The 55,956-nt window shown below is 65.6% G+C and carries 57 protein-coding genes (1 of these 57 only partly in view); 28 read left to right on the forward strand and 29 right to left on the reverse strand.

What is annotated here, in order from left to right; all coding sequences use genetic code 11:
- The coding region (locus VGQ94_03245; GenBank protein HEV2021521.1) for a sensor domain-containing diguanylate cyclase at positions 1-1,025 on the reverse strand (1,025 nt) is incomplete at its 3' end.
- 224 nt (positions 1,026-1,249) lie between these two features.
- Between VGQ94_03245 and VGQ94_03250 the strand changes: the two genes are divergently transcribed.
- The 3 genes from VGQ94_03250 to VGQ94_03260 all read left to right on the forward strand — a co-directional run bounded on the left by VGQ94_03250 (position 1,250) and on the right by VGQ94_03260 (position 3,703).
- Positions 1,250-2,047 carry a helix-turn-helix domain-containing protein gene (locus VGQ94_03250; GenBank protein HEV2021522.1) on the forward strand — a complete coding sequence of 266 codons (798 nt, stop codon included), beginning with the start codon at positions 1,250-1,252 and terminating at the stop codon, positions 2,045-2,047.
- 15 nt (positions 2,048-2,062) lie between these two features.
- Complete coding sequence (locus VGQ94_03255) at positions 2,063-3,214, forward strand: hypothetical protein (GenBank protein ID HEV2021523.1); 1,152 nt, start codon at positions 2,063-2,065, stop codon at positions 3,212-3,214.
- A gap of 66 nt (positions 3,215-3,280) precedes the next feature.
- Positions 3,281-3,703: a CoA-binding protein gene (locus VGQ94_03260; protein HEV2021524.1), complete on the forward strand. Its 423-nt coding sequence runs from the start codon at positions 3,281-3,283 to the stop codon at positions 3,701-3,703.
- 236 nt (positions 3,704-3,939) lie between these two features.
- Here the strand turns inward: VGQ94_03260 and VGQ94_03265 are convergent, their stop codons facing one another.
- Positions 3,940-4,476 (reverse strand): hypothetical protein, encoded by a 537-nt coding sequence (locus VGQ94_03265; protein ID HEV2021525.1) that lies wholly within the window; start codon positions 4,474-4,476, stop codon positions 3,940-3,942.
- Here VGQ94_03265 and VGQ94_03270 point away from each other — a divergent pair.
- Entirely contained in the window at positions 4,450-4,965 is a 516-nt protein-coding gene (locus VGQ94_03270; GenBank protein ID HEV2021526.1) for a hypothetical protein, read from the forward strand. The two genes, VGQ94_03265 and VGQ94_03270, sit on opposite strands and share 27 nt — an antisense overlap.
- Positions 4,966-5,026: 61 nt before the next feature.
- On the opposite strand, the gene VGQ94_03275 is transcribed toward VGQ94_03270, so the two are convergent.
- The gene (locus VGQ94_03275) at positions 5,027-6,370 is read right to left on the reverse strand and encodes a replication-associated recombination protein A (GenBank protein ID HEV2021527.1); all 1,344 of its coding nucleotides are present in this window, start codon (positions 6,368-6,370) and stop codon (positions 5,027-5,029) included.
- The gene (locus tag VGQ94_03280; GenBank protein HEV2021528.1) at positions 6,367-7,185 is read right to left on the reverse strand and encodes an RNA methyltransferase; all 819 of its coding nucleotides are present in this window, start codon (positions 7,183-7,185) and stop codon (positions 6,367-6,369) included. Before VGQ94_03280 ends, VGQ94_03275 begins: the two co-directional genes overlap by 4 nt.
- Before the next feature lie 275 nt (positions 7,186-7,460).
- On the opposite strand from VGQ94_03280, the gene VGQ94_03285 reads away from it, so the two are divergent.
- Positions 7,461-8,108: an L-threonylcarbamoyladenylate synthase gene (locus tag VGQ94_03285; protein HEV2021529.1), complete on the forward strand. Its 648-nt coding sequence runs from the start codon at positions 7,461-7,463 to the stop codon at positions 8,106-8,108.
- A gap of 76 nt (positions 8,109-8,184) precedes the next feature.
- Positions 8,185-8,724, forward strand: coding sequence for a YdcF family protein (locus VGQ94_03290; protein ID HEV2021530.1), 540 nt, complete (start codon positions 8,185-8,187; stop codon positions 8,722-8,724).
- A gap of 91 nt (positions 8,725-8,815) precedes the next feature.
- On the opposite strand, the gene VGQ94_03295 is transcribed toward VGQ94_03290, so the two are convergent.
- Complete coding sequence (locus tag VGQ94_03295) at positions 8,816-9,604, reverse strand: cyclase family protein (protein ID HEV2021531.1); 789 nt, start codon at positions 9,602-9,604, stop codon at positions 8,816-8,818.
- Positions 9,605-9,688: 84 nt separating this feature from the next.
- Positions 9,689-11,674 carry an amidohydrolase family protein gene (locus VGQ94_03300; protein ID HEV2021532.1) on the reverse strand — a complete coding sequence of 662 codons (1,986 nt, stop codon included), beginning with the start codon at positions 11,672-11,674 and terminating at the stop codon, positions 9,689-9,691.
- A 243-nt stretch (positions 11,675-11,917) separates the two neighbouring features.
- Between VGQ94_03300 and VGQ94_03305 the strand changes: the two genes are divergently transcribed.
- The 5 genes from VGQ94_03305 (at position 11,918) to VGQ94_03325 (ending at position 18,827) form a co-directional block, all read left to right on the forward strand.
- Positions 11,918-13,090, forward strand: a complete 1,173-nt coding sequence (locus VGQ94_03305) for a YncE family protein (protein ID HEV2021533.1) — start codon at positions 11,918-11,920, stop codon at positions 13,088-13,090.
- Positions 13,091-13,375: 285 nt separating this feature from the next.
- Positions 13,376-16,108, forward strand: coding sequence for a PAS domain S-box protein (locus VGQ94_03310; GenBank protein HEV2021534.1), 2,733 nt, complete (start codon positions 13,376-13,378; stop codon positions 16,106-16,108).
- Positions 16,105-16,506, forward strand: a complete 402-nt coding sequence (locus VGQ94_03315) for a response regulator (GenBank protein HEV2021535.1) — start codon at positions 16,105-16,107, stop codon at positions 16,504-16,506. Before VGQ94_03310 ends, VGQ94_03315 begins: the two co-directional genes overlap by 4 nt.
- A complete protein-coding gene (locus VGQ94_03320; GenBank protein ID HEV2021536.1) occupies positions 16,503-17,138 on the forward strand; it encodes a response regulator in 636 nt (211 codons plus the stop codon). Before VGQ94_03315 ends, VGQ94_03320 begins: the two co-directional genes overlap by 4 nt.
- A gap of 228 nt (positions 17,139-17,366) precedes the next feature.
- Positions 17,367-18,827, forward strand: coding sequence for a HAMP domain-containing methyl-accepting chemotaxis protein (locus tag VGQ94_03325; GenBank protein HEV2021537.1), 1,461 nt, complete (start codon positions 17,367-17,369; stop codon positions 18,825-18,827).
- A gap of 133 nt (positions 18,828-18,960) precedes the next feature.
- On the opposite strand, the gene uvrB is transcribed toward VGQ94_03325, so the two are convergent.
- From uvrB to VGQ94_03350, 5 genes are all read right to left on the reverse strand, one after another.
- On the reverse strand, positions 18,961-20,952 hold the full coding sequence (gene uvrB / locus VGQ94_03330) for an excinuclease ABC subunit UvrB (protein HEV2021538.1): 1,992 nt from the start codon (positions 20,950-20,952) through the stop codon (positions 18,961-18,963).
- Positions 20,953-21,031: 79 nt separating this feature from the next.
- Positions 21,032-22,501, reverse strand: a complete 1,470-nt coding sequence (gene gltA / locus VGQ94_03335) for an NADPH-dependent glutamate synthase (protein HEV2021539.1) — start codon at positions 22,499-22,501, stop codon at positions 21,032-21,034.
- A complete protein-coding gene (locus VGQ94_03340; GenBank protein ID HEV2021540.1) occupies positions 22,498-23,415 on the reverse strand; it encodes a sulfide/dihydroorotate dehydrogenase-like FAD/NAD-binding protein in 918 nt (305 codons plus the stop codon). Before VGQ94_03340 ends, gltA begins: the two co-directional genes overlap by 4 nt.
- A gap of 95 nt (positions 23,416-23,510) precedes the next feature.
- On the reverse strand, positions 23,511-24,128 hold the full coding sequence (locus tag VGQ94_03345) for a hypothetical protein (protein HEV2021541.1): 618 nt from the start codon (positions 24,126-24,128) through the stop codon (positions 23,511-23,513).
- Between the two features lie 58 nt (positions 24,129-24,186).
- The gene (locus VGQ94_03350) at positions 24,187-24,909 is read right to left on the reverse strand and encodes an HAD-IA family hydrolase (protein HEV2021542.1); all 723 of its coding nucleotides are present in this window, start codon (positions 24,907-24,909) and stop codon (positions 24,187-24,189) included.
- Between the two features lie 81 nt (positions 24,910-24,990).
- Here VGQ94_03350 and VGQ94_03355 point away from each other — a divergent pair, with 81 nt between their 5' ends.
- Positions 24,991-27,186, forward strand: a complete 2,196-nt coding sequence (locus VGQ94_03355; protein HEV2021543.1) for a dehydrogenase E1 component subunit alpha/beta — start codon at positions 24,991-24,993, stop codon at positions 27,184-27,186.
- A gap of 82 nt (positions 27,187-27,268) precedes the next feature.
- Here the strand turns inward: VGQ94_03355 and VGQ94_03360 are convergent, their stop codons facing one another.
- Entirely contained in the window at positions 27,269-28,483 is a 1,215-nt protein-coding gene (locus VGQ94_03360) for an aminomethyltransferase family protein (protein HEV2021544.1), read from the reverse strand.
- A 128-nt stretch (positions 28,484-28,611) separates the two neighbouring features.
- On the opposite strand from VGQ94_03360, the gene VGQ94_03365 reads away from it, so the two are divergent.
- From VGQ94_03365 to VGQ94_03390, 6 genes are read left to right on the forward strand one after another with little or no spacing between them, the layout of a single operon-like run.
- A complete protein-coding gene (locus VGQ94_03365; GenBank protein HEV2021545.1) occupies positions 28,612-29,307 on the forward strand; it encodes an amino acid racemase in 696 nt (231 codons plus the stop codon).
- 49 nt (positions 29,308-29,356) lie between these two features.
- Positions 29,357-29,806 carry a VOC family protein gene (locus VGQ94_03370; protein ID HEV2021546.1) on the forward strand — a complete coding sequence of 150 codons (450 nt, stop codon included), beginning with the start codon at positions 29,357-29,359 and terminating at the stop codon, positions 29,804-29,806.
- Between the two features lie 30 nt (positions 29,807-29,836).
- Positions 29,837-31,420, forward strand: a complete 1,584-nt coding sequence (locus VGQ94_03375; GenBank protein ID HEV2021547.1) for an NAD(P)/FAD-dependent oxidoreductase — start codon at positions 29,837-29,839, stop codon at positions 31,418-31,420.
- A gap of 9 nt (positions 31,421-31,429) precedes the next feature.
- Positions 31,430-33,004, forward strand: a complete 1,575-nt coding sequence (locus VGQ94_03380) for an NAD(P)/FAD-dependent oxidoreductase (GenBank protein HEV2021548.1) — start codon at positions 31,430-31,432, stop codon at positions 33,002-33,004.
- A gap of 40 nt (positions 33,005-33,044) precedes the next feature.
- Positions 33,045-33,179, forward strand: coding sequence for a hypothetical protein (locus VGQ94_03385; protein HEV2021549.1), 135 nt, complete (start codon positions 33,045-33,047; stop codon positions 33,177-33,179).
- A 27-nt stretch (positions 33,180-33,206) separates the two neighbouring features.
- Positions 33,207-33,632 (forward strand): peroxiredoxin-like family protein, encoded by a 426-nt coding sequence (locus VGQ94_03390; GenBank protein HEV2021550.1) that lies wholly within the window; start codon positions 33,207-33,209, stop codon positions 33,630-33,632.
- Here VGQ94_03390 and VGQ94_03395 read toward each other — a convergent pair.
- Entirely contained in the window at positions 33,629-34,732 is a 1,104-nt protein-coding gene (locus VGQ94_03395; GenBank protein ID HEV2021551.1) for an aromatic ring-hydroxylating dioxygenase subunit alpha, read from the reverse strand. The two genes, VGQ94_03390 and VGQ94_03395, sit on opposite strands and share 4 nt — an antisense overlap.
- A gap of 54 nt (positions 34,733-34,786) precedes the next feature.
- Between VGQ94_03395 and VGQ94_03400 the strand changes: the two genes are divergently transcribed.
- Positions 34,787-35,137, forward strand: coding sequence for a cupin domain-containing protein (locus VGQ94_03400; GenBank protein ID HEV2021552.1), 351 nt, complete (start codon positions 34,787-34,789; stop codon positions 35,135-35,137).
- A gap of 32 nt (positions 35,138-35,169) precedes the next feature.
- On the forward strand, positions 35,170-36,804 hold the full coding sequence (locus VGQ94_03405) for a long-chain fatty acid--CoA ligase (protein ID HEV2021553.1): 1,635 nt from the start codon (positions 35,170-35,172) through the stop codon (positions 36,802-36,804).
- A gap of 1 nt (position 36,805) precedes the next feature.
- On the opposite strand, the gene VGQ94_03410 is transcribed toward VGQ94_03405, so the two are convergent.
- On the reverse strand, positions 36,806-38,182 hold the full coding sequence (locus VGQ94_03410) for an APC family permease (protein ID HEV2021554.1): 1,377 nt from the start codon (positions 38,180-38,182) through the stop codon (positions 36,806-36,808).
- Between the two features lie 11 nt (positions 38,183-38,193).
- Positions 38,194-38,349: a hypothetical protein gene (locus VGQ94_03415; GenBank protein HEV2021555.1), complete on the reverse strand. Its 156-nt coding sequence runs from the start codon at positions 38,347-38,349 to the stop codon at positions 38,194-38,196.
- Positions 38,350-38,379: 30 nt separating this feature from the next.
- On the opposite strand from VGQ94_03415, the gene VGQ94_03420 reads away from it, so the two are divergent.
- Positions 38,380-39,114, forward strand: coding sequence for a methyltransferase domain-containing protein (locus VGQ94_03420; GenBank protein HEV2021556.1), 735 nt, complete (start codon positions 38,380-38,382; stop codon positions 39,112-39,114).
- Between the two features lie 68 nt (positions 39,115-39,182).
- On the opposite strand, the gene VGQ94_03425 is transcribed toward VGQ94_03420, so the two are convergent.
- Positions 39,183-39,929 carry a hypothetical protein gene (locus tag VGQ94_03425; GenBank protein HEV2021557.1) on the reverse strand — a complete coding sequence of 249 codons (747 nt, stop codon included), beginning with the start codon at positions 39,927-39,929 and terminating at the stop codon, positions 39,183-39,185.
- 135 nt (positions 39,930-40,064) lie between these two features.
- On the opposite strand from VGQ94_03425, the gene nuoB reads away from it, so the two are divergent.
- The 5 genes from nuoB to VGQ94_03450 all read left to right on the forward strand — a co-directional run bounded on the left by nuoB (position 40,065) and on the right by VGQ94_03450 (position 43,468).
- A complete protein-coding gene (nuoB, locus tag VGQ94_03430; GenBank protein ID HEV2021558.1) occupies positions 40,065-40,625 on the forward strand; it encodes an NADH-quinone oxidoreductase subunit NuoB in 561 nt (186 codons plus the stop codon).
- Between the two features lie 87 nt (positions 40,626-40,712).
- Positions 40,713-41,021 (forward strand): Rieske (2Fe-2S) protein, encoded by a 309-nt coding sequence (locus tag VGQ94_03435; GenBank protein ID HEV2021559.1) that lies wholly within the window; start codon positions 40,713-40,715, stop codon positions 41,019-41,021.
- Positions 41,022-41,060: 39 nt separating this feature from the next.
- A complete protein-coding gene (locus tag VGQ94_03440; GenBank protein HEV2021560.1) occupies positions 41,061-41,633 on the forward strand; it encodes a metal-dependent hydrolase in 573 nt (190 codons plus the stop codon).
- A 24-nt stretch (positions 41,634-41,657) separates the two neighbouring features.
- Positions 41,658-42,965 (forward strand): hypothetical protein, encoded by a 1,308-nt coding sequence (locus VGQ94_03445; GenBank protein HEV2021561.1) that lies wholly within the window; start codon positions 41,658-41,660, stop codon positions 42,963-42,965.
- On the forward strand, positions 42,962-43,468 hold the full coding sequence (locus VGQ94_03450; GenBank protein ID HEV2021562.1) for a DinB family protein: 507 nt from the start codon (positions 42,962-42,964) through the stop codon (positions 43,466-43,468). The genes VGQ94_03445 and VGQ94_03450 overlap by 4 nt, the downstream gene beginning before the upstream one ends.
- A 122-nt stretch (positions 43,469-43,590) precedes the next feature.
- On the opposite strand, the gene VGQ94_03455 is transcribed toward VGQ94_03450, so the two are convergent.
- The 4 genes from VGQ94_03455 to VGQ94_03470 form a co-directional block, all read right to left on the reverse strand.
- The gene (locus VGQ94_03455) at positions 43,591-44,853 is read right to left on the reverse strand and encodes a DUF1501 domain-containing protein (protein HEV2021563.1); all 1,263 of its coding nucleotides are present in this window, start codon (positions 44,851-44,853) and stop codon (positions 43,591-43,593) included.
- A 51-nt stretch (positions 44,854-44,904) separates the two neighbouring features.
- Positions 44,905-47,061, reverse strand: coding sequence for a DUF1800 family protein (locus VGQ94_03460; protein HEV2021564.1), 2,157 nt, complete (start codon positions 47,059-47,061; stop codon positions 44,905-44,907).
- Positions 47,062-47,142: 81 nt separating this feature from the next.
- Complete coding sequence (locus VGQ94_03465) at positions 47,143-48,390, reverse strand: HD domain-containing phosphohydrolase (protein HEV2021565.1); 1,248 nt, start codon at positions 48,388-48,390, stop codon at positions 47,143-47,145.
- Positions 48,391-48,548: 158 nt separating this feature from the next.
- A complete protein-coding gene (locus tag VGQ94_03470; protein ID HEV2021566.1) occupies positions 48,549-49,277 on the reverse strand; it encodes an HAD family hydrolase in 729 nt (242 codons plus the stop codon).
- Between the two features lie 86 nt (positions 49,278-49,363).
- On the opposite strand from VGQ94_03470, the gene VGQ94_03475 reads away from it, so the two are divergent.
- Entirely contained in the window at positions 49,364-49,735 is a 372-nt protein-coding gene (locus VGQ94_03475; protein HEV2021567.1) for a PilZ domain-containing protein, read from the forward strand.
- 11 nt (positions 49,736-49,746) lie between these two features.
- On the forward strand, positions 49,747-50,073 hold the full coding sequence (locus VGQ94_03480; protein HEV2021568.1) for a PilZ domain-containing protein: 327 nt from the start codon (positions 49,747-49,749) through the stop codon (positions 50,071-50,073).
- Between the two features lie 28 nt (positions 50,074-50,101).
- On the opposite strand, the gene VGQ94_03485 is transcribed toward VGQ94_03480, so the two are convergent.
- The 9 genes from VGQ94_03485 to VGQ94_03525 form a co-directional block, all read right to left on the reverse strand.
- Positions 50,102-51,010: an MqnA/MqnD/SBP family protein gene (locus tag VGQ94_03485; GenBank protein HEV2021569.1), complete on the reverse strand. Its 909-nt coding sequence runs from the start codon at positions 51,008-51,010 to the stop codon at positions 50,102-50,104.
- Between the two features lie 9 nt (positions 51,011-51,019).
- Positions 51,020-51,460 (reverse strand): nuclear transport factor 2 family protein, encoded by a 441-nt coding sequence (locus tag VGQ94_03490; protein ID HEV2021570.1) that lies wholly within the window; start codon positions 51,458-51,460, stop codon positions 51,020-51,022.
- Positions 51,457-51,972, reverse strand: coding sequence for a biotin transporter BioY (locus tag VGQ94_03495; protein ID HEV2021571.1), 516 nt, complete (start codon positions 51,970-51,972; stop codon positions 51,457-51,459). The genes VGQ94_03490 and VGQ94_03495 overlap by 4 nt, the downstream gene beginning before the upstream one ends.
- Positions 51,973-52,049: 77 nt before the next feature.
- Positions 52,050-52,217 carry a hypothetical protein gene (locus VGQ94_03500; GenBank protein ID HEV2021572.1) on the reverse strand — a complete coding sequence of 56 codons (168 nt, stop codon included), beginning with the start codon at positions 52,215-52,217 and terminating at the stop codon, positions 52,050-52,052.
- A gap of 111 nt (positions 52,218-52,328) precedes the next feature.
- Entirely contained in the window at positions 52,329-53,666 is a 1,338-nt protein-coding gene (locus tag VGQ94_03505) for an aminopeptidase P N-terminal domain-containing protein (GenBank protein HEV2021573.1), read from the reverse strand.
- A 55-nt stretch (positions 53,667-53,721) separates the two neighbouring features.
- On the reverse strand, positions 53,722-53,934 hold the full coding sequence (locus VGQ94_03510; GenBank protein HEV2021574.1) for a hypothetical protein: 213 nt from the start codon (positions 53,932-53,934) through the stop codon (positions 53,722-53,724).
- Between the two features lie 36 nt (positions 53,935-53,970).
- A complete protein-coding gene (locus VGQ94_03515; GenBank protein ID HEV2021575.1) occupies positions 53,971-54,174 on the reverse strand; it encodes a hypothetical protein in 204 nt (67 codons plus the stop codon).
- Positions 54,113-54,793, reverse strand: coding sequence for a DUF255 domain-containing protein (locus VGQ94_03520; protein HEV2021576.1), 681 nt, complete (start codon positions 54,791-54,793; stop codon positions 54,113-54,115). Before VGQ94_03520 ends, VGQ94_03515 begins: the two co-directional genes overlap by 62 nt.
- A 14-nt stretch (positions 54,794-54,807) precedes the next feature.
- Positions 54,808-55,956 carry the 3' portion of a cellulose synthase family protein gene (locus VGQ94_03525; protein ID HEV2021577.1) on the reverse strand. Its footprint extends 480 nt past the window's final position, so 1,149 of the gene's 1,629 nt are visible here — the last part of the coding sequence; its start codon lies beyond the right edge, outside the window; it ends in the stop codon at positions 54,808-54,810.

The raw sequence follows: 55,956 nt of genomic DNA on the forward strand, positions 1-55,956 counted from the left end.
GCGATGTTGTCGCGGGTGGAGTTCTTCACCGCATACATCATCTCGTCGGCCTGGCGGATGAGCTCGTGGGCGCTCTTGGCGTCGTCGGGATAGGAAGCCAGGCCCATGCTGGCGCGGATGTTCAGATTCAGGTTCTCGTCCTTCATCAGGGAACTCTGCCGGAAGACGTCCTGCAGGCGCCGGGCCACCACCAGGCCGGAGTCCTTGCTGGTCTGTGGCAGCAGGATGACGAACTCGTCGCCGCCGTAGCGGAAGGCGTAATCAATGAGCCGCAGGTGGATCTTGATCTTGAATCCGATCTCGGCCAGGAGCTTCGAGCCCACCAGGTGCCCGTGGGCGTCGTTCACCAGCTTGAAGTGGTCGAGGTCGATGAAGAGGATGGAGAACTCGTAGCCGAAGCGGGCCGAGCGATAGACCTCGCCCTCCAGGGTCTTGTACAGGTGGCGGGCGTTGTAGAGCCCGGTGCAGTCGTCGGTGATGGTGAGTTCCTGGATCTTCTCCAGGCCGCGGGCGTTCTCGATGGCGATGGCGGCATAGTCGCACAGGGCCTGCAGCAGGAACAACTCGTGGTCGCCGAACTTTTCCATGTTGCAGTTGAGGAGCTGGATCACGCCCAGCACGCGCTGCTTGGAGCGCAGCGGCAGGCAGATGATGGAGCGGGTCTGCCACTTGGTCATTTCGTCGATGCGCTTGGCGAAGCGCGGGTCGGTGTACACGTCGGGCACGATCAGCGGCTCGGCGTGCTTGGCCACCCATCCGGCGATACCTTCGCCCACCTTCAGCCGGATCTGCTTCAGGGTCTCGGCCGCCGGGCCCACGGCGATGGCGAAGTACAGCTCGTCCTTCTGGTCGTCCACCATCAGCAGCGACCAGTTGTCCGGGCGGAAGAACTCCGCCATTTTTTCCATGATGGTCTGCAGGATGGAGTCCAGCTTCAGAGACGAGGTCAGCGCTTTGGCCACGTCATGGAAGATGGCGATTTCCGTCATCTGCCGCTTGCGCTCGTCGGTTGGGGCGTCTGTCATGGAGAGCTTCTTCCACGGCAACCGCGGAAGGGTCCAGTTGAGCGCGTATTATATGCGGCGCGTTCCGCCTCAGCAACCTTGAGTTTGTCCGGGCCGGGCAGGGCAAAGTCGTTGGAGAGGCAAGGGTTACGCTCCTTCCTCGATTGACACTGGGGAGCAGCGAACCTATGATGGCCGCATTTCCGGCCTTTCGGCCGACTCAAGCCCGCTCCAGGGACTCTTCCATGGGATCGTTCGGCGAACGTCTGCAACGCGAGCGCGAGATGCGCGGCATCACGCTCGAAGAGATCGCCGATTCCACCAAGATCGGCACCCGCTCCCTGCGCGCCCTGGAGCAGGAAGACTTTGACAAGCTTCCCGGCGGCATCTTCAACAAGGGCTTCGTCCGCGCCTACGCCCGCTACCTGGGCATCGACGAAGAGCAGGCGGTCACGGACTTCCTGGCCGCCGCCGGCGATCCTGAACAGCCTCTCCCGACCCCGTTCCCCAAGGTGAAACCGGCTGCCTCCGGCTCCGGAGGGCGGAGTTGGGCCGCGGTGCTGGCGCTCGCCGCCCTGGCTGCGGGCGGATTCGCCGCCTGGAAGTTCAAGCTGGGCCCCTTCGCCGGCCGCATCTCCCAGCCCGAATCGGTAAGCCCACCGCCCGTTGTTCAGCCGCCCACCACGACCGCAGCCGCGCCCGTTTCCTCGGATCAGGTGGCGAACCCGGCTTCCGGTCCTAGCTCCGAGCCCGGTGGCGGTTCCGCGGCGGCTCCCTCCTCCACCGCGGCCGAGGGCTTTGTGGTGCTGGTGCGGGCGAAGGAGGACTCCTGGGTCTCGATCAGCGTCGATGGCCGGGTGGTGATGGAGAGGACGCTGGCCGCTGCTGAAACCAAGGAAGTGCGCGCCAAGAAGAGTGTAGTGCTGAAGATGGGCAACGCCGCGGGGGTCGAGGTCTCCTACAACAACACGGTGATGCTTCCTTTAGGGCGCGTCAACGAAGCGAAGACTGTCGTCTTCACCCCCGAAGGAATGCAACCTTAACGAGGAACGGTGCTCATGCCACGAATGATTGAGCTCATCCGGCAGTCGGCGGTCCCCGCCAACATGATGCGCACCGCCGCCAAAGGCGCGCTGGCCGTCCCCGCCGACGAGATGATCGAGATCCTGGTGTTTTTGGCCAGCCACCCCATCTTCGGCGAGCAGGCGAAGATGACGCTGGCCAGTTGGGATGAGAAGTCCGCGATCGCGGTGGCCTCCAATCCGGCTACGCCATGGGAGGTGCTGGAGTACATGGTCGTGCCAGAGAACCGCCGGCCCAAGCTGGTGCCCGCGCTGCTGGAGAATCCCGCGGTGCGCGAGGTGCGTCTGCAGGACATGGCGCAGACGGCGTCGCGGGAGCTGGTGGACATGATGCTGGCCAGCGCGCGCGTGCGGAAGTCCAAGGACGTCCTGCACGCCCTGGGCACCAATCATCACCTCAACGAGCAGGAGATTGCCGACCTCAAAGCCGCGCTCACCGCCCTGGGCGAGGACACGGCGGAGTTCGAGGCCTTCCAGGAACTGGCGGAGGGCGAGAAGTCGCAGTACGAGATCGAGCACGCCGCCGAGATCGCCGCCGAGGAAGGCAAGGCCTTCGAGCTGGTGGGCAGCCTCCTCGAGGACGACGAGCTCATCGCTGCCGCTACCGAGGCGGGCATAGCGCCAGCCGCGGTTGCTCCCGACGCGCCCATGTCGGAAGATGAAAAGAACACGAAAATGCGCGCGGCCGAGGCCAAAAGCCGCGAGCGTCAGTCCACCCTGCAGAAGATCTCCAAGCTGAAGGTGGGCGACCGCGTACAACTAGCCATGAAGGGCAACAAGGACGAGCGCTTCATCCTGATCCGCGACGGCTCCAAGGTGGTCTCCTCGGCCGTGCTGCAATCGCCCAAGCTCTCGGACGCTGAGGTCGAGAGCTTCGCCGGCATGAAGAACGTGCAGGAGAGCGTGCTGCGCGACATCGCGCGAAGCCGCAAGTTCATGAAGCAGTACTCCGTGATACGCGCCCTGGTGAACAATCCCCGCTGCCCGCTCGACATCGGCCTCACCTTCATGAACCACCTCCTGGCCAACGACCTCAAGGCCCTCTCCATGAATAAGAACGTCCCCGAGACCCTGCGCAAAATGGGGCTCAAGAAATTCAAGGAGAAATCGGCATCCCCCGGCAAGTAGAGCGACTAGGCGGATCCATGCGATGACTACCCCACCTAGCCCCGCCTCTCGTACAATGTCGAGGCAATGAAGCCGGCCGCGGTCCCCGCCAAAACCGACGAAATCACAGAAGTGCTGAAGCGCGCCAAGACTATCGCCGTGGTGGGGCTTTCCTCCAGCCCGCTGCGTCCCAGCTACGGCGTGGCCGCCTACCTGCAGACCCACGGCTACCGCATCATCCCGGTGAATCCCAACATCAAAGGCGCGCTGGGAGAGAAGGCGTACGCCTCGCTGGCTGACGTCCCGGAGAAAATCGACATCGTGGACATCTTCCGCCGCGTGGAGTTCGTCCCCGAGCTGGTGGACCAGGCCATCGCCCTGAAAGTCCCCGCCATCTGGATGCAGGAGGACGTGGTCCACGAAGCCGCAGCCGCCATGGCGCGCAAGGCCGGAATCTTCGTCACCATGGACCGCTGCATCCTCAAGGAACACCGGGCGCGGTTTTTGTAAACCCACCCCGACCGCACGCCCCCCGCAGAAGCTTTCGCCGAAACAACCTCTTTTTCCCCGCATTTGGCGGGGGTGTGAGGCGGAAGTCGTTTGTTCTCAATGTGTCCCAGGGCGGGCGACAACCTCTGTCCTGCCCGCATCTAAGAAACACAGGAGGCAGGACCATGAGAATACTCATAGGGATGACCAGCGCGGCAGTTCTCCTCCTACTTCTGGGGATTGCCGCTCCGAGCTACTCACAAAACAACGACGAGCAGCGGCAACAACAAGAGAAGCGGGACCAGCAGGCCAAGGACAAGAAGCAGGCGGATGCCGACCGGAAGGCGCAGGCGGAAAGCCAGCGCGCACGCGACCGGCAGGCGCAGCAGCAGCGCGCGGAGCAAGATCAGCGCGCGCGACAGCAGCAGCAAGCGGCCGACCAGCAGCGGCGTGAGCAGGACCGCGCGCAGCAGGACCAGAAGCGCCAGCAGCAGGATGCGGGGAAGCAGCAACGGGCGCAAGACCGCGCCCAGCAGGACCGCGCACGCCAGCAGCAGCAAGCGGCGGACCAGCAGCGGCGCGAGCAGGACGGCGCACGCCAGCAGCAGGCCGATCAGCAGCGGCGCGACCAGGATCGCAATCAGCAGGTCAGGGTCGAGGAGCAGCAGCGCAACCAGGAGGCCCGCCAGCAGGATCACGGTTCGCCACAGGGTCAGCAGCAGTGGACTGAGGAGAATCGCCGGCGCCAGGAGCAGTTCCACCAGCAAGTGGATCAGCGGCAGCGCTTGCAGCAACAGCAGGCGTCGTTGCTGCAACAGCAGAGGCGCACCCAGCAGTACCGCTTCCAGCAGGAGTATTGGGCGCACCACCGCCAGTTGCAGGAGCAGGCCTGGCGCAATCGCAACGAGTATGTCTATGTGTACCCGGACTATCGCTACCAGCGTTCCGGCGTCTACTACCAGACGAACCAGTACGGCGTAAGCCTTCTGCAGTCGGCCTTGAACGACGGTTACGAGCAGGGCTTCCGCGCCGGACGGGCCGACCGGCTGGATAGCTGGGGTTACGACTACCGCAGCAGCTATGGGTATCAGGACGCCAACTACGGCTACTACGGCTACTACGTGGACCAGTCTGAGTACAACTATTACTTCCGCGAGGGCTTCCAGCGCGGTTATGAAGACGGCTACTACAGCCGGTATCAATACGGCCGCTATAACTCTGGCAGGTACAGCCTGCTGGATTCGGTCTTGTCAGTGATTTTCTCAGCGGCCCGTTACCGCTGACAGACCTGAACCCGTGCCCGGCTCCCTGGACCAAACAGTCCGTAGAACCGGGCGCGTTTTTTTACCCTTTCCCTTTCCTTTCCTTCAGCGCCCGGATTTCCTCCATCTTCCTCCGCAGCTCTTTTTCCAATCCTTCCGCCGTAGGCTGATAGTAGACACGGTCTCTGAGGTTGTCGGGCAGGCACTGCATGTCGGCGACCTTGCCTTCGAGGTCGTGGGCGTACTGGTAGCCCTGGCCGTAGCCGATGGCCTTCATCAGTCCGGTGGGCGCGTTGCGCAGGTGCAGCGGGACGGGCTGGGCGGCGGTCTGTTCTACGTCCTCGCGCGCGGCGCTGTAGGCGGTGTAGAGCGCATTGGACTTGGGCGCGAGCGCGAGATACACGGCTGCCTGGGCCAGCGCCAGGTTGCCCTCGGGCAGGCCGAGGAAGTCCACCGCCTCGCGGGCGGCGTTGGTGAGGGCCAGCGCCTGCGGATCGGCCAGGCCTACGTCCTCCACCGCCATGCGCACCAGGCGGCGCGCGATGTAGAGCGGGTCTTCGCCTGCCTCCAGCATGCGCGCCAGCCAGTAGAGCGCGGCGTCGGGATCGCTGTTGCGCACCGACTTGTGCAGCGCCGAGACCAGGTTGTAATGCTGCTCGCCCGCCTTGTCGTAGAGCAGCACGCGCTTCTGCAGCGCGTCACGGACGATCTCCATGGTGATCTCGGCGGCCGCACCCTCGCTCTGGCGCTCTGCGGCGACTCCGGCGGCGATCTCCAACACGTTGTAGGCGGCACGCGCGTCGCCGCTGGAGTAGTCGGCGATCTTCTCCAGGACGGCGTCCGGCGCCTCCAGCTTCATGGTTCCCAGCCCACGCGCGGAGTCCGCCAGAGCGCGCTTCAGCAAGGTCACCACCTGCGTTTCCGCCAGCGGGTTCAGCGTGTACACCCGGCAGCGGGAGAGCAGCGCGGAGATGATCTCAAACGACGGGTTCTCCGTGGTGGCGCCGATGAGCCGGATGTTGCCCTTCTCCACGTGAGGGAGAAACGCGTCCTGCTGCGCCTTGTTGAAGCGGTGGATCTCGTCGATGAAGACCAGGGTGCGGGTGCCGTACTGCCGGGCCTTCTCGGCGGCGGACATCACCCGCTTGATCTCCGCGATGCCGGAGAGTACGGCGGAGAACTCGATGAACTCCGCCTTGGTCATGCGCGCGATGATCTTGGCCAGCGTGGTCTTGCCCGAGCCCGGCGGGCCCCAGAAGATGAATGAGCCCATGTCGTCGCGCCCGATCTGCGTGCGCAGCGTCTTCTTCGGTCCCAGGATGTGCTCCTGCCCGACGAACTCCTCCAGCGTCTGCGGACGCATGCGGTCGGCCAGCGGACGGCCCAGATGCGAGGCGCTCTCCGGGATGGGCTGGAACAGGCTCAAGGCTTCGCCCCCCTTTGCCTCGCCGCCTCATACAGCAGGATGGAAGCCGCGATGCCCGCGTTCAGCGATTCCACTCGCGGCGAGTGCGGGATGGCGATGACTTCGTCGATCAGGTTCACCGCATCACGCGGCAGCCCCGCGCCTTCGCTGCCCAGAAAGATAGCCAGCGCTCCGGCGAGTTCGGCCTGGTCCACCGGCGTGCCTTGGTGGGACGAAGTTGCCACCAGCCGCAAGCCATGCTCACGCAGTTTCGCCGCCGCCTCCGTGAGCTTCACCTCCACTACGGGAACGCGGAAGATGGACCCTGCCGAAGCCCGCACCGCCTTGGGATTGAAGCGGCCTGCGGTTTTTTCCGCCAGCAGCACGCCGTTCGCGCCAAAGGCTTCGGCGGAGCGCACCACCGTCCCCAGGTTTCCCGGGTCCTGGACGCCAGCCAGCACCACCAGCAGCGGCCGGGGAGCGCGCAAGACGTCGTCCAGATCGAAATCCTTGAACTTGACCAGGGCGGCCACGCCCTGCGGAGTCTCGGTGGCGGCGGCGCTCGAGAAGACATCGTCGGGCAGGATGAGGGTTTCCACCTCGGACGCGAGCTGCGGCAGCAGGCGGTCGGCCTGGGCCTCCGCCGACTGGCGGAAGAACACGGCGCGAAAGCGCAGCCCGCTGCGGATGGCTTCCTCCAGGATGCGCGGGCCTTCGATGGCCGCGAAGCCATCTTCGCCCGGCTGGCCGCTGCGAAAGCTGCGGCGCAGCGCCTTGACCAGCGCATTCTGCCGGCTCTCCACGCGGCGCAGGCGGTTGCGGACGGCGGTAGTCACCGCTCCATCTTAGCGGATTGCTGAAGCTTATCGCTGAAGCTCCCGCCTTCCCGGTTGTCATCCTGAGCGCAGCGAAGGATCTATGTATTTGCCTAGCCAGCGCATCTGCCGGTTATGCATGGATTCTTCCCCTTCGCCCGACACAGCGGGCTCAGGGTCAGAATGACGAGCGGAACGGAAGGGGCGGTTTGGGAGCGTGAAACGCGACCGTCCTTGCGGGGCGGAAACCGATGTGTTACTTTTCGCGCGGCGCAAGTCCGCAGAAGGGAACCGGTGTGCCCGCCGAGATCATCAGGATCAACAGCCAGAATCCGGAAGCCTCTCTGGTTTCGTACGTGGCCTCGCAGATCCGCGCCGGCCAGGTCCTGGGCATGCCCACCGACACCTTCTATGGTCTGGCCGCCGACCCCTTCAACCTGCGCGCCGTCCTGCACATCTACGAGATCAAGTCGCGCTCCCGGCACAAGCCCCTCTCGCTCCTGATCCAGGATGTGGACCAGGCGGAGGAGCTGGCGCTTTCCCTCCCCGGGACCTTTCACTCGCTGGCGCGCAAGTACTGGCCCGGCCCGCTGACCATGATCGTGAAGGCGGCCAAGCATCTGCCGCTGAAGGTGACGGCCAACACCGGCAACGTGGCGCTGCGTGTGCCCGCCGCCGCCATTCCCATGGCCGTGATGCGGGCCGCGGGCGTGCCCCTGACCGCCACCTCCGCCAACGTGAGCGGAGCCAGCGAGTGCACCACCGCCGAAGGAGTCCGCGACCAGCTCGGCAACCGCCTGCCGGCCATCGTGGACGGCGGACCCTCGCCCCGCGACATCTTCTCCACCATCGTGCAGCTCACCGAAGAATCGGGGTGGCGCGTGATGCGCGAAGGCGCCATCTCCACCCAGGAAATCAGCGACTACCTGGCGCAGCAGGGATAGCTCTCTGCCTCCGGGTCCCCCACCTCCCAGGAAGCGACGGCTGTGGCGGCTTCTGCCTGTCTTATTTCTGCTGGCTGTGGCCTACGTCGTCTTCGTCTATTCCCGCATCGAAGCGCAGTCGGCGCGCGACGAGTCCCAGTCCGCCGACGCCATCGTCGTGTTTGGCGCCGCCGAGTACGCCGGCCGGCCCTCTCCCGTCTTCCGCGCCCGCCTTGACCACGCCTACACCCTCTTCCAGCGCGGCCTCGCACCCCTCATCATCACCACCGGAGGCCACGGCGAGGATTCGCACTTCAGCGAGGGCGGCGTGGGCCGCGATTACCTGGCCGGCCGCGGCGTCCCGGAGAAAAACCTCATCGCTGAGACCCAGAGCGACGACACCGCGGATTCCGCCGAGCGCGTTGCCGTCATCCTCAAAGCGAACGGCAAGCGCAGCTGCCTGGCAGTGAGCGACGACTACCACATCTTCCGCATCAAGCAGATGCTGGAGGCGCAGGGGCTGGTGGTGTACGGCGCGCCGCGGCCGGAGGCGCGCCCGCGCTCGCGCTGGGACCGCGCGGTGGTGGTGCTGAAGGAAGTCTTGAGCTACACGCTGTGGCGGCTGCATCTGGGGTGAGGTCTCTGGTTGTGGGCTGGTTGTGTAGGCCCGGCTCTCTGAGCCGGGCGCGGAGAGGCACGGGTCGAAGACCCGTGCCTACACAGTCTCCTCAGCGCACCAGCGCCAGGATACGAACCGGGCCGCCGGAGCCACCGGCGAGCTTGGCCGGCGCGGCCACCAGGATGGCGCCCGCCTCGGGCACAGCGCTCAAATCCGCGACGTTTTCCAGGTGATAGACGTTGTGCTTGGCCGTGTACTGATGCACGGGGTAGGTGTCCGACGCCCCATAGTCCACGCTCATGGTGTCGATGCCCAGACCGAAGATGTCGCGCGCTTCCACCAGGAACTTGGCGGTCTCCGGCAGGAAGCCGGGGAAGTGCTTGGCGCCTTTGTCGTCGGCATTGCGATAGTCCTTCATGGAGGCCGCGCGCGCGGCCCAGCCGGTGCGCGCCAGCACGATGCTTCCCGGCGGGATCTGCCCGTGGGCGCGTTCCCAGCGCGCCACATCCTCGACCGTGATCTGGTAGTCGGCGTTCGCCTTCGACTGCGCGGTCACGTTCAGCACAACCAGCGGGCCGACGAGATGTTCGGGCGGGATCTGGTCCACGGTCCAGGCGCCGGCGGCGAAGTGCGCCGGGGCGTCCATGTGCGTAGCGAAGTGCTCGGGCAGAGAGATGGTGCGAGTGAAGTAACCGTCCTTCTCCATGCGCCCCAGAGGCTTGGCTTCGAAGGGTGACTTCTCCGTGCCCTCCCAGTTGGGAAACTTCTCGCTCAGCGGCTGGGTCAGGTCGATCACCGCGCGAAAGGTCGGCTGTGGAGTGGGCGCGTTGTGGCGCTGCGCGAACAACAAGGCCACTGCTGCCAGCGCAAGGAATATAACGAAGGTCTTGGCTTTCATGAGGTTCTCAGAAGTCCCCTGGGTTCGGCTGGCGCTGCTGCTTCAGATGCAGAAACCCGCGCTTGGGGTGCCGGAAGGCGCGAATCAATGATCAATGTTCGTCGCTGCTTCCAGGCGGTGCAGGGCGAAGCTGAACCAGAGCGAGTTGGAGCCGTTGTACCTCACCTCGCGCTCGGCTGGCGCGAATCCCGCGCGCTCTGCTTTGAGCGTGCAGGGGTCACACTCGGCCTCGCTTGCGATCTCGAAGCGGCCTTCCTTGCGCGTATCGAGCGTGCCCACCACCTCGCCGGACGCCCGGCTGAGCGTCACCTTGGTGCGAGGCAGCGGCCAGCCCTCTTCGTCGGTGATGACCCCCGCAATCTTGCCGCGCGGCGCCAGGCCTTCCGGAGCGTACTCGCGCGCGGCGTACCCCGGGCCGCGCAGCGGACGTCCGCCCAACTGCCCCGTGACTCGGCCGTGCTCGAGCGAGAGCACTCCGTTCACGAAGACGTACTCGATGCCCTGGGAGGGCCGGTTCGGGTCGTCGAAGGTGGCGACATCGCGTACCGCCTCCGGGTTGAAAATGGTGAGGTCGGCGAAATAATCCGGGCGAACCATCCCGCGGTGATCGAGTTTCACCTGCTGCGCCGCCAGCGAGGTCATCTTGCGGATGGCCTCTTCCAGCCGCAGGACATGCTCCTCACGCACGTACTTGCCCAGGATGCGAGGGAAGCTGCCATAGGCCCGGGGATGGTCTTTCGACTCGCCCAGCGGTCCCACCGGATTCACCGCGCCGGCGTCGATGCCGACGCTGACCCAGGGCTTCTGCATGGCCAGTCGCATGTCGTCTTCGTCCATGAGGAAATAGGCGGCGCCGGTGTTGTTGCGATCGGCGGCCACCAGGTCCATGAGCGCGTCCATGGGGTCCTTCTTCTCCGCTGCGGCGACCTGAGCGATGTTCTTGCCCTCGTACTTCTTCAGTTCCGGGTTGAGGACGCTGAGCACCAGGATGCCTTCCGGCCTGCCGGCGAGCCGCCAGAAGTTTTCGAAGCTGCCGGAGGGGGTCAGCAGGTCGCGGCGGATGGCGGCGCGCTGGGCCGGATCCTTCAGCCGAGCCAGAAGAGCTTCGGTCCCGCCGTCGTGGTATTTGGGAGGGATGGTGGCGCCGAGCGAGGTGGCGCCCGCCAGGTAGGGATACTGGTTCGCGGTCACGTCCACCCCTGAGGCCCGCGCCCGCTCGATGGCATCCAGTACCGCGCCCATCTTTCCCCAGTTCTGCTTGCCGGAGAGCTTCAGGTGGAAGATCTCGACCGGGACGTTGGCTTCGCGCCCGATGCGGAAAGCCTCCTCCAGCGCAGCCAGTTCGGTGTCGCTCTCGTTGCGGATGTGCGAGGCGTACGTCCCGCCGTGCTTTCCTGCAACCTGGGCCAGCGCGATCAGCTCCTCGGTGCTGGCGTAGAAGGCCGGGGCGTAGATGAGCGAGCTGGAAACGCCCATGGCGCCGTCGAGCATGGCGTCGTCGACCATCTCCTGCATGCGCTTGAGTTCCTCGGGCGTGGGCGGCCGGTCGGCGTCGCCCACCACCATGCGCCGCACCTGGGTGGCGCCCACGAACGTCCCCAGGTTGATGCCGGCGCCCTGCTTTTCCAGCCGCTGGAAGTACTCGTCGAGCGAGCGCCAGTCCACGGTGAGGTGGAAGTGCGTCAGAAAGTCCTTCTGATCCTCGATCAGGCGATCGTCGATGGGCGCGATGGACTCGCCTTCGCCGGTGATCTCGGTAGTGATGCCCTGGGTGAGCTTGGAGACTGCCTGCTTGTCGATGAGCAGGGTGGTCTCGGACTGGCCCAGCATGTCGATGAATCCGGGAGCAACGATCAGGCCCTTGGCGTCGATGGTTCGCTTGGCGGTGACCCGCGCGTCGGCGCGGCCCACGAAGGCGATGCGGTCGCCGACGATACCCACGTCGGCGTACACCCAGGGGTTGCCGCTGCCATCCACCACCCGGCCGTGGCGGATGAGGACGTCATACTGCTGCGCGAAGGCAGGCGCCGTCAGCAAAAGCGCGAGAACCGGCCACAGGATTTTTTTCACCAGCGCCTCCCTCCCTGCCGCGCACGCGAAGGATGAGGATAGTCGAAGCGGCCGGGCCTGGGAAAGACCTTCTCCTGGGCGGACAGAGCGACCCGCCGCCGGGTGGCCGGCGCTGCACTTCTATATTAGGGAGCGGGGCCACGGCGGGAGTGCAAGGCCGGCACCGGTGGCGCGGAAGCTGGCTTCCCGTTACAATATTCAATTCTGCACCTTGCTGACCCGGGATTTGGGAGATCCGGACGAATGAGGAAGACGGGAACTCGCCTGGCAGCCGCCGTAGTGGTCGCGCTGCTGGCTTTGATCTGGCTAAGTTGCGGCAACGAATTCCGTCCGGTGGCCACGCCCGTCTTCCCGGGCGGGCCCGACCCCCAGGGCCAGCGGCAGGCGGTCTCCGTCAACAACACTGGCGGCGCCATCGGCTCCACCACCAACATCAACGTTTCCGGCGACACCGTGGTGGCCAGTCATACGGTCGGCAAAGGACCGGTGCATGCCGGGACGACTCCCAGCGGCGCCCGCATCTTCGTTGTTAATCTGGGCGACGACACCGTCAGCACCTACCTCACCCTGCTGGCCAGCTCCGCTCCGGTCACCATCAGCCTGCCGGCGGGGTCCGCTCCGGTCTTCGCCCACTCCACGCAAAGCACCCGGATGTACGTCGCGAACTCCAGGACGGGGACCGTGGGCGTGATCGACGCCAACACGAGCGTGCTCACCGACCTCATCGCCGTCGGCAACAATCCGGTGGCGCTGGCAGAGCTGCCCAGCGGCGCCAAGCTCTACTGCGTGAATCAGAACGGCAACACAGTCTCCGTCATCTCCACCGTAGACAAAGTGGTGCTCACAACGATATCCGTCAACATCGGCAACATGCCGTCGTTCGCGGTCTCGAACGACACCGGCGCCTTCGTCTTCGTTGCCAACTCCGGCTCGAACACAGTCTCGGTCATCGACACCACCACCGACATAGTCACCGCCGTCCTGCCCGTGGGAGTCGCGCCCAACTTCCTGTTCTTCGACAACAGCCTGAAGCGCGTCTACGTGACCAACAGCGGCGATGGCACGGTTTCCATCATCCGCACCGACGTGAACCCCGCCGCGAACCCTCCGGTGACGGTCACCGTGGGCACGGCGCCGCTTTCGGTCACGGCGCTGGCCGACGGCTCGCGCGCCTACGTGGCCAACTCCGGCTCGGGCACCGTCTCGGTCATCACCACCAGCAACAACACCGTCTCCAGGACCATCACCGTGGGAACGAACCCGGTCTCCATCGCCTCCTCGTCGGACAGCTCCAAGGTTTACGTGGCCAACCGCGGCTCCAACACCATCTCGATCATCCGCACCACGGACGACACAGTGGTCTCGAACGCTCCCCCCACCTCCACCCAGCCCGTTTGGGTGCTCACGGTCCCCTAACGCGCGGCGCTTGGTCTCAGCCTGAGAACCCAACCCGAAGTGTGCCCGTGGAGTTTCCTTTGTTGTCACTGGCAGGGCTCGATTTCGCTTGACTCAAATTGAGATTGGGCGCTAACTTGCTCCGACTGGGTGTTTTCGTCTCCCTTAGGACTCAGCTACAAAACCATCGCTATGCTATTGGGAACAAACGGGCAATCTGAAACTGGCCAACCGGTTCGGGAGGGCTCACTCCAGGACTTGCTGCTGAACCTGTGCTCCGAGGAGTCTGGCAAAGGGGACCTCCCGGTGCTTGTCTCATCCTTGGCGGAGGGGGTTCGTCGGCTGTTCCAGGCCAGCTCAGTCGCCGTGTGGATCCAGGAGGGGGAACGCTTCCGCATGGCAGCGGTGGCGGCGGAGAGCCCGAAGCAGGCGGACGAACTTCGCAGCCGCTACCTCAAGGCGGGATTCCCGGATGCCGAAGAGCTGGCCGCACGCGTGACCGCCTCGCGGCAGCCGACCTGCCTGCCGGGAAAAAACGGCGGAGGGAATGGCGCCGCGGCCCCGGAGAGCGACGTCATCGCTGCGCCCTTCCGGACCTCGCGGGTCGCGGGAGCTTGGCTCATCTACTCCCAGCCGGAGATCCGGTTCGCTGCCGAGGACACTGCGCGCGCCGGGACTCTGGCCTCCTATGCCGGTCTGGCGCTGGAGGCCCGCGGGAACCTGCACCTGGCGGAACAGCATCGCAGCCGGGCCGAGCACCTTACCAACCTGGCACTGGAGTTGAGTTCCTCCTTCCGCCTGCCAGACTTCGCCAAGAATTTTGCCGTACGCGCGGCAAAGCTGATGGGGGCGCGCGCCGCAGCCCTGGCTCTGGGAGACGGCAAGCAAATGGAGGTCGTCAGCCTGCACGATCCTGCGGCCAACCTGGACGCTGCGGCCCTGCGCCGCCTGGGCGCGGCCCTCTCCGACTTCACCGCCGAGCACTCCCAGCCTGTCTATGTCGGACGCGCACAGGAGCTTCTGGGCGCGCGCGCCGCCTCCGGGCTGGGATGGCAGGATCTGACCGTGGCCCGCTTGAGTGGCGGCGCCGGCCAGGATCTGCTGGGCCTGCTGCTGCTCGCGGATCGCGGCTCCGAACTCACGACCGCCGACCACAACCTACTGCAAGCGGTAGTGGGACACGCGTCGGTGGCGCTCGAAAACGCCCGGCTGTTCGAGCAGATCGCCCAGGCGCGCCGCCAGTGGGTGCAGATCTTCGACGCCATCAGCGACTTCATCGTGGTCCACGACGAGACCTTCCACGTGATGCGCGCCAACCGCCCCTTGGCCGAATTCATCGGCGTGCAGCCCTCGGAGCTCATCGGGCTCAACATGCGCGCCCTGGTTTCCATCTGCGGCGAGGGCAACGGCCAGTCCTGTCCCTTCTGCCGTCCGGGAGCCCACGAAGGCGAAGAGCTGCTGCATCCGCTTCTGGAGCGCACCTACCTGGTCTCCACCTCGCGCACCCGGGAAGAAGCGGACGCGGGCGGCCAAACCATCCACGTGCTCAAGGACATCACCGACCGCCGCGAGGCCGAACGCCGCTACCGTGAGCTGTTCGAGAACATCCAGGAGGGCCTCTTCTTCTCCACGCCGGAGGGCCGTTTCGTGGAGGTCAATGACGCCCTGGTGGCCATGCTGGGCTACTCCAGCCGCGAGGAGCTGTTGCAGGTGGACATCCCCAGCAAGCTCTACCTTTCTTCCGAGCAGCGCAATCGCTTTCAGGAGAAGGTGGAGAAAGAAGGAGCGGTGCGCAACTTCGAGCAGTCGGTGCGGCGCAAGGACGGCTCCATCCTGCACACGCTGGAGAACTGCTTTGCCGTCCGCGACGCCCACGGACGCGTGGTGCAGTACCGCGGCACCATCCTCGACATTACCGGGCTCAAGACCTTCCAGGCGCAGCTGGTGCACGAGCGCGATTTCAACAGCAAGATCCTCGACCAGACCCAGAGTCTCATCCTGGTGGCGGATACCGCCGGCCTGGTCACCTACGCCAATCGCCGCTGCTTTGAGGCCGGGAAGTACAAGGAATCCGAGCTGGTGGGGCACCGCTTGGTGGAGTTCGTGGCCCCGCCCCGGCAGGTCACCCTGGCGGAGGCGCTGCAGGCCATCCTGCAGGGGCAGCAGGTGGACAACCTGGAGCTGCCCATTGTGGGCGGCGACGGTAAGGTGAGCCAGTTCTCAGTGAACCTCAGCCCCATGCGCGACGAACAGAAGAACGTCACCAGCATCGTCGCCGTCATGACCGACATCACCGACGCCGCCATGCTTCAGGCCAAGCTCATGCACACGGAGAAAATGGCGGCGGTAGGCCAGCTGGTCTCCGGCGTGGCCCATGAGGTCAACAACCCGCTCACCGCTATCCTGGGCTTCGCCGACCTGCTGGTGGATCACCCCGACATCCCCGAGGTGGCCAAGAAGAACCTGCGGGTGATCGTGCAGGAGGCGCAGCGCACCAAGCTCATCGTGCAGAACCTGCTGAGCTTCGCCCGCCAGACGCCGCCGCAGCGCCGCCCGGTGCAGCTGGCAAGCGTCCTGCGCCGAACGCTCCAACTCCGCTCCTACGATTTCAACAACCACGGAGTGGAGATCATCGAGAACCTCAACGACGACCTCCCGGAAGTGGTGGGCGACGCCCACCAGCTGCAGCAGGTGTTCCTCAACATCCTGAACAACGCCTACGACGCAGTGCGTTCCACCTCGCACCGCGGCTCCATCGAGATTTCCACCGCCCACAGCAACGGCATGGTCGAGGTGGTCTTCTGCGATAACGGGCCCGGCATCGCCCATCCCGACCGCATCTTCGATCCCTTCTTTACCACCAAGGAGGTGGGCAAGGGCACCGGGCTGGGGCTGAGCATCTGCTACGGGATCGTGCACGAGCATGGCGGCGAGATCAGCTGCCGCAACCGCGAGGGACGGGAGGGCGCGGTTTTCAGCGTACGCCTGCCGATGGCCTCGCAGGCGGCCATGGTCGCCGCCGCCGAGGTGGAGGAGTGACCGCCGCCAAGGACAAAGCACTCCGCCTGCCTCTCCTGGTGATCGAGGATGAGCCTTCGGTAATGACCTTGCTGCGCTCGGCGTTGGAGCGCAGTGGCTACGCCATCGTGCCCGCGCCCTCCGGGGTCGAGGGTCTGCGCCTGCTGGCCGCCGGCGAGTACCTGGGCATCATCACCGACATGCGCATGCCCGGCGGCGTCACCGGCGCCGACGTTCACGCCTGGATCGTCGCCCACCGTCCCCAACTCGCCTCCCGCATCCTGTTCATCACCGGCGACCTGGTGAACGAGGAGACCGTCAGCCTGCTGCAGCGCACCGGCGCGCCCTGCGTGGAGAAGCCGTTCCGCGTTCAGCAGTTGCTCTCCAGCGTGGAAAAGACCTTCGGCAAGGCCCCATGAGCGACGACTTCCAAATCCAGTTGCTGGTCGTGGACGACCAGCAGAACATCCGCAAGCTCTGCAGCACCATCGGCGCCTCCCTGGGCTTCTCCTGCACCGAGGCCGAGAGTGCCGAAGCCGCCCTCGCCCACCTGCAGACCGGGTCCCCCGACCTAGTCCTGGCCGACCTCAAGATGGAGAACATGACCGGCCTGGAGTTCCTGGCACAGGTCAAGAAGCTGCTGCCGCGCACCGAGATCGCCATCATGACCGGCTACGGCACCATCGAGAGCGCGGTCCAGGCCATGAAGCTAGGCGCTTACGACTACATCACCAAGCCTTTCCGGGTGGAGGAGCTGAAGCTGGTGCTGCAGCGCATGGCGGAGAAGATCCGGCTGGTGGAGGAGAACCAGTTCCTGCGCGAGCGCGTGAACGCCTTGGCTGCCGCTCCGTCCGAGGTGCGCATGGACCCGCAGTCCTCTGACCTCGAGGAAATGGAGCGCACTACCATCCAGCGCGTCTTCGAAGAAGTGAAGGGCGACAAGGCCCTGGCCGGAAGAAAGCTGGGCATCAGCCGCGCTACCCTCTACCGCAAGCTCAAGCGCTACGGCATCCAAGGCCGGGCCTCGGGCGCCGTCCACAGCCAGACTTAGCCTCTACCCATGCAGCGCTTCTCCTTGTTGGAGAATGAGTTGCGCCTCTCTGAGAAAGGGTCTCATGGTGAGACGAGCGAAGTGGTGCCCACCAATGTCTCAAGTGTGTGAGATTCTTGTATGCTTGGCCCTCCCAATTCCCGCCCTCTGAGCTGGGATCGGGCATGGGTTCTGTGGGTTCCTGAGAACTGAGCGTGAGGAACCCCGAACCGGTTCCTGGAGGCTGGCATGAAAGGCCGGTTGAGTTCGACCATCTGGATCTTGGTTCTCGCCAATCTCGTGGCGATGGGCGCTGTGCTGTGGCTCGGCTATTCCGCCGGCGCTTGGGCGCGCGTACCGCTGATAGACGCCTTCGGCGCTTCGACGGAAGCCGGGTATCGGCTCCTGGGGGCATTACTCGTGGTCGTGGTGAGCGTCGGCACCCTTTTCCTCGTCTTGGGAAACAGGGTGGTCAAGCCAGTGAAGGAGTTCGCGGACTTTTCCGAGAAGGTGGTCAGCGGTGACTACCGCGCCCGCGCCGATGTGGATTCCGCCGACGACTTCGGCCTCATCGCCGAAAACTTCAACCGTTCCTCCGAGCAGGTCTCCAAGCTCGTGGTCAGCCAGGAAGCGCTGGAGGCGCTGCAATGCAGCGTCACCGAGTTCCTCACCCTCACCAGTCAGATCGCCCGCGGCGACCTCAGCTTGCGCGGCAAGGCCACCGGCGACGCCCTGGGCAATGTGGTGGACTCGGTCAACTGCATCCTCGACAACTTCACCCAAGTGCTGGAGCGCGCGCACAACGCCGCCATCGAGGTCTCCTCCAGCGCCAACCAGATCCTGGCCTCCTCCAGGCAGATGTCCTCTGGCGCTGTCCGGCAGGACCAGGAGATCACCAACACCTCCTCGGCCGTGAAGGAAATGGCGGTTTCGATGAAGCAGGTGTCGAACGACGCCGGGGCGTCGGCGGAAGCCGCGCGCCGGGCGCTGGACGCCGCCGAGCAGGGCCACCGCGCCGTGCGCGACACCCTGGAGGGCGTGCAAGGCGTCCGCGCTTCGGTGCAGGGGACCTTGGGGCGGATGCAGTCGTTACGGAGCCGCTCGCTGGGTATCGACGAGAAGTTCCGCGTGGTCCACGAGATCACGGAGCAGGCCAACATGCTGGCGCTCACCTCGGCCGTGGAAGCGGCGCGCGCGGGCGAGACCGGCCGTGGCTTCGCGGTAATTGCCGACGAACTGCGAAAGTTCGCCGAGCGCTCCCGCAGCGCCACCAATGAGATCGGCAGTTTCCTCCGAACCGTCCAGGCAGAGACCGGCGAAGCGGCGGCCGCCTTGGGAGAAGGAGGCAGGGAATTGGAGACTTGCGCCCAACTTGTGGACCAGGCGCGCCAGGCCCTGGAAAGTATCGCCGTGGTCGTGCGCCAGTCGGCCGAACTGGCGCAGGCCATCGCGCTGGCTTCCCAGCGGCAACAGGGGAACGCCGAGAGCGCCGCCCAGGCCGCAGAGGTCCTCTCCCTGATCACGCGCCAGACCCTACAGGGCACGCAGCAAAGCGCACAAATCGCGGAGCAGATGGTAAAGCTCTCCCAGCAACTCAACGAAGCGCTCTCGCAGTTCCGCACCAGCCCCGCACCGGCGCCAGCGCCCGTGCGCTCGGAGAAGGCTGCGTCCCTCCGCCTGGTTGCCGGGCAGGGAGGCGCGCGGAGCTAAGATGACCGCCGCCGCCGGCCAACTCGCCAAGATCCTGCTGATTGAGGGCAACCTTTCCTTCGCCAAGGGGCTGGGAGAGGGACTCAAGCAGGAAGGCTTTGAGGGTCGAACTCGAGGCTGAGCGTGAGTGCGGCTACGTGAACAGAAACTCCTTCGTCCGCAGATCGCGGATGGTGTCGCGCAGCTTGGCGGCCTTCTCGAACTCAAACTTCCTCGCCGACTCGCGCATCTCCACCTCGAGCTTCGAGATGTAAATGTCCAGCTCTTCCTGGGTGCTGAATTCGGGCATCTGGTCGAGCGAGGCCGCCACTTCGTCGCCATAGTCGGCCTCGACGATGGCGGCCAGCGACATCTCCACCGGGCGCACGATGGATTCCGGCGTGATGCCGTGCTCCTCGTTGTAGGCGCGCTGGATGGCGCGGCGGCGGTTGGTCTCGTTGATGGCCCGGTTCATGGAATCCGTCATCACGTCAGCATAGAGGATGGCCCGGCCGCGGATGTGGCGCGAGCAGCGCCCCATGGTCTGGATGAGCGAGCCGGCGGAGCGCAGGAAGCCTTCCTTGTCGGCGTCCAGGATGGCGACCAGCGACACCTCAGGCAGGTCCAGCCCCTCGCGCAGCAGGTTGATGCCGATGAGCACGTCGAACTCGCCGCGCCTGAGGTCGCGCAGGATCTTTACCCGCTCCAGGGTCTCGATCTCCGAGTGCATATAGCGGCAGCGCACGCCCACTTCGCCGTAATACTCGGCCAGGTCCTCGGCCATGCGCTTGGTGAGCGTGGTCACCAGGACGCGCTCCTTGCGCGCGGCGCGGTCGCGGATCTCATGCAGCAGGTCGTCGATCTGCCCCTTCACCGGGCGGACTTCGGTTTCCGGATCGATCAGCCCGGTGGGCCGGATGATCTGCTCCACGACCACGCCGGCGGATTTCGTGAGTTCGTAGGGGCCGGGAGTAGCGGAGACGTAGATGGCCTGGTTCACGCGGTGCTCGAATTCCTCGAAGGTGAGGGGGCGGTTGTCGAGCGCCGAGGGCAGGCGGAAGCCGTATTCCACCAGGGTCTGCTTGCGCGAGCGGTCGCCGTGGTACATGCCGTGGAGCTGGGGCACGGTCTGGTGCGACTCGTCGATGAAGATGAGGTAGTCGCGCGGGACGTAATCGAGCAGCGTGGGCGGCGCCTCGCCCGGCAGGCGGTGCGAGAAGTGCCGCGAGTAGTTCTCGATGCCGTGGCAGTAACCGATCGTCTGGATCATGTCCACGTCGTAGCGGACCCGCTGATGCACGCGCTGCGCTTCCACCATCCGACCCTGCTTCTCCAACTCCTTCTCCCACCAGGCCAGCTCCTCGAGGATGGTGCCCACCGCCTGGTTTTTTGTCTCCTGCGACATGACGTAGTGCGTCTTGGGATAGATGGGCAGGCGCACGTACTTCTGCTTGACCGTGCCGAAGAGGGGATCGATCTGGGAAAGCGATTCGACCTCGTCGCCGAAGAGCTCGATGCGGTAGGCCATGTCGTCGTAGGTGGGGAAGAGCTCGATGACGTCGCCGCGAACGCGGAAGGTGCCGCGGCGGAAGTCGAGATCGTTGCGCTCGTAGAGGATCTCCACCAGCCGGCGGGTGATCTCCTCGCGCTTGATCTTCTGGCCCTTCTCCAGGAAGAGCAGCATGCCGTAGTAGGCGTCGGGGGAGCCCAGGCCGTAGATGCAGCTCACCGAGGCCACGATGATGCAGTCGCGCCGCTCGAACAGCGACTTGGTGGCGGAGAGCCGGAGCTTGTCCAGCTCCTCGTTGATGGTGGCTTCCTTCTCGATGTAGATGTCCGCGGCGGGCATGTAGGCCTCGGGCTGGTAGTAGTCATAGTAGGAGACGAAGTACTCGACCGCATTGTGCGGAAAGAAGGTCTTGAACTCGTGGTAGAGCTGGGCGGCGAGCGTCTTGTTGTGGGCCAGCACCAGCGTCGGGCGGTTCAGCTGCTCGACCAGGCGGGCCATGGTGTAGGTCTTGCCCGAGCCTGTCACGCCCAGCAGGACTTGATGTTTCTCGGCGGCGTGCAGGCCGCGGGCCAGAGCGTCAATGGCCTGGCCCTGGTCGCCGCGCGGGGTGTAGTCGGAGATGAGCTTGAAGTCCATGTAACCGGACACCCACCACAGAGGCACAGAGACACAGAGGTCTCACAGAGCCGAAAACCGGAGGGTGAGTATCTCTTGATTATACGGGCTGGACTGCGGCAGCTTGGGCGGCGGGCGCGGCTTCCCAGAGGCCGGTAGTGAGGTAGTTGTGGATGGAGGCGGCCGCCTTGCGGCCGGCGCCCATGGCGAGGATCACCGTCGCGGCGCCGGTGACGATGTCGCCGCCGGCGAAGACGCCCTGGCGCGAGGTGCGCAGCGTCGCCGGGTTGGCTTCGATGTAATTCCGCTTGTTGGTCTTCAAGCCGGGCGTGGTGGCCTGCACCAGCGGGTTGGCGCTGGTCCCGATGGCGACGATCACGACACTGGCGGGAATCTCAAACTCCGAGCCGGGGATGGGGATGGGGGGGCGGCGTCCGGACGAGTCGGGCTCGCCCAGCTCCATGCGGATGGCGCGCACGGCCTGGACGCGCTCCTCGCCCAGGTAGGCGACCGGGTTGGTGAGCGTGACGATCTGGATGCCCTCATCCTTGGCGTGGTGGATCTCTTCGGCGCGCCCCGGCATCTCCTTCTCGCTGCGGCGGTAGATGAGGTTCACGCGCTTGGCGCCCAGGCGGAGCGCCGTGCGGGCGGCGTCGAGGGCAGTGTTGCCGCCGCCGATGACCGCCACCTCCTGCCCCTTGCAGTCATAGACCGGCTGGTCGTACTCGGGAAAGCGGTAGGCGCGCATCAGGTTCACGCGGGTGAGGAACTCGTTGGCCGAGTACACGCCGTTCAGGTTCTCGCCGGGGACCTTCATGAACTGGGGCGCGCCCGCGCCGGTGGCGATGAAGACGGCGTGGTAGCCCTCTTCGCCGAAGAGCTCGTCGATGGTGACGGTGCGGCCGACGACCACGTTGGTCTCAAACTCCACCCCCATCTTCCGCAGGTTCTCGATCTCCTGCTTGAGGATGGTGCGCGGCAGGCGGAACTCGGGGATGCCGTAGGCGAGGACGCCGCCCAAGTCGTGCAGCGCCTCGAAGACACGGACCTCGTGGCCGCGCTGCACCAGGCCGCCGGCGCAGCTTAGGCCGGCGGGGCCGGAGCCGACGATGGCAACTTTCTTTCCCGTGGCTGGTGCGCGCGGCGGCAGGCCGACCTTCCCGATGCGCTGCTCGTAATCGGCCACGAAGCGCTCCAGGTGCCCGATGCCGACGGGCAGCATCTTGCGTCCGACCACGCAGCCGCTCTCGCACTGGTCTTCCTGCGGGCAGACGCGGCCCGTGATGGCGGGCAGGACGTCGTCTTCGCGGATCTTGGCCGCGGCGCCCAAGTAGTCGCCGGCGAGGATGAGGTCGATGAAGTCCTTCACCTTCACGCCCACCGGGCAGGAGGTGACGCAGGTGGGCTTCTGGCAGGCCAGGCAGCGCAGCGCCTCGGTGCGCGCCAGATCCGGGTCATAGCCGACGTTCACTTCGGTGAAGGATTTCGCGCGTTCTTCCGGAGCGCGTTCCGGCATGGGCTGGCGGGGCAGCTTCATCCGCTCCTTGTTGGGCAGGGGATTGTGACTCATCGCGCTATGCTCCGAAGCCGGGCCGGGATGAACTCCAGGTCGCCGCCGCCCAGTTGCCCGGCGGCGCGCATGAGTTCCAGATCGGCGAGCGGGTTGTCCTGGAAGTCCGCCATGGAGCTGACTTCCAACTCGCGGTACTGGCGGTTGCGGCGGGCGAGCAGGTCAAAATCCACTTTGTGCGCGTCGAACTCAGGGCCGTCCACGCAGGCAAACTGGCTGCCGTCATCCACGCCCACGCGGCAGCCGCCGCACATCCCGGTGCCGTCCACCATGATGGAGTTCAGGCTGACCATGGTGGGGATGGCCGGGCCGCGCGTGACGTTCGCCACTGCCTTCATCATGGGGACGGGGCCGATGGCCAGGACGTAGTCCACCTTGCGGCCCGCGGCGAGCATTTGCTTGAGCGGGTCGGTGACCAGCCCCTTCTGGCCGCAGGAGCCGTCGTCGGTCATGACCAGCAGCTCGTCGCTCGCGGCGCGGACCTCGTCTTCCAGGATGAGCAGCTCGCGGTTGCGCGCACCCAGGATGAAGATGACGTGGTTGCCGGCCTGCTTCAGCGCCTTGGGGGTGGGGTAGGCGATGGCCGTTCCCACGCCGCCTCCGATGACTACTGCCGTGCCGTAATTCGCAATCTCCGAGGGCTTGCCCAGGGGGCCGACCACATCTAGCAGGCAATCGCCGGCGCGCAGCAGGTTGATCAGCGAGGTGGTCTTGCCTACCGCCTGCACGATGACGGTGATGCGCCCCTGCTCCCGGTCGGCGGCGGCGATGGTCAGCGGAATGCGCTCGCCGCGCTCGTGCACCCGCACGATGACGAACTGCCCGGGCTGAGTCCGCCGCGCGATGCGCGGAGCGAAGAGGGTGAACTGCCTGATCTCCGGCGCCAGCAGCTTCGCTTCCACGATGAGAAACATCGTTCCTCCCGCTCCATTTGATTCTGATGGAGGGCGATGCGGGCGGCTGTGACGGGGGTCACAGGGCGATGTTCATGGGTATGCGCCGAAGGTGCCTACTTCCAACTATGTCCTGTCAATTCAGCACGATAGAGGCGCTGGTCCGCGGGGCTTAGGCGGCGTGCCATCCACGGCTTCAGCAGGCGCGTGTGGGGGATGTCGCAGAGATATTCGGCGATGAACCAGACGTCCTTTTCGGTGGTCATCCAGTTCCGTTTGTCGAAGCGGGCGAGGTGGACCGGACGGGAGTAGGTGCGCAGGCTGCGCTGGCGGCGCAGGTTGAAGTAGGTGTCGAAATAGCTGATGGCCAGCTCGCGCAGGGTGCGGTGGACGGGCTCGCGCCCGCGGCATCCGGCGAAGTTGGACTTGGCCACCGAACCCCAGTGTCCGTTGACCTTGTAGAGGGCCACCACGTGATCGGTGTCGAGGTGCGCCTCGAAGTCGAGGAGGAGCGGCGGGTAGCCCAGGGCGCGCAAGGCCGCTGCGGCGAAGATCGAGCCCTCCAGGCAGTGCGCCGTTTCTTCCTCAAGGACGCGTCGCGGCGACCACGAAGTCCCCGCCAGGTGGTAGGGCATGGAGTCGAGGAAGCGCTGCACGCCGGCGGGCGTCTTGAGCGCGCGCAGCTTGCGCAACTCGCGCGGGGTGAACTCGTCCAGGGCGCGGTGGGATGACATGGCGCGTTATTTCACCACGGAGACACAGAGTCACGGAGAAATTCTTGACCTGGCTTGCTCAGTGTCTCCGTGCCTCCGTGATGAGCCCAAAAAGCTCAGCCAACTCGGCGGGCGAATCCACCAGCACATCCGGCGGGGCGGATTCCAGCGTATGCGGCGCGAACCCATAGCTGACGCCGCAGGTCCACAGGCCCGCGTTGCGGCCGGTGAGCACGTCAATGTCAGAGTCACCGATGATCATGGCCTCTTCGGGCTCGACTCCCGCCTCCTCCAACAGGGTGCGCGCGCCCAGCGGGTCGGGCTTCTTGGTGGGGAAGCTGTTGCCGCCGTAGACCTGGACGAAGAACTCCGCCAGGCCCAGCGCCTGCACGATAGCGCGCGAGGGATGCACGGGCTTGTTGGAAAGTACGGCAAAGGTGCGCTCCAGCGCCCGTCCGCCGTTGCGCGAGAAGCGGATGGCGGTGAGCGACTCTTTCACCCCGTCATAGACCGTGGTGTGGTCCAGTTTGTGCTCGCGGTAGTAGGCGAGGAAGAAGGCGAGGGCGTCGTTCATCAGCCGGGTGTCGTCGGGATCTCCCAGCGCCAGGCGCACCAGCATGGGCGCGCCGTCGCCGATGTAGCTGGCGATGACGTCGCAGGGCAGCTCCGGGCGCTCAAAGTGCCGCAGCATGGCGTTGACCGAGTTGGCCAGGTCGAGGCGCGAGTCCACCAGCGTGCCGTCCAGATCGAAGATCAGCAGGCGGATGTGCTCAGCCGGGATTTTGCGGTTGGTCCGAAGCATGGCCTTCGACTTCAGTATATCCGCCGGCGCAAAGCCGATTTACAATACGCAGAGCCTGAACCCTCGCACAGAGGATCCTGGATGGCCACAACCAAGTCCGCACCTGGCAAGACAGCGGCGGTAGAAGAGCGTCCCAAGGCGGAGAAGACCTACCAGGGCCTGACGCGCAAGCAGACGGTCGAGATCTACCGCCTGATGTTCCTCTCGCGGCGGATCGACGACCGCGAGATCCTGCTCAAGCGCCAGCAGAAGATTTTCTTCCAGATCTCGGGCGCGGGACACGAAGCGCTGCTGGTAGCCGCCGCCTTCGCACTGAAGCCGGGCTACGACTGGTTCTATCCCTACTACCGCGACCGCGCGCTCTGCCTGACGCTGGGCATGACGCCCTACGACATGCTGCTGCAGGCGCTGGGAGCGGCCGACGATCCCAGCTCGGGCGGCCGCCAGATGCCCTCGCACTGGAGCTCCCCGAAGCTGAACATCGTGACCCAGTCCTCGCCCACGGGGACGCAGTTCCTCCAGGCCGTGGGCTGCGCCGAGGCCGGGCGCTACTTCACCGGCCGCCCCGAGGCGGCGAAAAAGGCCGCCAGCGACTACCGCCAGTTCAAGGACGTCACCTTCCACGGCGACGAAGTCGTTTATTGCTCGGCGGGCGATGGCACAACCAGCGAAGGCGAGTTCTGGGAGGCCATCAACACCGCCTCCATCCGCAAGCTGCCCGTGCTCTTCCTGATCGAAGACAACGAGTACGCCATCTCCGTGCCGGTGGAGGCGCAGACGGCGGGCGGGAACATCTCCAAGCTGCTGGCGAACTTTCCCAACTTCCATTTGGCCGAGTGCGACGGCACCGACCCGGTCGCCAGCTATGCGGCGCTGACCCAGGCAGTGGCGCACTGCCGCGCCGGCAACGGCCCGGCGCTGGTGCACGGCCACGTCATCCGGCCGTACTCGCATTCGCTTTCCGACGATGAGCGGCTCTACCGTCCCGAATCCGAGCGCCAGAAGGACGCGGCGCGCGACCCTATCGCGCGCATGCAGATGCTGCTCATCCGCGAGAATATCCTGGACGAGAAGGCGATCGACAAGTTGGAGAAGGAGGTGGACGAGGAGGTCCAGGCGGCCACCGATCGCGCGCTGGAAGCCGCGCCTCCGGCGAAGGAGAGCATCCTGCTGCAAGTCTATTCGCCCAACCTGGACCCGGCGTCGGCGGCCTTCGACGCGTCGCCCATCGCTGCCGCCGAAAAGGGCGAGAAGACCATGGCCGGCCTCATCAACGCCTGCCTGAAGGACGAGATGCGGCGCGATGAGCGAATCGTCGTTTTTGGCGAGGACGTGGCCGACTGCACTCGCGAGCAGTACCTGCAGCAGAAGCTCATCAAGGGCAAGGGCGGAGTCTTCAAGATCACCGCTGGGTTGCAGATGGAGTTCGGCTCGGAGCGCGTCTTCAACTCGCCGCTGGCCGAGGCCAATATCGTCGGGCGCGCCGTCGGCATGGCGACCCGCGGGATGAAGCCGGTGGTCGAGATCCAGTTCTTCGACTACATCTGGCCGGCCATGCAGCAACTGCGCAACGAGCTGCCGCTCATCCGCTGGCGATCGAACGGAGGCTTCTGCTGTCCCGTGGTGGTGCGGGTGGCCATCGGCGGATACCTCACCGGCGGCGCCATCTATCACTCGCAGTGCGGCGAGGTCCTATTCACGCACACCCCGGGCGTGCGCGTGGTTTTCCCCTCGAATGCGCTGGACGCCAACGGCCTGCTGCGCACCGCCATCCGCTGCGACGACCCGGTGCTGTTCCTCGAGCACAAGCGGCTCTACCGCGAGTTCTTCGGCCGCGCACCTTATCCCGGCGCCGACCATATGATCCCCTTCGGCAAGGCGCGCGTCTGGAAAGAGGGAACCGACTTGAGCGTGATCACCTATGGCGCGGTGGTGCCGCGGGCGCTGCAGGCTGCGCAGAAGCTGGAGCGCGAGCAGGGAATCTCGGTCGAGTTGGTGGACCTGCGCACGCTCAGTCCCTACGACTGGGAAGCGGTGGCGAATTCCGTGCGCAAGACCAGCCGCGTGATTGTCGCGCACGAGGACACCCTGAGCTGGGGTTACGGCGCAGAGATTGCGGCGCGCATCGCCGACGAACTCTTCGAGGACCTCGATGCCCCGGTCAAGCGCGTGGCCGCCATGGACACCTTCGTCGCCTACCAGCCGCTGCTCGAGGACGAGATCCTGCCCCAGGCCGAGCGCCTCTACCACGCCATGCTGGAGCTGGCGCGGTTCTAGGGAAAGGCCCACCACAGAGACACAGAGGCACAGAGGAACACAGAAGCGAAACCCTTCCTACTTATTCGGGCCCTTCTGCGCGTCATGCTTTTCCCTGGAACGGCGGCGTCGCTGTCTTGCGCGGTGGATTGAAGAAGGGAAGCTTGACCACGGTTGCGGGCACGGTGTTGCGCTCGGCTTCGACCGTCAGCTCCATGGCCAGGCGCGTGCCCAGGGCGGCGCACGGGGAAGCGACGCTGGCGAGCGCGATCATCTTCTTGAGCACCGGCGACCAGGTGGTGGAGGTGGCCTTGCCCACCTGCCCGCCATCGCGATAGACGGGCACGTGGATGCGCGAGGCCTGGGCCGGCGCTTGCGGCGCCAGGCCGGCGGCTTCGTAGAGCTTCTCCACCGCGATCCAATCCACTTCCAGGCCCACGAGTTGACGCGCCGGTCCGCGCTTATTCTCTTCGACGAGCGCCGCCTTGCCGATGAAGTGCTCTTTCTCCAGGTGCACCATCTTCCCCAGTCCGATCTCGTAGGGCGAAAACTTCTGCGCCTCGATGAGCGCCTTCTTGCTGGAGATGTAGTCCACCTCGATGAGCAGCAGGCCGGCCTCGATGCGGGCCACGTCGAGCGCCAGCATGCCGGCGGCGTGGACGTCGAACTCGCGCCCGGTCTCCATGATCGCGTCCCAGACGTTGACCGCCTGCTTCCATGGCATCCAGATCTCGTAGCCCAGGTCGCCGGTGTAACCGGTGCGCGAGATGTCCACGGGCACGCCCGCAATCTTCTGCTGCTGCGCCACGCGGAAGTACTTGAGCTTCTCGATCGCGCCGCCGGTGAGCTTCTGGAGCAGCCGGCCGGAGGTCGGGCCTTGCAGCGCGAGCGAGGCCACCTGCTCGGAGATGTCGTCGATCTGGACGTCCATTCCCAGGGCGTTCTGAGTGAACCAGCGCAGGTTGGGGTCGGCGGCGGTCCAGCGGTATGTGTTCTCGGCCAGGCGGGTGAGGGTGCCGTCGTCCACCACCTTGCCGTGCTCGTCGCACCAGCAGGCGTAGATGACCTGGCCCACGGCGACCTTATTGATGTCGCGGGTGATCACGCGGTTCACCAGGCGGGTGGCGTCGCGGCCGCTGACTATGTACTTGTAGAGCGGAGTGATGTCGATGAGCGCGGCGGCGTTGCGGATGGCGTTGTACTCGTGCTCGTGGTGGGGCTCGTAGGCGCTGACCGCGTAGTAGCCCGCCCACTCGCGATAGTTCAGGCTCTCGCACAGCGCGAGGGTTCGTTCGTGGACGGCGCTTCCGATGGGCACGGCGTTCTCCCCGCAGATGAGTCGAAGGCGGATTATATCGGCCGGAAGCGGCTGCCGTCATCCATGCTGGCTGTGAGCCCGAGCCGATGCCCTAGAATGGAGCCCGCACAACACCCGGGAGCGGACAGATGAAGACCATAGGAATCATTGGCGGGGTCGGGCCGGAGTCGACCATTGACTACTATCGCCGGGTGGTCGCGGGCTACCGCGAGCAGGTGCGAGACGGAAGCTATCCCCCGATCCTCATCAACAGCATCGACTTGAACAGGTGCGTGCATCTGATCTCGGCCGGCCAACTTGCTGAGTTGACCGACTATCTGGTCAGCGAGGTGCATAAGCTCGCTAAAGCGGGCGCGGAGGTCGGGCTGATTGCGGCCAACACCGCGCACATTGTCTTCAAGGAAGTTCGCCGCCAGTCTCCTATCCCGCTGGTGAGCATTGTGGAGGCGACCTGCCAGGCGGCCAAAGCGCGAGGGCTGAAGAAACTCGGGCTGCTCGGCACGCGCTTCACCATGCAAGGCCGGTTCTATCCGGAGGTGTTCACGCCGGGAGGGATCGCGCTGGTGACGCCCCAGCCGGCGGAGCAGGACTATGTTCACGACAAGTACATGGGCGAGCTGGTGCCGGGGATTTTCCTGCCCGAGACGCGGGAGCGCCTGCTGGCAATCGTGGATGGAATGAAGGAACGGGAAGCCATTCAGGGTGTGATTCTGGCGGGCACGGAGCTGCCGCTGCTCCTGCGGGACGCCAGCCACAAAGACATCCCGTTTCTGGATACGGCCAAGATCCACGTGGACGCGATCCTGGCCCAGGCTTTGGCTTGAAGCGCAGCCCGTCCGAACCTAAAATACTGCGGCTCCCGGAGGCTCAACCATGCGGCGCGTGACCGGGTTCGGAGGGATCTTCTTCCAGGCGCGAGATCCGAAGAAGCTCTACCGATGGTATGAGCGGCACCTGGGTCTGAAGCGCGACGCGAGCGGGACCTCCGTCTGCTTCTTCTGGCGCGAGGCGCGCGGCCGCGGCAAGGGGATGACGGTGTGGTCGCTGTTCCCGCACAACACGCGCTACTTCCGGCCGGGCCGCGCCCGCTTCATGCTGAACTATCGGGTGAAGGACCTGGACGCCCTGCTCAAAGCGTTGCACCGCGAAGGCGTGTGGATCGATCCCAAGCGCGAAGACTATGAGTACGGGCGTTTCGCCTGGATTCAAGACCCGGAGGGCAACCGCATCGAGCTGTGGCAGCCGCCGGCGGAGAAGCGCGCCGCACGCCGCCCCAAGCCAGCGAAGAAAAGCAGGCAGACAAGACGCGCGCGCGCCCGATAGAATAGCTGGCTCTCGCATCAAATCCCGACCATGTCCACGAAATACGACGCCATCATCATCGGTGGGGGCCACAACGGCCTGGTGACTGCCGCCTACCTGGCGCGCACCGGGAAGAAAGTCCTGGTGCTGGAGCGGCGGCACGTGCTGGGTGGTGCCGCCGTCACCGAAGAAATCTTCCCCGGATTCAAGTTCTCCGTCTGCTCCTACGTCGTGTCTCTGCTGCGGCCGGAGATCATCCGCGACCTCGACCTGCCGCGCCACGGGATGGAGATCCTGCCGCTCGATGGGACGTTCACTCCCATGCCCTCGGGCGATTACCTGTGGCGGGTGAACGACCACGGGAAGACGCGCCGCGAGATCGCGCGCCACTCCCGGCTCGACGCCGAAGCCTACGAAGAGTTCGGCAAGGCGATGCTGGAGATGTGCAAGTTCGTGAAGCCCATCCTCAGCATGACGCCGCCCAATCCCACCAAGCTCTCGCCCAGCATGCTGAAGAAGCTGGCGTTCCTGGGCCGGCGCTTCCAGGGGCTGAGCGCCGAGGACAAGTACCGCCAGGTACAGCTCATGACCATGAGCGCGGTGGACTTTCTCGACCAGTGGTTCGAGACCGACGTGCTCAAGGCCACCATGTCCGCCTCCGGCATCATCGGGACCTTCCTGGGCGTGCGCTCGCCCGGCACCGCCTACGTGCTGCTGCACCACTACATGGGAGAGATCGACGGCGCCTTCCGCTCCTGGGGATTCTCGCGGGGCGGAACTGGCGCCATCTCCAACGCCATCGCCGACGCCGCGCGCGAGGCGGGCGCGGAGATTCGCACCCAGGCCGGCATCGGGCGCATCCTGGTAAAAAACGGGCGCGCCGTGGGCGTGGCGCTGGAGAATGGCGACGAGTTGTTCGCCGACGTCGTTTCCTCGAGCGTGGATCCCCGGCTGACCTTCCAGCGCATGATCGAGCCTGAACACCTGCCGCCGGATTTCCTGGAAGAGGTGCGCCGCTACAAGTTCCGTGGCTCGTCGGGCAAGGTGAACCTGGCGCTCGACGCGCTGCCCGACTTCAAGTGTCTGCCCGGCCCCGGGGCGCACTTGCGCGGCGCCATCTCCATCTCGCCCAGCGTGGAGTACATGGAGCGCGCCTACGACGACGCCAAGTACGGCAACTACTCGCGCCATCCCTACATTGACGTGGTCATTCCCAGCCTGACCGATCCCTCGGTGGCACCGCCGGGCAAGCACGTGATGTCCTGCTTCGTGCAGTACGCTCCCTACAAGCTGGCGGAGGGGAACTGGGACGAGAAGCGTGAAGCCTTCGGTGACAACGTCATCAACACCGTGGCCGAGTTTGCGCCCAACCTGAAGAACATCATTATTGGACGCCAGGTGCTGACCCCGCTCGACATGGAGCGCGACTTCGGGCTGAGCGAGGGCAACATCTTCCAGGGTGAGCTTTCGCTCGAGCAGCTTTTCTTCCTGCGCCCGGTGCCGGGATGGGCGCAGTACCGCACGCCCATCAAGAACCTTTATATGTGCGGCTCGGCGACGCATCCGGGCGGCGGCATCATGGGCGCGCCGGGAAGGCTGGCAGCGCTCGAGATCCTCAAGGACTGGGGCGGGTAGGCGGCCGCCATGCGCGACATCGTCATCATCGGCGGAGGGCACAACGCGCTGGTCGCCGCCTTCTACTTGGCGCGCGCGGGACAGAAGCCGCTGGTGCTGGAGCGGCGCTCGGTCGCGGGCGGCGCCGCCGTCACCGAAGAGTTCCACCCGGGCTTCCGCTGCTCGGCGTTGGCGCACGCTGCCGGGCCGGTGGACGCGCGCATCCTGCGCGATATGGGTCTCGACGCCGTGGCCATGGTCCGCCCCGACCCGCGCCTGGCGGGGCTTCCCTCCCCGCCCGACGGCCGCGCCGTCGTCTTCTATGAAGACGATGCGCGCACGGCTGCGAGCATTGCCAGAGTCTCGGCGCACGACGCCAAGAGCTATCCCGAGTTCCACCGCACACTGAAGGGCCTGGCCGCAGTCGTGGCGCAGGTGTGTGCCACTACGCCGCCGGACATCGACCATCCCTCGGCGGGCGATCTTTGGGCGATGCTCAAGGCCGGGAAGGGTTTCCGCAAGCTGGGCGAGAAGGGGATGTTCCGCCTGCTGCGCTGGGGACCGATGGCGGTGGCCGACCTGGTGGCGGAGTTCTTCGAGAACGAGCTGGTGCGCGCCGCCATCGCCGCCCGCGGAATCTTTGGGACGAACTTCGGGCCGTGGTCGGCGGGCTCGAGCGCGGTGCTGCTGTTGCGCGCCGCCGCGGATTCGCATCCCGCGGGCTCCTCGATTTTCCCCCGCGGCGGCATGGGCGCGCTCACCCAGGCCATGGCTGCGGCGGCGACGAACGCGGGCGCGGAGATCCGCACAGGCGCCGAGGTCGCGCAGATTGCCGTGAAAGATGGCGTCGCGACCGGCGTCGTTCTGAAAAGCGGCGGAGAGATTGCGGCGAAGGCGGTCATCTCCGGCGCCGACCCCCGGCGAACCTTCCTCGGCCTGCTCGACCCGGCGCACCTTACGCCCGACTTCCTGGGGAAGATGCAGAACTACCGCGTCCACGGGACGATGGCCAAGGTCAACCTGGCGCTTTCGGCCCTGCCGGATTTCCCGGCGCTTGCCGAAGCGGGCGCGCAGGCACTGACCGGGCGCATCCACATCGGTCCGGAGATCGATTACCTGGAGCGCGCCTTCGACGACTCGAAGTACGGCGATTTCTCGCGCCAGCCCTATCTCGATGTGATGATTCCCAGCGTTTCGGATTCATCGCTCGCGCCCGCAGGGTCGCACGTGATGTCCGTGTGCGTGCAGTTCGCGCCCTACAAGCTGAAAAACGGCGATTGGAAGAGCCGGCACGACGAGTTGGGCGACGTCGCGGTGAAAACCCTCGCTGCTTATGCGCCCAAACTTCCGCAGCAGATTGTAGCGCGACAGATCATCACGCCTTTGGACCTGGAAGAAAGTTACGGGCTGACCGGTGGGCACATCTTTCACGGCGAGCTGGCGCTCGACCAGCTCTTCACCATGCGTCCGCTGCTGGGCTGGGCGCGGTACGCCACGCCGATCGAGAGCCTCTATCTGTGCAGCTCCGGTACGCATCCCGGCACGGGGCTGACGGGGATTTCCGGCGCGAACGCCGCGCGGGAGATTCTGAAGCGCCTGCGGTAGCGCCGACCTCCCGCGCTACCATCGGCGGCAAGGAGACCTGATGGCAATGGAAGTGAGGGTGGGCGGTCCGGCCCCCGAGTTTGTCTACATCACTGCTTCCGGCGAGCAGAAGCGTCTCTCCGCTCTCTGGGCGGGGCGGCCGGCACTGGTGCTGTGGCTGCGGCACTTCGGTTGACAGTTCTACGCCGAGATACTCGCGCAGTTGCGCGAGAAGCAAAGCGAGTTCGAGAAGCGGCGAGTCGCCCTGGCCTGCGTGGTGCAGGGCACGGCGGCGGAAGCAGCGGTCTTCTGCGGCCGGCATGGGGTGGAGGCGCTCTGCATCCCTGATCCCGAGCGCGAGAGCTACCGCGCCTTGGGCCTGGGCCGCGCCTCGTGGCGGGAGATCCTGTTCGCCTCCGCGGACCTGAAGCGTCGCCGCGCCGAAGCCAAGCAGGCCGGATGCAGCAACAAGCTCGAGGGCGCGCGCCAGAAGCACAGCGACATCCTGCAGCTCTCCGGCGCGGCGCTGGTGGCGGCGGGTGGCACCGTCCTATGGCTGCACCGCTCGCGCCACACCGGCGACTTGCCGTCGGCGGAGGAGCTTCTGGGGATTGTTGGGAAGTTTCTACCCTCGGCGCCGGTTGCCTAAAGGGCCGCTTTCAGGTCCGCCGCCAGCAGGCGGTGGAACAAGTGCTCGCCGGCTTCGCGGCGCACGGAGAGGCGGCCTGCGTTATAGGCGCGGGAGGCCAAGCCGCGCTGCACGCTCTCGCAGATGTTGTGGTCCTCATTCTGCACGCGCCCGCTCACGTCCATGCTCTGACGGTTGTAGGCGGCGGCCTCCTCACTCACGTCGGCGAAATAGAAATCGAAGATCACGCGCATTCGGTCGAGAGCGAGCGGCAGCACCAGGTTGGTCTCCAGAAAGCCTTCGTACCAGTTGAGCATCAGGTTGGGATACTGCCAGTAGTAGTAGGCGCGGCCCTTGCGCACGTCCGCCATCCACTGGTCGCCGTTGCCGGACTCCACCGGGCTGGTCTGCAAGCAAAAGCGGTCCTGGTTCTCGATGGTGTACTCGGTGTAGTTCAGGATGCTGTCCAGGCCCTTGTGCAGGTGAGGGACGTGATAGCCGCCGTCGAGGTAGTTGTCCAGGAAGACCTTCCAGTTGCAGTTGAGATCGAAGACGCGGCGCTCGCAAAAGCGCAGCGACGAGAAGCCCAGCGGGCGGACGCGCTCCACCAGGCTACCGAGAAAATCGGCGAGCGCGAGAGCCTTTGCGTCGAGGTTAACGAAGACAAAGCTCTCCCAGGTTTCCACCCGGATGGGCGCCAGGCCGTTGGCGGCGCGGTCGAAGTTGCAGACGTCGGTGAACTCCGGCGTACCTCTAAGCGCGCCTTCGAGCGAGTAAGTCCATCCGTGATAGGGGCAGCGCAGGTTCTGCGCCAGGCCCGTGGGCTCGGTCATGACCGCGGCGGCGTGGTGGCGGCAGACGTTGAAGAAGGCGCGCAGCACTTTGTCGCTGCCGCGCACCACGACGATGGGCTCGCCCGCGACCTCGCCGGTCACGTACTGGCCGGGCTCGGCGACCTGGTCCACGCGTCCCACCATCTGCCAGGTGCGGCCGAAGACCGCCTGCCGCTCCAGCTCCGCGATGCGCTCGTCCGTGTACCAGGAGGCGGGAATGGTCGAGGCCTCGGCCAGGGGCAGGGAGGGGTCGTATGCGGAAATCAATTCCTTGAGCGGCGGCAGCATTTCGGCTCCAAGAGCGCGATTTGGCCCTACGATGTTACAGGAGGAGACGACCCCATGAGCATCCTTCGCATGTCGCGCCTGCTGGACGAACAAAAAGAGGCCGGGCGCCCCTACCTGGAGTTCCTGCACACCGGGAACATGAGCGCCGGCATCTATGTGCTGCCCGCGGGCGCCGCCGACCTGCAAAAGCCGCACGCGGAAGAGGAGATCTACTACGTCATCCGCGGGCGCGCCTTCTTCTGGCGCATGACCGCGGCGGGGCCGGAGGAGGAGGCCGTCGAAGCGGGCACGGTGCTCTACGTGGCCGCCGGCAAGGAGCACCGCTTCCACTCCGTCGCCGAGGAGCTGGTGCTGCTGGTGTGCTTCGCGCCGCCCGAGGCCGCCTCGACAGGCAGCGGAAATTAGCCTGTAGTAGCATCGCCGGGCTCGGAGGTGCGATGAAAGCCGGCATGATGGATTATCCCCTCACGCTCCCGCACCTGCTGGAGCGCGCCGGTAAACTCTTCCCCCAGGTGGAGATCGTCTCCCGGCGGCCTGACCGCTCGCTCCACCGTTATACCTACGCCGACTTCCACCGCCGGGCGCGCCGGCTGGCCGCGGCCCTCGAAAAAGCCGGGCTCCAGCCGGGTGAACGCGTGGCCACGCTGATGTGGAACCACTCCACCCACCTGGAATGCTACTTTGGCATCCCCGCCGCCGCCGGCGTGGTGCACACGCTGAACCTGCGGCTGCACCCCTCGGAGCTGGCCTACATCGTCAATCACGCCGAGGACCGGTTCCTCATCGTGGACGACGTGCTGCTGCCGCTGTTTGAGAGCTTCCGCGACCAGGTGAAGCCGGAGCGCGTGCTGGTAGCGCCCACCACCGGCCAGTCGGTCGCGGCGCAGTATGAGAGCTACGAGGACTTCCTCGCGCGGGGAGACGACAGCTTCTCCTATCCCGCGCTCGATGAGAACGATGCCGCGGCCATGTGCTACACCTCGGGCACCACCGGCAAGCCCAAGGGAGTGCTCTACTCCCACCGCGCGCTGGCGCTGCACTCCTTCGCCTTCGCACTGCCGGACGCCATGGCCATCTCGCAGCACGACTCCATCCTCATCACCCAGCCCATGTTCCACGCCAACGCTTGGGGCGTACCCTTTTCCGCCATCCTGTGCGGCAGCAAGCTGGTGTTCCCCGGACCGTATCTGGACGCCGCCAGCCTGATCGAGCTGCTGGAGAAGGAGCGCGTCACCTTCACCGGCGGCGTGCCTACGGTGTGGCTGCGCGTCCTAGAGGCGCTCGACGCCGACCCGGCGCTGTGGAAGCCGCCGGCGGGCATGCGCATCATCGTGGCGGGCTCGGCCGCGCCCGAATCCATACTGCGCCGCTTCGACCAGATGGGCGTGCGCATGATCCACTTCTGGGGCATGACGGAGATCACGCCCGCGGGCACCGTCTCCCGTCTGAAGAAGCACATGATGGAGTGGCCGGAGGCCAAGCAGTACGAGACGCGCCTCAAGCAGGGCATGGCGCTGCCTTTCGTGGATGTCCGGGTGATGACCCCTGACGGCGAGGCGCCCTGGGACGGCGAGACGCTGGGCGAGTTGCAGGTGCGCGGCCCGTGGGTGGCCGCCAGCTATTTTCGCCAACCCGAGGAGAGCGACAAGTGGACCGCCGACGGCTGGTTCCGCACCGGCGACGTGGTCTCGATCGACGCCGAGGGCTACGTGCGCATCGCCGACCGCAGCAAGGACCTGATCAAATCCGGCGGCGAGTGGATCAGCTCGGTGGACTTGGAGAACGCGCTGGTGGGCCACGCGGCGGTGGCCGAAGCCGCGGTCGTCGCCGTGCCGCATCCCACATGGCAGGAGCGCCCGCTGGCGGCAGTGGTGCTCAAGCCGGGCGCTGCGGCTACCGCTGACGAGCTGCGCGACTTCCTTGCGGCGCGCTTTGCCAAGTGGCAGCTCCCGGAGGCCATCGTCTTCGTCAACGAGCTTCCCCACACCTCGACCGGGAAGCTGCTGAAGTCGCGCCTGCGCGAGCAGTACCGCGGCTGGGAGTGGAAGCGCCCGGCGGAATCCGGCCGCTGAATCAGGCGGCGCGGGATTTCCTGAAAAACTTGAAGGCCAGATAGAGCGGGTAGCTCAGGGCGAGCACTCCCACGGCGTAGAGGCTGTTTTTCCGGTCGCCGGCGATGGCGCCTGCCAGAAACGCCAGCGAGAGGAAGAGGGCCAGGCCGGTGGTCCACGGGTATCCCCAGGCGCGGTAGGGACGCTCGGTGGCGGGCTCGCGGCGGCGCAAGATGAAGACCGCGGTGTAGGCCATGGCGTAGTCGGCGACGAAAAAGAACGCGAGCACGGAGGCCACGAGGTTGAACGAGCCGCTGAGGATGAAGGCCACCGCCACCACCGTGCTCAGGAAGAGCGCGACCGTCGGCGTCCCGCCCTTGTTGGCGACCGCTACCTGGGGGAAGAACAGCCGGTCGCGCGACATGGTGTAAACGATGCGGCTGGCCATCAAGTGGTAGGCGTTGATACCGCTGAGCATGGAGAGGATGGCCAGCGCCAGGATGATGGTCATGCCGTGCGAACCGAAGACAGCGTTGGCCGCCGTGCCCACCGCCAGCTTCTGTCCGCTGAGCTCTGTGAGCGGCAGCGCATACACCAGCGCGAGGTTCACCAGGACGTAGATCCCCATGATGGAGAGCACGCCGCCGATCATGGCGCGCGGGATGTCGCGGCCGGGGTTCTTCACCTCTTCGCCGAAGTAGATGACCCCGTACCAGCCGTCGTAGGTGTAGATGACCGCTTGCAGCGCCAGCAGCAGCGCGACCAGGAATGACAATCCCCCGGCGAGCTCCGGCGGATGAGGCGGGCCGGGCGTGGGATGGGCCAGGAAGAAGATGCCGGAGACCAGCGCGATGAATCCCAGCGCCTTGAGCGAGCTGGTGAGGTTCTGGACGAAGCTGCCCCAGGCAATGCCGCGCCACTGCAAGAGCGCCACGCCCACGGTGACGCCGACGGCGATGTCCACCGTGTAGCCGTTCCAGCGGGGAAAGAGTTCGCCGGCGTATTCGCCGATGACGATGGCGACGGCGGCGGTGGTGCCGCATTGCGCCATCCAGTCCGTCCAGCCGATGGCGAAGCCGGCAAAGTCGCCCAGAGCGCGGCGCGCGAAGACGTAGTAGCCGCCCGAGCGCGGCACCATCGCTCCCAGCTCCGAGATCTGGTAGGCGCCGAGCAGCGCGTAGAGACCGCCGAGGATCCAGACGCCGATGAACATCCAGACGCGCGGCAGCTCGCCGGCGATCTCCCCCGGGGTGCGCAGGATGCCGGCGCCGATGGTGTTGCCGATGATGACCGCCAGGCCGAATCCCACGCCCAGCACGCGCAGCAGAGAGCCGCGACCGCGGACAGGGACGAGCGTGGGAGAGTCCGAAGCTGGAGGCGGCTGAGGCGCGGTGGACATGGGACCGTCCGTCATCCGATGCCCAGCTCGTCGGGAGATTCGAGAGGCGAGCCGCAGACGCGGCAGATCACCGCCGAGCAGTCGCCGCAGGTGAGCGGGTCAGTGACCTCGCTGGCGCACTTGGGACAGTAGAGGAGCGCGTCACCCGGCGGCGGCGTTTGAGGCATAAGGCGTTGGAACTGTAGCATAAAGAAGTAATGACTCCCGACGAGATCCTGCAACAGGAATTCAACCGCTGGGCCGAAGAGGGCCGCGGCGAGGAGATGGAGAAGCACCATCTCAACATCACCGAGCAGACTCTGCGGCGGATGGAGCTGCGGCCGGGCGAGCGCGTGCTCGACCTGGGCTGCGGCGCGGGTTGGGCCTCCCGCATCCTGGCGCGCCTGGTGGGCGATGGGCCGGAGGGCCACGGGCAAGTGGTGGGCGTGGACATCTCCGACGAGATGATCCGGCGGGCGCGCGCCGGCTCGCGCGATTTCGACAACCTCATGTTCGTGTGGGGCTCGGCGCAGCAGATTCCCTGGGAAGAAAACTTCTTCGACAAAGTACTGTCGGTCGAGTCCTTCTATTACTACGCCGACCAGGAGCGCGCCCTGCATGAACTCTTCCGCGTGATGGCGCCGCGCGGGCGGCTGTTCATCCTCATCAACCTATATAAGGACAATCCTTACTCGCTGCGCTGGGTGGAGGAGCTGAAAGTCCAGGTGCACGCACGCTCCGCGGCCGAGTACGTCGAGCTGCTGAAGGCTCACGCGTTCGAAGATGTGGAGGCGCAGCGCGTCCCGGACGAATCGCCGACACCGGAGGAGTACAGCGGCAAATGGTTCAAGAACGCGGCCGAGCTGCGGGAATTCAAGAAAATCGGCGCGCTGCTGCTGGTGGCGAGCAAGCCCAACCTGCGTAACCCGGCGCCGCCCTACACAATCTACTGATTAGTCTCTCCGCGCAGGCGCGGAGACGCGGAGTTCTCTTGCAAGAATCCAGAACCGCGAGAGGGAACTCACTTCCCGGCCTGCTGCCGGAGCTTGTCCAGCGCCTGCTGCATCTCTGGGGTGATCTTGACCTCGCGCTGCTCGCCCCCCATCTGCCGCGCCGACCACTCGATGGCCCAGTTGCTGCCTCGCGCGTCGAAGCTTGCTGCGTACGGACCGGCCGGCCGCTTCTCAACCTTGCCGGAGCCGTTGAACGGGCTGAAGGGCTTCATGGGAATCTTGATGACGTCGCCGCCACTCACGCCCGCGGCGCCGCCGGGCACGGTGATTGAGCCCGATCCTAGGCCGAATCCCGCGCTCACGCCCGGGTCCGCGCGGATGGTGAACTCGATCGACGGACGCTCCGCTTCCGGGGTCGCAATCTCCAGGGTGAGTTGGCCGTCTTTCAGGACGCCTACCAGCGGGAACTTTCTCTTGGGATTCAAGTCGGTCACCTTGCCGCCGACCTTGGGACTGAAAGACATGCTCCCCAGGGACACCGACGGCAGATTTTCGACCGTCAGCTCCGAGTTGTAGTTCAGCTCGATCTCGCCGGTTGCGTTGCCCTCCTTGTCCAACACGAACCAAAACTCGAAGTCCGCGCTACGCGTCAACTGGCGGAAGCGGTCCTTCATCGGGACCTCGCTGGCCTTGCCCTTCCCCTCCCAGTAGCCTGCGGTGGTGGTACGACCGCAGCCCATCAGCAGGGCCAGAAGCAACATGGCAGCAGCAGCCCGCGCATAAACGCCGAACACGGGCCGGATGTGTGTCGTCATCGTGCCTCCTCAGAAGTCTAATCGCGTCCGCAAGAAAACTCGAAGAGATGCGATTGTCCATCAACTCAGGAGCTGGTGCAAGCAGGGAACGCCGGTTGACAGGCCTTTGCCACAATCCCTAGACTGAGGAGCGAGATGGCCTGGCTGCAGAACAAATTCGAGAAGAACTTCATGATCAGCACCGTGGACTACGTCTTCAACTGGGCGCGGAAGTCCGCGGTGTGGCCCATGACCTTCGGCCTGGCTTGCTGCGCCATCGAGATGATCGCCTCCTCCACGGCGCGCTTCGACATCGCGCGCTTCGGCTCGGAGGTTTTTCGTCCCAGCCCGCGGCAGAGCGACCTGATGATCGTCGCCGGCACGGTCACGCTGAAGATGGCGCCGGTGCTCAAGCGCATCTACGACCAGATGCCTGAGCCCAAGTGGGTGATCTCCATGGGCGCGTGTTCTTCCGTCGGCGGGCCGTTCAATACCTACGCCGTGCTGCAGGGCGTGGACCGCATCGTGCCCACCGACGTGTACGTCATCGGATGCCCGCCGCGCCCAGAAAACCTCTTCTACGCGCTTTTGAAGCTGCAGGACAAGATCGATCTGATGTCGCTAGCCAAGAAGCCCACGGAAGTCCGGCTGACCGAGGACATGGCGGAGAATTTCAAGCGCCAGGTGATGATCGCGCAAACCCTGCAGCCCAAGTGAGGGCGCTTGCGCGGCCCTTCGGCTATTGCCTCAGGCAGGCTAACAACGAGCCGCGCGCCGTCATCCTGAGCGAAGCGAAGGATCCCGATGCCTGATTTCATTAGAATCGCTGCCAAGGCGGACCTGCCCGGCGACGGCGAGGCCAAAGAGTTCACGGTAGGCGAGAAGATCGTCTGCGTGGCCAACGTCGAAGGCCGGCTGTGCGCGCTGGACAACGTCTGTCTGCATCGCGGCGGGCCGCTCGGACAGGGCGTGATCATGGACGGAACCGTCATCTGTCCCTGGCATGGCTGGCAGTACAACCCGCAGAGCGGCGAGGCGGCGCAGAACCCCTCCCTCAAGGTCGCCGTCTATCCCATCAAGATCGAGGGCGACGATGTACTGATTGAGATTTGAGATGGCTCGATCCCCCGATCTCCCGATCGTGCGATTCGCATGAGTCCCGTCACCCACTTCCTGTTCGGCTGGATGGTAGCCAACACCACCGAGTTCAGCCGCCGCGAGCGAGCCATAGTCGCAATCGCCGGCGTGATTCCGGACGCGGACGGGCTGGGCATCATCCCCGAGATATTGACCCGCGGCAGCGCGCATCCACTGCCCTGGTTCACGCTCTACCACCACACCCTGCACAACCTGACCTTTGCCGTCTTCTCTGCGCTGCTGGGCTTTGCGCTGGCCAAGCGACGATGGAAGACGGCGGCGCTGGTTTTCCTGAGTTTTCACCTGCATCTGCTATGCGATCTGGCGGGGGCGCGCGGGCCGGACGGCTACCCGTGGCCCATCCCGTACCTGCTGCCCTGGTCGCGCGCCTGGGAGCTGAGCTGGTCGGGACAATGGGCGCTCAACGCCTGGCCCAACTTCGTCATCACCGGAGCGCTGCTGGTGGCCACCTTCTACCTGGCGTGGCGGCGGGGATTCTCGCCGCTGGAGATGCTCTCGTTGAAAATCGACCAGGCCTTTGTGGCCGCCTTGCGCTCCCGCTTTCCCCGCCGGATTCCGGTAGAATAGCCCCCTCTTCCTGAGGAGGTTCCGATGAATCGTCGTTCCCGTTATTTCTCTTTTCTGATCGTGCTGGTGGCGCTGGCGGTCGCGGCCCCGGCCGACGTGAAGGTCAAGACCAAGAACATCGCCGCCGGGCACAGCGCGGAGAGCACGGTGTACATCAAAGGAGCGCGCCAGCGCGATGAGAACCCGCAAATGCCCTTTGCGACCATCCTGCAGTGCGACCAGAAGCGCATGCTTCAGGTGAACGACAAGTGCAAGGTGTACATGGTCACGCCCATGGCGGCGGACGATGAAGCCGCGGCGCCGTCCAAGGGCAAGTCGCAGCCGGCGGTGCAGCCGGCGAAATCCACCAAGGGCGGCGTGGTGACCTACACCACCACCATGACGGACACGAAAGAGCGCAAGACCATGCTGGGCTTCCCGGCGCGGCACATCAAGAGCGCGATGACGGCCGAGTCCAGCCCCGACGCCTGCACCAAGACCTCGATGAAATCGGAGACCGATGGTTGGTACGCCGACCTCTCCGTGGGACTCACCTGCTCGCGAGCCTCGGCCCGCCCCCAGAACCCCATGGCCATGGAAAAGCCCGAGTGCCAGGACGAATACCGCATGAAGCGCGTCGGCATGGCGCGCATGGGATATCCCCTGCAGCAGACCGCTACCGTCACCACCGAGAACGGGCAGTTCTCCAGTTCCACGGAGGCGCTGGAGATCTCCAAGGACCCGCTCGATGCCGCGCTTTTCGACGTCCCGGCCGACTACAAGGAAGTCACCAACTACCAGGAGCTGATGTGCATGCCCTCGCGCGAGCCCATGACCGCGCAGGTGCCTTCCGCGGCGCCCTCGAAGCACAAGCGCGCCGGGGTGCTGCTGATCGGAGTGGTGGGCTTCGACAACCCGAGCGGCCACGAGATCTCGCTGGAGAACATGCGCCAGCGCCTGATGGGACACTTGACCGAGATAAATGTGGATACCGTCCCGCTGGATAAGACCACGGACGCGGAGATCCACGACGAAGCCACGGAAAAGCACTGCGACTACGTGCTCTACACCAACCTGACCTCCATCGCGCAGTCGGCGCAGGCCAAGGTGGGCGGCTTCTTCGGGAAGGCGACGGGCGCGGGCAGCGGGCGCGGCGGCAAGTTCGAGTCCAAGGTGGACTTCCGCCTCTATCCCGTGGCCGACCACCCGGACAAGGCAAGCCTGGTCTCCAACACTTCCGTGAAGGAGGACAAGGACGCCGAAGAGACCACCTCCGACGCTCTGCAGAAGGAATCCCAGGCGGTGATGGAGCAGGTTGGCAAGGACGCCGCCAAGCGGGGAGGACCCAAATGAAGGAGACGGTGGAGCAATACGTCCGCCGCATCCGCGGCTACGTGGGCGGCAAGGACCCGCTGCGCGTGCAGGCGGCGACGCCGGGCCACATCCGCAAGCTGGTCCGCGGGCTCCCGTCGCGCAAGCTGAAGCGCCGGCCGGTGCCGGGGAAGTGGTCCATCACGGAGATCCTGGCGCACCTGGCGGAGGTCGAGCTGGTGGGAGGCTACCGCATCCGCATGATCCTGGGTGCGCCGGGAACGCCCATCCAGGCTTTCGATCAGGACGTGTGGGCCAAGGTCGCGCGCTACCGGGAGCTGGACGCGCGCAAGTCGCTGGAGATGTTCTGCGTTCTACGGGAGAGCAACCTCGCGCTGCTGCGCTCGCTCAAGCCCCGGCAGTGGCGGCAGTACGGCATGCACGAGGAGCGTGGAAGGGAAACCGTCGCCCGCATCGTCGAGATGTTCGCCGGCCACGACCTCAACCATTTGAAGCAGATCGAGAGGCTGGCGAAGGGGGAGTAAGAAGGGCGAAGGGCGAAGGGCAAAGGGCAAAGGGCAAAGGGCAAAGGGCAAAGAAAGAACTGAGCCTCACGCTCCCCTCTGGTTTCTCCTCTCTACCTTTTCCCTTTGCCCTTTTTAGCTCCTCACCCCAACAGTCCCAGGAACTTCTGCGGCGAGTTCTCGAAGCCGGGGAAGACCGTGTCCAGGTCCTTGTTGCCGTAGTGGCGGGCGACGGCTTCGCCCAGCACGCGGCGGAAGTCGGTGGTGAGCGCCAGGTCGCGGCCTTCGTAGAGCTGCGAGGAATCCAGTCCCGGCCAGCGGCCGTACACCTTGCCGCCCTTCACCGGCCCGCCCAGCACGAACATGACGTTGGCGTGGCCGTGGTCGGTGCCGCGGTTGCCGTTCTCGCGCGCCGTGCGCCCGAACTCGGACATGGTGACCAGCACGGTGTCCGCGCCCAGATCGCCCAGGTCGGTCCAGAAGGCGGAGATGGATTGCGAGAACTGGCGCAGCAGGTTCGAGAGCTGTCCCTGGCTGCCGCCCTCGTTCACGTGATTGTCCCAGCCGCCGATGTCGGTGAAAACCACCTCCACGCCCAAATCAGCTTTCATTAGTTGCGCCACCTGGCGTAGGCCCTGGCCGAGCTGTCCGTTGGGATAGTTGGCGCCGCGCGCCGGAGTGTAGCGCGCCGGGTCAGCGGACTTGAGCATCTTCACCGCCTCGAAAGTCTCATGGCCGGTGCCGTGCAGCACGGTGTCCACCGACTGCGAGTACATGGCTTCGAAGGTGGAGGCGATGGGAGCGGGCGCGCCCACGCGTCCGCCGATGCCGAATTCGTTGATGTTGTTGAGCGCTACCGCCGGCTGGGTTCCCGCCAGCGCCCGCGGCAGCGACGTTCCCAGCGCCACGGCGCGGAAGGGGCTGGGCGCCTTGGCTGCGTCGGCACCCGATGGGGCCTTCAGGGCGCGGTTCAGCCAGCCGTCCTCGGTGGCCTTCACTCCCGGCGTGCCCGACTCCATGTAGTCCTGCGCGTCAAAGTGCGAGCGCGTGGTGTCGGGCGAGCCGGCGGCGTGAACGATGGCCAGATGCTTTTGCTCCCAGAGCGGCTTCAGCGAAGACATCGAGGGATGCAGTCCGAAGAAGCCGTCGAGATCGAGGGCGGATTCGTTCCCGCCGGGCCGCGGGATGGCGATGGAGGGACGCATGGCGTAGTACGCCGACTCGCCGTGCGGGACGACGATGTTCAGGCCGTCGGCCGCGCCGCGCTGGAAGAGCACCACCAGCCGCTTCTTGCCGGCCGCTGTTTCCGCCGCGAAGGCCGCCCGCCGCAAGAATCCGGGCACTGCCGTGGTGGCCACGATGGCTAATGCGCCGTTCTTCAGAAATATTCTGCGCGTGATGCTCATAAGCTTCTAGCTCCTAGCTGCGCGGGCGAGTCGCCCGCTTCCACACAAGCGTTATCTTCTCTGAAACTCCGGTGATCCCAGGATCAAGCCCGCGATCATGCCCAGGTTGGGGGCGCGCTGGGGATCATCCAGCAGGCGTCCGGTGACTTGGGGGTTGTCCAACTGCTTCTTGATGATGTCGTGCGTTTGCTTGGAGAGGTCGCCGGAGAGCAGCGCGTCCTCCAGCAGGGCGAGCGCTGCGTCCGACTTCTCGGGCGGAGGCGCGCCGCGCAGCACGGTTTGCGGGTCGAACTTCACTCCCGGCATCCGGCCGCCGCCCAGCGCCAGCGCGAAGTTCATGCGGCTGAGCAGCGCATTGGAATTCACCCAGGCCTCCGCCTTCATGGAGTACCCGGTGGGCGGCTGCATCCCGTAAGGCGGCATGCCCATGCGGTTGAGCGCCTGGACCAACGGCGCGGCATTCTGGACGTCCACGCCGGTGGCGCGCACCGCCGAGGCCACGAACTCGAGCGGCGTTTTTACTTTGGCGCGGAAGGCCTCGGGCGCCCAGAACTCGGGCGACTTGAACATCGTGCGCAGCACCTCGCGGATGTCGCCATCGGTCTTGAGGAAGGTTTGCGCCATGCGCTCCACCAGCGCCGGCGGCGGCGCGTCAGAGACGAAGCGCTGCGCCAACTTGGTGGATATGAACTTTGCGGTCGCGGGGTTGCGCGCCAGCATCTCCAACACCTTCCTGCCTTCGCCCTCGCCGCCATCGTGGATGGTCTGGCCCAGGACGACCTTGTCGCCAGGCTCGTGCATGCGGCCTTCGTAATCGAAGCCGCCGCCCTGGCGCGGCTGCTTGATGGTCCAGCCGGTGAAGACGCGCGCCACCTCGGTGACGTCTTTCTGGGTATAGCCGCCGTTGACGCCCAGGGTCTGCAGCTCCATCAGCTCGCGGGCGTAGTTCTCATTCAGGCCGCTGCGGCGGTTCTGCTGCTGCTGCTGGCGGCGCTGCTGCCCCATCTGGTCCTGCTGGCCGCCGGCGGGCGGCATACCCGTCCCGGATGGAGGCTGGCCCATGCCGGGATAACGGTTGCGGCCCATCTGTCCGCGCCCGAAGCCGCCCTGGTTCATGCGGCGATTGCGCCCGGCTCCGGCCTGCTGATTGCCGCGGCGCTCGGGGCCGTTCTTGGTGAACTCGGAGTTCGGCCCGACGCTCTGCCAGTTGTCGAGGTAAAAGAGCATGGCCGGGCTCTTGGCGGTGGAGAAGAGCAGGTCTTTGAATTTGCCCATGGAGTTGGGCCGGATGACGTCGCGCTCGTAGGCAGTCACCAGGTAGCGGTCGGGCCCTTTGTTGATGAAGACGTTGAAGTGGTTGAACCAGAAGTCGGTCATCACCTCTTCGAGCTGGCGGTCGCTGTAAGCGGCGCGCAGGAGTTTGGCCTGCTGCACCTCGCCCACCACCACCTGCTGCGGATTGATGAGGGCCAGCACCGTCTCGCGCTGCTGGGGCGAGAACTCGCTGAAGACCTTTTCGCGCTCCTCGGGACTGAAGCCGCGGGCCAGCGCCCGGCGCTCGTCGTTTGACATCTTCATGATCTCCGCCGTGCGCTGCTCGGGAGTCATGTCCAGCAGCTCCTCGGACTTAAGCTCGGCATACATGCGGGCTTCGCGGCGCTGGGCGCGCTCGGCGGGGTTCATGTCCTTCCGGTCGCCTTCGCCGCCCTTGGCGTCCTCGCCGGCGGCGCTGGCGTTGTTGTTGCCCGAGGCAGCTTCCTTCTGCTGCTGCTCGCGGCGCCTCTTGTAGCGCTCGATCTGGGCCTCATAGACGGCGCGGCGCTGCGGGTCGGAGGGCAGGGACATCCGTCCCTCGGCGATGGCGCGGATCACCTGGGGCGGCGGGAACTCCTCCATCATCTCGCGCGTGCTCATGTGCAGGGTGCGCAGCGGGGCGAGGCGGGCTTCCAGAGCGGCGTTGTCCCCCTTGGACGGATTCAGCTGCTGCTCGATCCACTTGTCCACGCCCATGGCACGAACTTTTTCGACGTCGCCGGGACGCGGCCCAAAGCTCAGCCGATTCAAGGCATGCAGCGCGCGCTTTTCCTCCTCCATGCGCCCGGCGGCGGCGCTCTTGCTCTTGGCTTTGTCTACGGCGATCAGGGAGGCGGAGGCGCACAGGGCCAGCGCCAGCAGCAGGAGAGTGGTCTTGCGGGAAGCGGATCTCATGCGGGAGTTCCTCCAGGCCCGCGGCCGCGGGTCCTTAAGGATACTCAACACCAGCGGGAGAAAAAGTTGCGGGGAGAAGCGTCAGGCGGAATAGACGCGGCCGTGATTGACCTTGTGGCTGAGCGCCGCGGCCATCTGGTCAATGTCGGCCGGGGCGATGGTGCAGAGGCCCGCGTCCTCGAGGAAGTTGGGCTTGCCGCGGCCGACGGCGTCCCGCCGCATCTGCACCAGCATGGCCTGGACCACGTTGGGGTCGTACAGTTTGGGGCTCAGCTTGACGATCTCATTCAGCGTCGCGCCCAGCGACATGGACTGCCGGTAAGAACGCTCGCTGGTCATGGCGTCGAAGGTATCCGCCAGGGCCACGATGCGGACCGGCTCGGAAACTTCGTCATGGGAGAGGTGGTCGGGATAGCCGGAGCCGTCGGAGCGCTCGTGGTGCCAGCGCACCACCTCGGCGATGCCCTTCCACGGGAACTGCACTCCGGAGACGATCTGGTGTCCGATGATGGTGTGGTCGGCCATCTCCCGGAACTCCTCCGGGCGCAGGGCCGCGGGCTTGTTGAAGAGGGCCTTGTCCACGATGACCTTGCCGATGTCGTGCAGGTAGCCGGCGGCGCGCAAGCCCGAGACCTGGGTCTCATCCAGGCCGAGGCCGGCGCCGATGGCCGCGGCGTAGCGTCCGACGCGTAGCGAGTGTCCGCGGGTGTGAGTGTCCTTCACGTCAATGGCGGTGGCGAAGGCTTCCAGCGTCTGGTCGTAGAAGTTGTGCAGCGAAGCCAGAAGCCGCAGGTTCTCAGAAACCCGCTGCTGCAAGGAATACGAAAGCGTGTGATTGTGCACCGCCAGGGCCACGTAGTGGGAGAGCAGGTGCAGGGCCTCGAACTCCTCTTCGGCGTAGAGCGCATCGCCCTCGCGGCGGCCGAGCGTGATCGCTCCCACCAGGCGTGAACCCACCTTGAGCGGGGCCACGCACTTGAAGAGCTCCGGCGCCACGTTGCCGTTCGAGCTGAACAGGGTCTCGCAGCTCTTGGCGTTCACCGCCTGCGGCATTCGTGCGCTGGAGAGGGTGTGCACGTGCTTGGGCAGAAGCGGGATCACCGCCGGCTCCGCGAACAGGGCGAAGCCGTGCGCCGCCACCGAGGAGAGCATGGCGGGCTTGTCGGTGAAGGTGAAGAGGGCAGCCTCCTGCGCGGCCACGGCCTCCATCAGCAGGGCGAGCATGGAGCGCGCCCGCTGCGGGAAGTCGCGGTCGGCGGTCATCTCCGGACCGAGATCGGCCAGCGCCTGGAAGGTTTGCAGCAGGCGCCGAATGTTGTTGGACCTCACGGCCACACGGGTGGCGCGAGAGAAACGCAGAGCACTGCAAGAGTAACATCCGCGGCCGCGCCTTCCGGCGCACCGGCCCCATCCTGGTTAACACTAACCTTGATGCATTACTGAAGTGCGCGGGCGCGGTTACCGCTGGAATGGGCGCCGTGGGCGGGTCAGAAGTGCTCGCGCAGCTCGGTGAAGCGCTCCAGAACCAGCAGGTGCGGCGGCTGGGCCTGGGGAGGGCACAGGTGCTCGTGCTCCAGCACCCAGGTCATGTCGTGGGGGACGAAGACGGCGTTCAGCCCGGCGGCCAGCGCCGGGTTGACGTCCGATTTCGGGCTGTTGCCGATCATCCAAGTGGAGAGGGGCGCAAGCTTGTGGCGCGCCAGCGTGTCGCGGTAGGCGTCCGCGTCCTTCTCCGGGACGATCTCCATGGCGGAGAAGTGGTGGCGCAGGCCGGAGCGATCGAGCTTCGCCGATTGCTCCCCCGGGTCGCCCTTGGACATCAGGATCAGCGAGTGGCGCGCGGCCAGATAGGAGAGCGTTTCCGGGACGCCGGGCAGGAGCTCCATGGGATGCTGGTTCACCGAGCGCGCCAGCGCCCGCACCTCCGCTTCGCGCGCGGGCCCGGGGAGCGAACCGCTCAGCTGCTCCCAGGTCCGCACCAGCGCGTGCTCGAAGGCTGCCAGGCCGTAGCCGTGGCTGAGGACGATCTCGCGCTCCACGTCGTCCAGGGTCTGGCGGAGAGCTTCGGGGGCGTGTCCGGAAAAGTCCTCAAAGAAGCGGGCAATCACCCGCTCGAAGTAGATGTTGTTCTCCCACAGCGTGTCGTCGGCGTCGATGAGCAGCGTGAAGGCTCCGTTATGGGTGGGCGAGGGCATCGGGCGTACGCATGTCATCATAGCGTTCCCGAATGCGGAAACCCAAGCCCGCATTCTCCCTGGACTTGCGCCGCTGGCCGCTGCGAGGCTCTGGTAGAATCCGCGGCATGACTGGGAAGAAAAGCGAGGCGGGCAAGGCCGAGGACTTCCGCGAGCGGCGGCGCCACCAGCGCGTGAACGTGGCCCCCGGATCCAAGGTGTACGTCACCGACGCCAAGGGCGCGCGCCTGGGCAAGCTGCGCATGATCGCGCGCGGCGGGTTGTTGATGGTTTCCTCGCAGAAGTTCCCCAAGGGCAAAGAACTCTCTTTGCACATCGTGGATGACGCTGAGGGGATTCACTGCGCGGTGCGTGCCCAGGTGCGCTATTCCGGCTCCGAGGGCGCCGGCTTCCAGTTCGTGGATCTTGACCCCGGGGCCGCGGTCGAGGTCGAAATCCTCATCGGGAAGTATTACGCGAAGGACACCGGCCTCGCCTAGAGAGGTGCACCATGGATAAGGACCGGCGCAAGTACGAGCGAGTGATGATCCCCGAGTCCGCCGGCATCTACGCTACCGATGACCAGGGCAAGCGCATCGGCGCGGTGCGCGACCTGGGCCTGGGCGGCATGCTGGTGGACACCACGGTGGGCTGCCACGAGGGCGATATGCTCAGCCTGGTCCTGGTAGATGAGAGCGAAGGCATCCACCGCCCTGTGAAGACGATCTCCTGCTACAAAGCCCCTGGCGGTGTGGGATTCCATTTCCATACGCTCGAGCCACAGGCCGCGATCGAGGTCGGCGTCATCATCGGCAAGCACCAATCCGCCAAGCCGTAGCGCCGGCGTCCCGCCGGCAACGATACAGCTAGCCGACGAACTCCACCTTGGCCGGGTATGGGATGATTCCGGCGCGGAAGCCCATGTCCAGTAGGCGCCGCACCGCCTCGCGACCCTCCTCGCCGTAATCCAGCGTGCGCTCGTTGACGTACATGCTCACGAACTTGTTGGCCAGTTGCGGGTCGAGGTCGCGGGCGAACTGCATGGCGTAGTCCAGCGCTTCCTCGCGGTGGTCGAGGGCGTACTGGATGCTGGCTTTCAGCGCGGTTGAGACCTGCGCCACGGTCTCCGCCCCCAGATCGCGCCGGATGGCGTTGCCGCCCAGCGGCAGCGGCAGGCCGGTGGTGTCCCGCCACCACTTGCCCAGGTCCACCAGCTTGTGCAGCCCGAACTTGTCGAAGTTCACCTGGCCCTCGTGGATGATGAGCCCAGCCTCGAATTTTCCCTCCAGCACCTGCGGGATGATCTGGTCGAAAGGGACGACCTCGGTCTCGCTGTGGGGCGCGAAGAGCTGCAGCACCAGATACGCGGTGGTCAGCTTGCCCGGGATCGCGATCTTCTTGTCCCGAACTTCCTCCATGGTGTGCACGCGCGCTCCCACGATCATGGGACCGTAGCCGTCGCCCACGCTGCCGCCGCTCGAGAGCAGCGCGTACTTTTCCTGCAGGTAGGGGTAGGCGTGGAAGCTGATGGCGGTTACGTCGTACATGCCCTTGCGGGCCTGCTGGTTCAGGGTCTCGATGTCGCACAGCGTGTGTTTGAAGGTCAGGCCGGGGAAGCGCAGCTTGTTGGTGGCCAGAGCGTAGAACATGAATGCATCGTCGGCGTCCGGGCTGTGGGCCACGGAGATCTCCTGCGCGCCGGCAGCGCCCGCGGGGGGCGCTGCGAGCTCTTCGTGGCGAGCGCTCTTCTTGGGCCGTTTGGTAGGGGGAGACATGGGCGGAATCTAGTGCACCGTCTCGCTGGGAGGCACATAGCCGGGCAGGGCCAGGGGCGAAGCGTGATGCAGCACCATCCTCCACTCGCCCTCGCGCCGAAGAAAAAGATTGGTGGCCTGCACCAGCACCGTCTCGCTGCGATCGGTGCGCTTTGCGGTCACGCGCTCGGTGCACGTCACCCAGCCCACGCTGCCTTCGATGTGCAGCGAAAGGTCGCGGGTGCTCACCAGCATGGATTCGGTGTTGCGGAAGATCTCCTCCCAGCTCTCGCGCACCGACTCCCACCCCGCCAGCATCGGCCATCCGGGATGCACGCAGCGCACCAGGTCGTGGTGCAGCCACACGCTCTCCATGGCTTCCACGTCCAGCGACTCCAGGGCTTGGTAGAACTTCTGGTTGATCTCGCGGACTTCGGCTTCCGCGGTGGCGGTCTGGGCCTCTGGGCTCATGCCCGGGCCTGGCGCGCAAATGGCCGCCGGCTCGCGATGCCCGCCGCCAGCAGCACCTTCATCACTTCCGCGAAGAAGAAAGGATAGAGGCCAAACTGCGCTGCCCGGACGAGCGGAACGTGGAAGAAGACCATCAGCCAGTTTACGCCGGCGATGAACAGAAAAATCTCAGCGGCCGTGGCTGCCAAGGCGCTGCGGGCGAAGCTTGAGCGGTCGCGCTCGGCGATCCAGCCCGCGAGATACGCCACCACCGGATACGCCATCAGGTACCCGCCGGTCGGGCCAAGCAATTGCGCGATTCCCCCCAGCCCCACTGGAGTGAACACCGGCAATCCGGTGGCGCCTTCGGCGAGGTAGAGCACCAGCGCGGCAAAACCGGCGCGGCGCCCCAGCAGCAATCCCACCAGCAGCACGGCAAAGTTCTGCAGCGTGAGCGGGACGGGCGTGAAGGGCAGCGGCAGCGAGATCCGCGCCGCCAGCGCCACCAGCAGGCTGCCGGAGATCACCAGCATGACCTGATAGGGCAGCGCCAAGCTGGGCGCCTGGACCCTGACGACTGCCGCGACGGATTCTGATCGGTTCGTCATCCTCATTGGCCGATGGTGGTAGGGCGGTGCTCCTCTTCCACTTCCTTCAGGGCCTGGCGCAGGGCGGTGTCAGAGGCGCGCAAATGCCGTCGCACCCGCAGATACAGCACTCCCGCCGTGCCCAGAACCGCCAGCACCGACAGTAACAGAATCAGGTACAGAGTGACCATAAACGTAGCCGATAGGATACCAAAACGGGACAGTCGGGGTGCTAGAACAGCAGGTTCCTCGCGGCTGAAAGCCGCTCGGAGTGACAACTCGGGGGTTCCGGAAGCGGAGTGCTAGCGCCCTGCGGCCATCTCCTTTTCGACGTCCGCGGCGGTGTGGGGGAGCTTCTCCGTCAGGTTGATGAGTTTGCCGCCCGCGTCCACATAGAAGATGTCCTCGATGCGCACGCCCAGCTTCTCCTCGGGGATGTAGATGCCGGGCTCGATGGTGAAGACCGCGCCCAGGCCGAGCGGAGCGCGGCCGTCGCCGACGTCGTGCACGTTCAGCCCCACGTAGTGGCTGAGGCCGTGGATGAAGTAACGGCCCAGCGGCCGGCCGGCGCGGTCCTTGCCGTGGGTGTCGATGTAGTCGTAGGCGACCTTGTAGAGGGAATCGGGCGACGAGCGGCCGATGGTGGATTTGCCCGCCTGGAACGCGGCGATGGCCGCCTGCTGCGCTCCCAGCACGATGTCGTAGATCTCGCGCTGCCGGGCGGCGAACTTGCCGTTGGCGGGAAGCGTGCGCGTGATGTCAGAGGCGTACATGGAGTACTCGCCGGCTACGTCCATCACCACCACGTCGCCGTTCTCGATGGGGCCGGAGTCCTCGGAGTAGTGCAGCACGGTCGAGTTCAGCCCCGAGCCGACGATAGGGGCGTACGCTGCGCGCTCGCAGCCGCGCCGCAGGAACTCGTATTGCATGACCGCTGAGATCTCGCGCTCCGTCATCCCCGGCTTCATAGTGTGCATGGCCGCGAGATGCGCGGCGATAGAGGCATCTGTGGCTTTGCGAATGCGCTCCAGCTCGCCCGCATCTTTTTTCACGCGCAACTCGGCCAGCTGCGGCTTCACGTCCAGGAAAGAGACGTAGTTGGGGAAAGCATTGCTGCGGCGCAGCCAGTCGAGCGGGCCGGGCGCGGGCGAAGTCTCCCCATACGCCGGCAGGTCGGAATAGACCGTCGCGCGCGGCTTGGACACCAGGCGCTCCAGCTCGTCGCGCATCTTGTCCAGCGGTTCCACCCGATCGAAGCCGGTGATGCGCGTCGCGTCCTCGTTTTCCGGGCCGAGCTTGGGGCCGGTCCAGCGCTCCTGCGTGTTGTTGCGCGAGGGGAGGAAGAGGATCTCGATGTAGGGATGCAGCGGCGCTACCGGGCTCACCGCTCCCGCGGGCGCGATCACGATGGCCGCGCCGGGCTCCTTCCAGCCCGTCAGATAGAAAAAGTTGTCGTCCTGGCGGAAGCCGTAGAGCGCGTTCGGGCCCTCGGCCTCGGTGGCGGCAAAGAGCACCACCACGCCGCCCTTGGTTTTTTCCGCCAGCGCCTGGCGGCGGGCGCGATAGTCGGCGTTGGGCTGGCGGTCGAGCGCCGCTGCCGGCAGGCTCAGGAGCAGGAAAGCAAAAAGAAGTTTGCGCACGGGCATCCTCTGGGTCCTCTAAAAATCCTGCGAAGCCCGCGATTCTAGCACGCGCCTATTGCAGCGCTTTATCCAGGATGGCGGAGATCTTCGATTCCTCTACTTCGCTGGCCAGGCTGTAGCGGGTCTTGCCGTTCTTGTCCAGCACCACCACGTGGGGGATGAAGCCTTCGTAGTACTTCTCGACCAGCTTCTGCTGGTCCTTGGAGCGCTTCTTGTCCAGGTCGATGATGACGAACTGCACCCGGCCTTTGTACTTCTCGTACAAGCTGACGGAGCGGCGAGCCTGCCGCTTGGAGTTGAATCAACCCTCGCCCACCATGAGGATGTAGTTGGGCTTGCCGGCCACAGGGCCGTCCTCCATCTGGTCGCCGGTGATGAGCGGGCCGTCCTCGCTGTCGCTCGAGTAATCGAGCTTGGGATTGAGCTTCAGGTTCTCGGCGGCGTTACTTCTTGCCGCAAGCGCCAGGCTCGCGAGCGCCAGCGCCAGCATGAGATTTCTCTTCACCGAACTCCTCCTTCAGCTTGAGATCGAATCCGTCCTGCTCGACCTGCGCCCGCTCCGTGCGATAGAGGCCGGCAGCCTGCTTCAGCGTCTCCGCGAAACCGGGCTTGTCGCCGGTCGCCTTCTCCGGGAAGTAGGTGCCTCCAAGATACAGCTTGCCGCAGGGCGTGAGGAAGCCGGTCAGCGGGATGCCGGCGGGAAAATTCTTCAGCGCGTGCGCCCGCTCCAGCTTCGCCGTCAGCCGGGGCCGCGCGTCGTAGTCGAGCTTGACCGCCACGAAGTTGGCGTTGATGTAGTCGGCGATCTCCGGTCGGGTATAGCTTTCGCGGTCCATGCGGTCGCAGGTCGGGCACCAGGTCGCGCCCACGTCCAGCAGGATGGGCCGGTCGAGTTGCCGAGCCCGGCGAAAGGCCTCCGCGCCCCACGGATACCAATCCACCGGCTGACTCGCCGCCCGCTTCAGGTACGGCGAACTCTGCCCGCGCAGATGATTTCCCGGCTGCGACGACCCGGCAAACACCAGCGCCGACGCCAGCAACAGCCCTCCGAGAATCCCCAGCCGCCGGCCGCGCACACCACTCTCCCCGCCATGAGATGGACGAAGAAGGAAAAAGTTACGCATGGGGCGCAGCGGCCTCAGACGCCCACAGGGAAGGGTTTGCTGTGGGCCTCGGCCGGGAGCGCCAGGCGCTCGAAGCGGCCTTGCAGCAGCGACATCAGCCCGGTGTACCAGTAGCCCAGCACGAACAGCAGCAGGAAGGGCACGGTCATGTAATTCTCGTTGTCAATGGCATAGTAGACCGTGGCCGCGAAGTAGGCGCCGATCAAAAGCTCGATCCACGGCACCCAGCCCAGCCGCCGGCGGTATTTCGCGGCATTTGCCCTGTCCGCGCGGGTCTCCACCTTGTACTTTGGTGTCCGTTTGAACGACGACTGGATGCCCGCCAGCGCCTCCAGCACCGCGCGCGTGTTGGTGATGGTCAAGCCGATGCCCAGCGCCATCAGGAAGGGAAGATACAGGAAGGTCCGCGGCCAGGTCCGCGGATACAGCTCCTTCTGCGAGACCAGATAAAAAGACGAGATGGAGAAGGTGGAGGCCAGGAACAGCGGCAGATCGATGTAGAGCATCTGAAACCAACCCTGGTAGAAGCGGACGATCATCGCCGGCAGCAAGAGCGTGGAGAGCACGATCATCAGCGGATAGCTCAAGTTGGCGGTCAGGTGGTACCAGGCTTCGATCTTCACCTTGCGCGGGACGTCGCTGCGCATCACCTGCGGCAGGATCTTTTTCGACACCTGGATCAGCCCCTTCGCCCAACGCGCCTGCTGCGTCTTGAAGGCGGTCATTTCGATGGGCAGCTCCGCCGGGCACTCCACGTCCTGCAGGTAGACGAACTTCCATCCCATGAGCTGGGCGCGATAGGAGAGGTCGGTGTCCTCGGTGAGGGTGTCGTGCTGCCAGCCACCCGCCTCCTCGATAGCCTGCCGCCGCCACATCCCTGCCGTGCCGTTGAAGTTGAAGAACACTCCGGTGCGCGAGCGCCCGCCGTGCTCCAGGATGAAGTGGCCGTCCAGCAGGATGGCCTCGACCTCGGTGAGGAAGGAATAGTTGCGATTGATGTGCGTCCAGCGCGTTTGCACCATGCCGGTCTGCGGGCCGGTGAAGTGGTGGATGACGCGCAGCAGGAAGTCCTCGGGCGGGACGAAGTCGGCGTCGAAGATGGCGATGAACTCGCCCTGCGCCGTCTTCATGCCCTCCCGCAAGGCCCCGGCCTTGAAGCCCTC

This window comes from Terriglobales bacterium, from assembly GCA_035937135.1.
Lineage (GTDB): Bacteria > Acidobacteriota > Terriglobia > Terriglobales > Acidobacteriaceae > DASYVL01.

Coding starts and splice junctions, on each gene's coding strand:
- VGQ94_03250 (HEV2021522.1), top strand. CDS start 1,250: ATGGGATCGTTCGGCGAACGTCTGCAACGCGAGCGCGAGATGCGCGGC.
- VGQ94_03255 (HEV2021523.1), top strand. CDS start 2,063: ATGCCACGAATGATTGAGCTCATCCGGCAGTCGGCGGTCCCCGCCAAC.
- VGQ94_03260 (HEV2021524.1), top strand. CDS start 3,281: ATGAAGCCGGCCGCGGTCCCCGCCAAAACCGACGAAATCACAGAAGTG.
- VGQ94_03295 (HEV2021531.1), bottom strand. CDS start 9,604: ATGAAAGCCAAGACCTTCGTTATATTCCTTGCGCTGGCAGCAGTGGCC.
- VGQ94_03305 (HEV2021533.1), top strand. CDS start 11,918: ATGAGGAAGACGGGAACTCGCCTGGCAGCCGCCGTAGTGGTCGCGCTG.
- VGQ94_03320 (HEV2021536.1), top strand. CDS start 16,503: ATGAGCGACGACTTCCAAATCCAGTTGCTGGTCGTGGACGACCAGCAG.
- VGQ94_03325 (HEV2021537.1), top strand. CDS start 17,367: ATGAAAGGCCGGTTGAGTTCGACCATCTGGATCTTGGTTCTCGCCAAT.
- uvrB (HEV2021538.1), bottom strand. CDS start 20,952: ATGGACTTCAAGCTCATCTCCGACTACACCCCGCGCGGCGACCAGGGC.
- gltA (HEV2021539.1), bottom strand. CDS start 22,501: ATGAGTCACAATCCCCTGCCCAACAAGGAGCGGATGAAGCTGCCCCGC.
- VGQ94_03340 (HEV2021540.1), bottom strand. CDS start 23,415: ATGTTTCTCATCGTGGAAGCGAAGCTGCTGGCGCCGGAGATCAGGCAG.
- VGQ94_03345 (HEV2021541.1), bottom strand. CDS start 24,128: ATGTCATCCCACCGCGCCCTGGACGAGTTCACCCCGCGCGAGTTGCGC.
- VGQ94_03350 (HEV2021542.1), bottom strand. CDS start 24,909: ATGCTTCGGACCAACCGCAAAATCCCGGCTGAGCACATCCGCCTGCTG.
- VGQ94_03355 (HEV2021543.1), top strand. CDS start 24,991: ATGGCCACAACCAAGTCCGCACCTGGCAAGACAGCGGCGGTAGAAGAG.
- VGQ94_03365 (HEV2021545.1), top strand. CDS start 28,612: ATGAAGACCATAGGAATCATTGGCGGGGTCGGGCCGGAGTCGACCATT.
- VGQ94_03370 (HEV2021546.1), top strand. CDS start 29,357: ATGCGGCGCGTGACCGGGTTCGGAGGGATCTTCTTCCAGGCGCGAGAT.
- VGQ94_03375 (HEV2021547.1), top strand. CDS start 29,837: ATGTCCACGAAATACGACGCCATCATCATCGGTGGGGGCCACAACGGC.
- VGQ94_03380 (HEV2021548.1), top strand. CDS start 31,430: ATGCGCGACATCGTCATCATCGGCGGAGGGCACAACGCGCTGGTCGCC.
- VGQ94_03385 (HEV2021549.1), top strand. CDS start 33,045: ATGGCAATGGAAGTGAGGGTGGGCGGTCCGGCCCCCGAGTTTGTCTAC.
- VGQ94_03395 (HEV2021551.1), bottom strand. CDS start 34,732: ATGCTGCCGCCGCTCAAGGAATTGATTTCCGCATACGACCCCTCCCTG.
- VGQ94_03400 (HEV2021552.1), top strand. CDS start 34,787: ATGAGCATCCTTCGCATGTCGCGCCTGCTGGACGAACAAAAAGAGGCC.
- VGQ94_03405 (HEV2021553.1), top strand. CDS start 35,170: ATGAAAGCCGGCATGATGGATTATCCCCTCACGCTCCCGCACCTGCTG.
- VGQ94_03410 (HEV2021554.1), bottom strand. CDS start 38,182: ATGTCCACCGCGCCTCAGCCGCCTCCAGCTTCGGACTCTCCCACGCTC.
- VGQ94_03415 (HEV2021555.1), bottom strand. CDS start 38,349: ATGCCTCAAACGCCGCCGCCGGGTGACGCGCTCCTCTACTGTCCCAAG.
- VGQ94_03420 (HEV2021556.1), top strand. CDS start 38,380: ATGACTCCCGACGAGATCCTGCAACAGGAATTCAACCGCTGGGCCGAA.
- VGQ94_03425 (HEV2021557.1), bottom strand. CDS start 39,929: ATGACGACACACATCCGGCCCGTGTTCGGCGTTTATGCGCGGGCTGCT.
- nuoB (HEV2021558.1), top strand. CDS start 40,065: ATGGCCTGGCTGCAGAACAAATTCGAGAAGAACTTCATGATCAGCACC.
- VGQ94_03435 (HEV2021559.1), top strand. CDS start 40,713: ATGCCTGATTTCATTAGAATCGCTGCCAAGGCGGACCTGCCCGGCGAC.
- VGQ94_03440 (HEV2021560.1), top strand. CDS start 41,061: ATGAGTCCCGTCACCCACTTCCTGTTCGGCTGGATGGTAGCCAACACC.
- VGQ94_03445 (HEV2021561.1), top strand. CDS start 41,658: ATGAATCGTCGTTCCCGTTATTTCTCTTTTCTGATCGTGCTGGTGGCG.
- VGQ94_03450 (HEV2021562.1), top strand. CDS start 42,962: ATGAAGGAGACGGTGGAGCAATACGTCCGCCGCATCCGCGGCTACGTG.
- VGQ94_03455 (HEV2021563.1), bottom strand. CDS start 44,853: ATGAGCATCACGCGCAGAATATTTCTGAAGAACGGCGCATTAGCCATC.
- VGQ94_03460 (HEV2021564.1), bottom strand. CDS start 47,061: ATGAGATCCGCTTCCCGCAAGACCACTCTCCTGCTGCTGGCGCTGGCC.
- VGQ94_03470 (HEV2021566.1), bottom strand. CDS start 49,277: ATGATGACATGCGTACGCCCGATGCCCTCGCCCACCCATAACGGAGCC.
- VGQ94_03475 (HEV2021567.1), top strand. CDS start 49,364: ATGACTGGGAAGAAAAGCGAGGCGGGCAAGGCCGAGGACTTCCGCGAG.
- VGQ94_03480 (HEV2021568.1), top strand. CDS start 49,747: ATGGATAAGGACCGGCGCAAGTACGAGCGAGTGATGATCCCCGAGTCC.
- VGQ94_03485 (HEV2021569.1), bottom strand. CDS start 51,010: ATGTCTCCCCCTACCAAACGGCCCAAGAAGAGCGCTCGCCACGAAGAG.
- VGQ94_03490 (HEV2021570.1), bottom strand. CDS start 51,460: ATGAGCCCAGAGGCCCAGACCGCCACCGCGGAAGCCGAAGTCCGCGAG.
- VGQ94_03495 (HEV2021571.1), bottom strand. CDS start 51,972: ATGCTGGTGATCTCCGGCAGCCTGCTGGTGGCGCTGGCGGCGCGGATC.
- VGQ94_03500 (HEV2021572.1), bottom strand. CDS start 52,217: ATGGTCACTCTGTACCTGATTCTGTTACTGTCGGTGCTGGCGGTTCTG.
- VGQ94_03520 (HEV2021576.1), bottom strand. CDS start 54,793: ATGCGTAACTTTTTCCTTCTTCGTCCATCTCATGGCGGGGAGAGTGGT.